28 protein-coding genes and 1 pseudogene are annotated in these 45,256 nt (G+C 47.7%); 20 read left to right on the top strand and 9 right to left on the bottom strand.

All coding sequences use genetic code 11. The annotated features are described in order from the left end of the window. Window positions 1-248: 248 nt before the first annotated feature. Complete coding sequence (locus HMPREF9999_RS09830) at window positions 249-440, bottom strand: DUF4372 domain-containing protein (protein WP_052316460.1); 192 nt, start codon at window positions 438-440, stop codon at window positions 249-251. 614 nt (window positions 441-1,054) lie between these two features. Here HMPREF9999_RS09830 and sufB point away from each other — a divergent pair. The 20 genes and pseudogenes from sufB (at window position 1,055) to HMPREF9999_RS01780 (ending at window position 31,025) form a co-directional block, all read left to right on the top strand. Continuing rightward, window positions 1,055-2,488, top strand: a complete 1,434-nt coding sequence (sufB, locus tag HMPREF9999_RS01685; protein ID WP_009436529.1) for a Fe-S cluster assembly protein SufB — start codon at window positions 1,055-1,057, stop codon at window positions 2,486-2,488. Between the two features lie 280 nt (window positions 2,489-2,768). After that, the gene (locus tag HMPREF9999_RS01690) at window positions 2,769-3,275 is read left to right on the top strand and encodes a TlpA family protein disulfide reductase (protein ID WP_083475808.1); all 507 of its coding nucleotides are present in this window, start codon (window positions 2,769-2,771) and stop codon (window positions 3,273-3,275) included. A gap of 13 nt (window positions 3,276-3,288) precedes the next feature. After that, the gene (locus HMPREF9999_RS01695; protein ID WP_009436531.1) at window positions 3,289-5,073 is read left to right on the top strand and encodes a DUF6029 family protein; all 1,785 of its coding nucleotides are present in this window, start codon (window positions 3,289-3,291) and stop codon (window positions 5,071-5,073) included. 11 nt (window positions 5,074-5,084) lie between these two features. Next, window positions 5,085-5,930: an Omp28-related outer membrane protein gene (locus tag HMPREF9999_RS01700; RefSeq protein WP_044062912.1), complete on the top strand. Its 846-nt coding sequence runs from the start codon at window positions 5,085-5,087 to the stop codon at window positions 5,928-5,930. A gap of 95 nt (window positions 5,931-6,025) precedes the next feature. Then, entirely contained in the window at window positions 6,026-6,589 is a 564-nt protein-coding gene (locus HMPREF9999_RS01705) for a hypothetical protein (RefSeq protein ID WP_009436533.1), read from the top strand. Window positions 6,590-7,937: 1,348 nt separating this feature from the next. Further along, window positions 7,938-9,233, top strand: coding sequence for a DUF3575 domain-containing protein (locus tag HMPREF9999_RS01710; RefSeq protein WP_009436535.1), 1,296 nt, complete (start codon window positions 7,938-7,940; stop codon window positions 9,231-9,233). A gap of 11 nt (window positions 9,234-9,244) precedes the next feature. Next, window positions 9,245-10,336 carry a DUF6562 domain-containing protein gene (locus HMPREF9999_RS01715; protein WP_009436536.1) on the top strand — a complete coding sequence of 364 codons (1,092 nt, stop codon included), beginning with the start codon at window positions 9,245-9,247 and terminating at the stop codon, window positions 10,334-10,336. Window positions 10,337-10,350: 14 nt separating this feature from the next. After that, window positions 10,351-11,388 carry a DUF6562 domain-containing protein gene (locus tag HMPREF9999_RS01720; RefSeq protein ID WP_009436537.1) on the top strand — a complete coding sequence of 346 codons (1,038 nt, stop codon included), beginning with the start codon at window positions 10,351-10,353 and terminating at the stop codon, window positions 11,386-11,388. 59 nt (window positions 11,389-11,447) lie between these two features. Then, window positions 11,448-13,448, top strand: coding sequence for a DUF6562 domain-containing protein (locus tag HMPREF9999_RS01725; protein WP_009436538.1), 2,001 nt, complete (start codon window positions 11,448-11,450; stop codon window positions 13,446-13,448). A 44-nt stretch (window positions 13,449-13,492) separates the two neighbouring features. After that, window positions 13,493-15,445, top strand: coding sequence for a DUF6562 domain-containing protein (locus HMPREF9999_RS01730; RefSeq protein ID WP_009436539.1), 1,953 nt, complete (start codon window positions 13,493-13,495; stop codon window positions 15,443-15,445). Window positions 15,446-15,994: 549 nt separating this feature from the next. Next, entirely contained in the window at window positions 15,995-18,313 is a 2,319-nt protein-coding gene (locus HMPREF9999_RS01735) for a TonB-dependent receptor family protein (RefSeq protein ID WP_410488774.1), read from the top strand. 133 nt (window positions 18,314-18,446) lie between these two features. Further along, window positions 18,447-21,830, top strand: coding sequence for a SusC/RagA family TonB-linked outer membrane protein (locus HMPREF9999_RS01740; protein ID WP_009436543.1), 3,384 nt, complete (start codon window positions 18,447-18,449; stop codon window positions 21,828-21,830). 157 nt (window positions 21,831-21,987) lie between these two features. Continuing rightward, window positions 21,988-23,548 (top strand): annotated as a pseudogene (locus HMPREF9999_RS01745) (RagB/SusD family nutrient uptake outer membrane protein). Further along, complete coding sequence (locus tag HMPREF9999_RS01750) at window positions 23,545-24,546, top strand: putative zinc-binding metallopeptidase (RefSeq protein ID WP_009436546.1); 1,002 nt, start codon at window positions 23,545-23,547, stop codon at window positions 24,544-24,546. The pseudogene HMPREF9999_RS01745 and the gene HMPREF9999_RS01750 overlap by 4 nt, the downstream one beginning before the upstream one ends. Before the next feature lie 33 nt (window positions 24,547-24,579). Next, window positions 24,580-25,599: a DUF4302 domain-containing protein gene (locus tag HMPREF9999_RS01755; protein WP_009436547.1), complete on the top strand. Its 1,020-nt coding sequence runs from the start codon at window positions 24,580-24,582 to the stop codon at window positions 25,597-25,599. 149 nt (window positions 25,600-25,748) lie between these two features. Next, window positions 25,749-26,351, top strand: coding sequence for a hypothetical protein (locus HMPREF9999_RS01760; protein WP_410488775.1), 603 nt, complete (start codon window positions 25,749-25,751; stop codon window positions 26,349-26,351). Between the two features lie 190 nt (window positions 26,352-26,541). Beyond that, window positions 26,542-27,711: a DUF4856 domain-containing protein gene (locus HMPREF9999_RS01765; protein WP_009436549.1), complete on the top strand. Its 1,170-nt coding sequence runs from the start codon at window positions 26,542-26,544 to the stop codon at window positions 27,709-27,711. 93 nt (window positions 27,712-27,804) lie between these two features. After that, window positions 27,805-29,025, top strand: coding sequence for a fibronectin type III domain-containing protein (locus HMPREF9999_RS01770; RefSeq protein WP_009436550.1), 1,221 nt, complete (start codon window positions 27,805-27,807; stop codon window positions 29,023-29,025). A gap of 77 nt (window positions 29,026-29,102) precedes the next feature. Continuing rightward, the gene (locus HMPREF9999_RS01775; protein ID WP_009436551.1) at window positions 29,103-30,020 is read left to right on the top strand and encodes a hypothetical protein; all 918 of its coding nucleotides are present in this window, start codon (window positions 29,103-29,105) and stop codon (window positions 30,018-30,020) included. Window positions 30,021-30,125: 105 nt separating this feature from the next. Continuing rightward, complete coding sequence (locus HMPREF9999_RS01780) at window positions 30,126-31,025, top strand: leucine-rich repeat domain-containing protein (protein WP_009436552.1); 900 nt, start codon at window positions 30,126-30,128, stop codon at window positions 31,023-31,025. 148 nt (window positions 31,026-31,173) lie between these two features. On the opposite strand, the gene ahpF is transcribed toward HMPREF9999_RS01780, so the two are convergent. The 8 genes from ahpF to HMPREF9999_RS01820 all read right to left on the bottom strand — a co-directional run bounded on the left by ahpF (window position 31,174) and on the right by HMPREF9999_RS01820 (window position 44,379). Next, complete coding sequence (gene ahpF, locus HMPREF9999_RS01785; RefSeq protein ID WP_009436553.1) at window positions 31,174-32,730, bottom strand: alkyl hydroperoxide reductase subunit F; 1,557 nt, start codon at window positions 32,728-32,730, stop codon at window positions 31,174-31,176. A gap of 125 nt (window positions 32,731-32,855) precedes the next feature. Next, window positions 32,856-33,422 carry an alkyl hydroperoxide reductase subunit C gene (gene ahpC / locus HMPREF9999_RS01790; RefSeq protein ID WP_009436554.1) on the bottom strand — a complete coding sequence of 189 codons (567 nt, stop codon included), beginning with the start codon at window positions 33,420-33,422 and terminating at the stop codon, window positions 32,856-32,858. A gap of 303 nt (window positions 33,423-33,725) precedes the next feature. Then, window positions 33,726-35,768 (bottom strand): methionine--tRNA ligase, encoded by a 2,043-nt coding sequence (gene metG, locus HMPREF9999_RS01795; protein WP_009436555.1) that lies wholly within the window; start codon window positions 35,766-35,768, stop codon window positions 33,726-33,728. Window positions 35,769-36,056: 288 nt separating this feature from the next. Continuing rightward, a complete protein-coding gene (locus HMPREF9999_RS01800; protein WP_009436556.1) occupies window positions 36,057-37,118 on the bottom strand; it encodes a BACON domain-containing protein in 1,062 nt (353 codons plus the stop codon). Window positions 37,119-37,196: 78 nt separating this feature from the next. After that, entirely contained in the window at window positions 37,197-38,516 is a 1,320-nt protein-coding gene (locus HMPREF9999_RS01805) for a DUF4302 domain-containing protein (protein ID WP_009436558.1), read from the bottom strand. Between the two features lie 7 nt (window positions 38,517-38,523). Then, entirely contained in the window at window positions 38,524-39,420 is an 897-nt protein-coding gene (locus HMPREF9999_RS01810; protein WP_009436559.1) for a putative zinc-binding metallopeptidase, read from the bottom strand. Between the two features lie 29 nt (window positions 39,421-39,449). Then, entirely contained in the window at window positions 39,450-41,033 is a 1,584-nt protein-coding gene (locus HMPREF9999_RS01815) for a RagB/SusD family nutrient uptake outer membrane protein (protein ID WP_009436560.1), read from the bottom strand. A 34-nt stretch (window positions 41,034-41,067) separates the two neighbouring features. Continuing rightward, a complete protein-coding gene (locus HMPREF9999_RS01820; protein ID WP_009436562.1) occupies window positions 41,068-44,379 on the bottom strand; it encodes a SusC/RagA family TonB-linked outer membrane protein in 3,312 nt (1,103 codons plus the stop codon). Window positions 44,380-45,256: the final 877 nt, after the last annotated feature.

Here is a 45,256-nt window from a genome sequence, read left to right on the forward strand (position 1 = left end):
TGTTTGTATTCTACTAGTATATGGTTTTATTGTACTTCTATATTGTTTGTATTATACTAGAAACGTGTTAGTATGGTGCTTGAATTAGTTTCGCTCTATTGAATTAGTAACGAACTCTCATAGCCGAATCTGGGTTGCGAAAGCACAGATCTTTACGAGGGCGATTGCTTTTTGGTGATAGTTAGCAATAAGTTCCGATGTGGAACTACCAAGTTATTCTCGTTCTTTACATAAGTCTTCGTAGTATATTAGTTTGCATTGTGTACACATAGTCGATACTGGTTGGCTTCTGCATGTGTGTTGCTGCGGACAACGTAGTCAAGTCTCAAGTGAATGAGTTTCATGGTCACGGCCTTCATGCAAATCTCCAGTTCACGTAGAGAATCAAAGTGTTTGTGAACATCAATAAGCATAAGGATGAGGTGTTTCCAATCTATCAAACGCTTACATAACGCTTGCCCCCTAGTGTTTTGAGATAAATTCGTTGAATTTGGGCTTTATCCAGCAATATAAAGACCTGACTATAGACCGGCTGTCCGGTATAAGATGTACTTTTGCTCATGTTTCTAGCGTTGTTTGTAATAAGCTAAGTAACAAAAGAGTCTGAATAAGCAAAGTGACAAAATAGGCTGAAATCTTGTAAGAGGGTTTCAGCCTTATTTTTATCATCAGAAAAACTTTTACTGGACAGCAATATAATTGATGTAGGAATTCTCAATCTATTCGCTACAATCAGAGTACTATACAAGGAATATCACAACAATGTTGGCGAGCATATCTGTTGAATCGTTCTTTCTATTGTGAGACTTCCTCTTTTTATTTAAGAATCAGTCAATTTTTAGAGGTCTATGGCTATTAGGTTTTGTTTGCGCCACCCAGAGAGGATCAACAAGAATCTCCTGTAATTGTTTGGTCTATAGCGTGCATTTTCGTAATTTTGTAGTCAGTATGGCGTAAAAGGTCAAAGCGTTATGAGAAAACGTAGGAAGTCACTTCTTTTGATAACGAATGCCATATATCAACACAACAAACACACTACTGACACAACACCAAAATGGCTAACGAATACCTCAAAGAATTCACTCAACAGAAGTACGAAGCAGGCTTCGTGACTGATGTAGAGACTGAAATCATCGAAGCAGGTCTCAATGAAGACATCATTCGCCAGATTAGCGCAAAGAAAGAAGAGCCCGAGTGGCTATTAGAGTTTCGTCTAACTGCATTCCGCTATTGGCAAACCCTTAAAACTCCCGAGTGGTCACACGTTAATCTTCCTGAGATTGACTATCAAGCCATCTCCTACTATGCCGACCCCACCAAGAAGAAGGAAGGGCCGAAGGAAATCGACCCAGAGTTGATGAAAACCTTCGACAAACTCGGCATACCTCTCGAAGAGCGCATGGCACTCGCTGGGGTCGCTGTAGATGCTGTCATGGACTCCGTGTCCGTTAAAACCACCTTCAAGGAGCGACTTCAGGAGAAAGGCATCATCTTCAGTTCCTTCTCAGAGGCAGTAAAGGAGAATCCAGAACTCGTGCGCAAGTATATGGGCACGGTAGTAAGCTATCGCGATAACTATTTTGCAGCACTCAACAGCGCAGTATTTTCTGACGGTTCCTTCGTTTATATCCCAAAAGGCGTGCGTTGCCCCATGGAGCTCTCCACCTACTTCCGCATCAATGCGCGTAATACTGGCCAGTTCGAGCGCACCCTCATCGTTTGCGACGATGCTGGCTACGTGTCCTACCTCGAAGGATGTACAGCCCCCATGCGCGATGAAAACCAACTACACGCTGCGATTGTCGAAATCATTGTCGGTGAAGATGCCGAAGTCAAATACTCCACCGTGCAAAACTGGTATCCTGGCGATGCAGAAGGCAAGGGCGGTGTGCTCAATCTCGTCACCAAGCGAGGCCACCTTCGCGGTAAGAATGCCCGTTTGTCTTGGACGCAAGTTGAGACAGGTTCGGCCATCACTTGGAAGTATCCCTCCTGCATTCTCGCAGGTGAAGGTTCGCAAGCTGAGTTCTATTCGGTGGCAGTGACCAACAATTTCCAAGAGGCAGACACAGGCACCAAGATGGTTCACCTCGCACCCAACACCCGTTCTACGATTATTTCCAAGGGTATCTCCGCAGGAAAGAGCCAAAACTCCTATCGTGGATTGGTGCGTATGGCCAAAAAAGCCCACGGAGCGCGCAACTATTCCTCTTGCGACTCCCTCCTCCTCAGCTCCACCTGTGGAGCACACACCTTCCCCTACATCGATGTAGACAATGACGATTCCATCGTAGAGCATGAAGCCACCACGTCTAAGATTTCGGAAGACCAACTTCTCTACTGCCAACAGCGTGGTATTCCCATGGAAGATGCCGTCAACCTCATTGTCGGTGGTTATGCCAAGGAAGTCATCAACAAGCTCCCTATGGAATTTGCGGTTGAAGCCCAAAAACTTCTTGCCGTTTCTCTTGAAGGCAGCGTAGGATAGTTCCGTATCCCCACCAACACAGAACTGATAGTTCGCCCCTTCTCTCAGCAAAAGGTGCGGCTATCAGTTTCTTCTTTTTGAGCTCAATGTTGCAGTGCTGCATCAGTTTGTGTCACATCATGCAGAGTTCAGCCTAAAATCTCCGAGAGTTGTGACCAAACTCTCCGACTTTTTTCCTGATATCTCCGACATTTTGCAGAAAAACTCCGAGATAATTTGGGAAAAGTCCAAGATATTTCTACGCGCTCTCTCATATCCCCCTATCTCTCTCCCTATTAATATGAAAAAAGTCCTATTCACCCTCCTTTTCCTTCTTGCTAGTATCGCCACCTTTGCCCAGCAGTCACCTGCAAAATCCCAACTCCCTGCCGTGATGCTGCGCAACCTCGAAGGAAAATCTGTCAAAACCGACACCCTCTCCAATGCAGGGAGACCTCTCATCATCAGTTTTTTCGCCACTTGGTGCAAGCCTTGCAATCGCGAACTCTCAGCCATCTCAGAAGTTTACGAAGATTGGCAGCGCGAGACGGGTGTGCGTGTCATCGCTGTCAGCATTGACGAAGGACAAAATACCGAAAAAGTGCGACCCTTTGTCGCTAGCAAAGGTTGGGACTTCGACATCTTGCTCGATCCTAACAGTAATTTCCGCCGTGCCATGGGAGTCAACCTCATTCCTCATGTCCTTGTCCTCGACGGACAAGGCAAAGTCGTACTCTCGCGTTCCGGTTATACCGAAGGAGGAGAAGAACATCTCATCGAGAAGGTGAGAGAACTCGTGAAGCAATAGACACCATCGAAGCATGAAGAAGCCTCTTTTTTTCCTTCTGTGTAGTTGTGCCTTTCCTTTTTGGGCAAAGGGTAATGTCGTTACGCCAATTTTTCAGACCCTATTGAAGGCCGATTCCACATTCACCCCTTCACAGCCAGTAGAGAAGAAGCCTATCATCTTTCATGGTAGTGTGCGTTCCGACCTACTCCTACCGCAAACAGATGCTGTGATAGGGACAGAAGACACCCGTCATGGTCTACAGTCCAATTCTGCTGCTCAGTTCTCCCTCGCCTACGATTGTTGGGAAGCAGGTTTGCGCTACGAGTATCAGCAACAGCCCCTTCCAGGATTTGAGAAAGATTTTGCAGGACATGGCCTGCCCTATGCTTATCTTCGCAGTCGTTTAGGACGATTTGACGTGACTCTCGGTAGTTATTATGAACAATTCGGATCAGGGCTCATCCTGCGCACCTACGAGGCTCCCACTCTTGGCATAGACAGCCATCTTCGTGGTTTGCGTGTGGGAGTAGATGCAGGAGCAGGAGTGCAAATTAAGGCCATAGCAGGCCGCCAACGCCACTATTGGAGCACCAACCCAGCCAATATCTTCGGGTTGGACGGTGAGTGGAGCCTCCCCCACCTGTCCTTCTCCCCCGCTTCTCGCCTCATGCTTGGCGCATCTTGGGTGGCCAAACACGAAGAACAAGACAATGTGAGCCGGATCATCAGTCAGAAAGGGCAGGCTGTCCCCATGCGCCAACAACTGATTCAGCCCACCTGGGTACATGCCTTCGATGTTCGTTTGGCATGGCACGAGCGACACTTCAATGCCCTCGTAGAGTATGCTCACAAAGGCCAAGACCCCTCTTTCGACAATGGCTACACCTATGGGTTGGGTAGCACATTGCTAGTTAGCACCAGTTATTCACGTCGAGGACTCAGCGCATTGCTTCAGGCCAAGAGAGCCGAAAACATGAGTTTCCGCTCGCAGCGCAGTGGCAGTCTTTCGCCCTCCATGCTCAATCATCTTCCACCTTTCCCCCCCCAACCCACCTATGCCCTCACCACCCTCTATCCCTATGCCACACAGAGTGTGCCTGGCGAATGGGCATTTCAAGGAGAGGTTTCTTACACCCTTCCCAAACGTAGCACTTTAGGGGGCAGATATGGTACAGCACTCAAGGGACATGCTTCGCAAATCTTCGCCCTCGGGCTCAATCCCGTCGCAGCAGCTCAGCCCCTTTCTGGCACAGCTCCTTCCGCTTCCTCCGCTTTGATGGGCACCGATGGTGTGCAAAGTCGTGGCTTCTTTGCCATGGGCAGCACCCTCTATCGCGAAATCGGAGTAGACATCGACCGCCGTCTTTCCCGTCCGCTTCACTTACATCTCGCTTATCTCCATCAGCGTTACGACAAAACAGCGATAGAAGGCAAGGGCGGTATCATCACCACCCACATTGGCATAGGAGAATTGCGGTGGAAAGCGTCACGCAATTTGGGCATTCGCACCGAGCTTCAATATCTCCATACGCAGCAAGATCAGGGCGATTGGGCAAGTGTGCTTGTAGAAGTCTCAGCTTTCCACAAATGGATGCTCACCCTCGCCGATCAATATAACGGGCACGTCTATTCAACCTCTCTCAATCGTGAGTCGGCAGTCCACTATCTCCAAGGTTTTCTCACCTACACCGAGGGATTGCACCGCTTGCAACTGGGCTATGGTCGCACGCGTGCAGGCTACAACTGCGCTGGCGGTGTGTGTCGCTACATTCCTGCTCAACGCGGCTGGACCCTTTCCTACTATCTCACCTTTTAGTCCTCTCGCTCATGCGCCATATCCTCCTCCTTTGTTCCCTCTTCTTCACGCTGATGGGCTGTAATAGCTTGGCTCCTGAAGAACGCTGGTCGCAGCCCACTCCGATAGTGCCCAAAAAGCACGTGTTGCTGCTCGAATATACGGGCCAACGCTGTGTCAATTGTCCTGCTGCGGCACAACTAATAGCCGATTTGCAGTCTCGGCCTTCGGGCGATCACATCATCTCTGTGGCCATTCATGGCGGCCAACTTGCTGAAAATAGCGAGCGCAACGCATTGGGATTGGCCAACGCTGATAGCGAATGGCTCACCCAACAGGCCACTGTGCAAGGATGGCCAAGTGCCAGCATTGATGGAGCTAGTTTGTCTTTGCCCACCTCGTGGAGCGGAAGTATAGCACAACAGTTGACGCAATCTTCCGAGGCTAAAATTAGCCTCGTTCCCCTCTATGATGCCCCATCTCGCCAACTCACCACCAAGGTAGCTGCGAGTGCCACCCCCTCAGATTGCTATTTGTCGGTTTTCCTTGTGGAAGATCAGATACACTCCTTGCAATATCTTTCCAATGGTCGTCGCACGCTCGACTATGTGCATCGCCATGTGTTGCGCCAAATCCTCACACCGCGGCAAGGGGTAGCGGTGTCGCATCAGGCAACTTCCCAGACTTCGTGGCAACACACTCTGACTTTGCCCACCGCCTATGGACTTTTGGCAACTTCCCCCAGTTTGCAAGCCAAATATCCCCAACTTTTGGTGCAGCCCGAGCGACTCCATCTCGTAGGCTTCGTGGTGCATCGTCCCACAGGTCGCGTGTTGGAAGTGCAAACCGTCAAGGTGCTGTCCAAACCCTCCATATAGTCTAACTGCACTCGAAGATATTTTATGTTTAACTTTGTAGTTCCGTGAACCAACGTCCGAAACTACTCAATAAGGGCCGTGCCCTCTCTCATCTAATGAACAAAATCCTTATTGCTCTTTTGAGCCTTTTTGCTTTCGTTTCTTGTAATGACAATGAAGAAAAGCCTGTTCCTCAGCCTGAACAACCCAAATCCCAACTAGCCCTTTCCTATCAAGGCAAGGTTTACTCCAGCGGAAGCACCATCGACATCGCAGCTAGCGAGCGTGTTTTCGACTATGCACCTGGTGAAATGGAGGTGAAAGCTGGTGATGATCACCCTGATTTCCTTTCTCCTTCTCCTGTCATTGTGCTCAATGCAACAGAGGACAAGAAAGCCGAAGCCACGAAACTCCCGCTGAACTACACAGCTACGGTGACTACCACCGATTTTGCGCGCTTTACTTGGTGTGGAGTGGCCACCGAATGTGCGCCAATGGCCAAGGCTACTGAGACTCGCCAAGGCACACTCACGGAGGCTCGTCCTAAAACTTCACTTTTGCTTGAGTGTAGCTTTGCTCCAAAGCAATACACCACGGTGACTGCTACTTTGCAACTCCAAGCAGCGGGCGAAAAAGTCCCTGCCACCTACACCCTTCGCTATATTTACGCTAAGAAATAAGGAGGTCTCGTCCTGTTTTTTATCTAAATGTAATGCATGCTTGTCTTACTCCCCTAGGGTAGTAAGGCAAGTTTTTTTGTTAGTCTTTTTCAATGGTAGATAAATCGTGAGATTTAGTGCCTATTACTATTTTAGCATTCGTAGAAAATAAAATACCCTCTAATTGTATTTCCTAGTATTATTCATTGTTTCTTTGTATTCTACTCTAGGTGATTGTGATATTTCATCTTTAGTTATCAGAGCATATTTATGGTATTATCTTGCGTTGATAATGGTAGATATGTTGTTTTAAAGAATCAGGATGGAAAGGGTGAGAAAGTTTTTATATCCTGAACTTTGCTTGTTTATAGAAAAAGTAAACGGTATTCCAAGTATCTCGGATATTTTTTTGGAGAATCGGAAGTTTTAATTATATTCGCAGCAAGCTATCACGATATATGTAATAAGGAGAATCCCAAAGAGATTTATGTAATTGCATATAACTGTATAAATACAAAAAAGATAAAAGGATCGATTAAACAAGGGCACATGGTGTTTGATCTTTCTCTAATGTGCTCTATAGGTAACATCAGCTTTGATCATGATGGTCGAATGCAGTGTTGTAAGCTAGAAATGAATGTTTTGTGGAGTGTTTAGTACTATAATAACTTCACGGGATTATTAGGAAAAACAAAATTCGCATCTCATGTCTTCCAAGTAGATTTGGACGGAGTTTTCTGTTTCCATTTCATAGCTTGTCTATAAAAACTATCGTAAGAAGGATATTTTTTAGGTTGTGTTAAGCACTATCGTATACAAAGTGTGACCAATTGTTGGGTCGCGCGATTTGAGATAAAGTGTTGGTTGTAAGAGTGCTTGGTGGTTACCATGACAAGTAATCTTAATGCATTGGCACAAACTGATGACTATGTTTAAACATTTGCTGTAACAGGCAATTTAACGACGAAAAAACTACTTAGCAAGAAAAGAGTAAAAACTTTATTTAGACATCTATTTTGGGTGTATCCTAGCTTATGCCTTGCAAATTGATGGACTGTATTAACGATAATTGTGCAGTTCTCTCGAGAGGATACCCAATAATGTGATCATATTTATCAAAATAGATAAATATAATCTTTTTTATAAGTAATACAATTCGCAAATAGAGAAGCTGGTGAAGATAGGCTCTATGATACTCCGTCAGTTGTTGAGTGAGTGGTAGAGGCGTGTGTCTTCCTGTATGAAATTAAGGATTAATGGCTAGACCTACCTGCTAATCAGAGGTGGTAGGTTCTAATAGCGTAGACTTAAGGAGTTCTTGTGTTTTCCTGTTACTATCATTGTTATGTAGAGACCCCCAAATTGCTATATGAAAAGATTCCTACTACAATTATTTTTGTTTGCCTATGCATTATGGGCAGGAGCATCGCTGTCTACTACTACGAGAGTGTCTCTTCTTCGAGGTGACACTATTGTAGCTCAGGCTTATAAATGGTATCCTAAGTACATCACTTTTCTCCCAGCAGATAAGTTAGACTCTGTGTTAGCCTATGCCTACACTGACATCGTTCCTGTGATATATGAGGTGAATAAAACAGTGCTAAGAGAGAATGACCAACTCATCGAAATAGTTAATCTCATCAATAAAATCAAGGATGATAGTCGAGTAAAGGTGTCATATATCTGGATCGGTGGTAGTGCCTCTCCAGAAGGGCCTATTAGTGGTAATGAGCACTTAGGGCAATTACGCACTCAAGTTTTTGCCGATTATATAAAAGCAAAAACGGGTCTAACAGATGCAGACATTCGCACAGAGAATCTATGGGAGGACTGGGTGATGCTCTCTCGTGTTTTGGAGGAGCAGGAATTTCCTAATAAAGAAAAGGTTTTGACTATTATCTCCAACGAGCCTGATTGGACGGAACGAAAGAATAAGATAAAAGCGATAGATGGAGGTAGAACATGGCAACTCTTATTACGTGAGGTCTTCCCAATGTTGCGCAATTCTCGCATGGTGATAGTCTGTTCTGCCGAGGATATAAAGGTGTCTCCGCCACTTCCTCCTCTTCCTGCCCCACCTGTAGCAGAAGAGCCGAAGGACACAGTACCTGTGGCCCGCATTCCTGAGGCACCCATTGAGCAACCGGTAGAAAATCGTTTTTGGTCTATCAAGACCAATGGATTGTTTTTAGGTGCCCTAATAGCCAATGCCGGATTTGAGGTAGAGCTTTGGCGACGTTGGAGTTTAGATGTTCCATTTTGGTATTCTCCCTACAACTATACTCCTGCTCGCAAATTACGTCTTTTGGCTACGCAGCCCGAATTACGTCACTGGTTGAGGAAGGCTGGACAGGGTCATTTCTTTGGACTTCATACGCATATCGTAGGGTTTAATGTAGCTATTAATGACCACGGACGTTATCAAGATCCTAATCATGCTTTATGGGGCATGGGACTTAGCTATGGCTATGCTACACATTTAGATAAGGCGAAACGCTGGAGCTTGGAATTTAACATAGGTGCAGGTTTTGCGGAGTATGACTACGATGTATATCGTAATTGGCATAATGGTCCTAAATTTCGTTCTGGCAATGATTTTTATTGGGGAATTACTAGAGCAGGTGTCTCTATAGCCTATAAATTCTATAAGCCTCGCAAAAAGTAAGAAAGAGCGTTATGTACAAAAAGCTATATAATATAATCTCTGTATTGGGACTGCTAGTGGGCTTGCTAAGCTCTTGCGATAGAACCATCCATGAGTATCCTGAGCCTATGGATGCTGAGGTTGTTATTGAGACGAGTGTGGACCGCAGTCCTCCTCTCTATTATAAGGAGGTTGTTTATAATCAAAAGTGGGAACGGACAGTGCATGACCTGGAAAGAGTAGCTACTCCTGCCTATCGTCCCGCTGAAGGCTATGCCATGCGCCTAATCCTCGATATCTATCGTTGCAAGCAGATAGGAGATACTCGTTCTATGCGTCAAGACGAAAGAGTGTCTCGACATGTTATGGAGCTCGACAAAGATGCACTCCCGCCACAGCATCGACTGCATACTCGTCTTCCCGATGGCAATTATTGTGTATTAGGATGGGCTGATTATGTTCATAAGGGAGAAACAAAGGATGTTTTCTATGCAACTCCTTCTCTTCTTAATACCTTGTTTAACTTCCAAAATTATCCAGCTGATACGCATCTAAAGAATTGTGCTGCTGGCAAACAAGGGTTCTCGCTAGATCATAATCTTGGTCCTGAGGGTTATCCCATACTTCCAGGAATTGGGATGCAGCATTCTCGTATTATTCCGCTGATGCTCAAGCGACCAGTGGCTAGATACACATTAGTAGCGTCCGACTATAGTAATTTTTTAAAAGAAGGAGGAAGGCTAAGAGGTGGCAAGATTAAAGTAACATATAGGCAATATGTAAGCATAGGTTATGATGTTTCTCAGCAGGAACCGAATGAGTTTATCAGTGGATATACTTTTGAAACGTCACTTCCTGATGATTTGCCACAAGATACCAAAGAGATTATCTTGATGAAAGACTACGTGTTTACGAGCTTTAATAAGGAAGATAACATTATAGTCGATCTCTGCTTCTATGATGCTAATGGAGTTGAAATTAGTCGTTGTTCGAATGTCGAGATTCCATTGCTACGTAACCATGAGACGGTGGTCAAAGCTCATTTCCTATCTAAGAAGGTAGATAATGGGGGCAAGGTGACTATTGATGAAAAATTTGATGGCGAACATATCGTAAAAATATAATTCTCTCCCTCAAAATGAAAAGAATTGCAACCCTATTTCTCACGCTTTTGGGCTTTGTTATGTTTCCCTCTTGTCAATCTAAGTCAGGAGTGGAGGAGGATTTGGAAAATCTAACCTCGTTGGTGGATGTGACTTTCTCTGCATCTATGCCTAAAGGGGAATTTCTAACCCGAGGAGCTCTACTTGGAGAAGAGAGTAATAGTGCTTTGGGAGGTTTATACAACCTTGATTTGGTTTATCAGTATGATCTTCGTTATCAGATAGCAATCTATAAGCTAGAAGATAATGGCACGTATAGAAGAGTCGTTTCTCCCACTCAAAAGATAGAAGATCTTAATAAACCAGTAGTGTTCTCTCTACGCCTTAACCCTAATCGTACCTATAAAGCGGTATTGTGGGCGGATTTTATTCCTCAAGGTACTCGTGAAGATTATCATTATAATACACAAGACTTTACTAATATCACTCTTTTGCCTTCTGATGCGACTGCAACCTTGAATGATGAGAGCCGTGATGCTTTTTGTGCAGTGCAGGAGTTTTCGGTGACAACGAATCAGGTGGCTCAAGCACTGGTGCTGAAACGTCCCTTTGCCAAACTCCGTCTTGTAGCAACAGATTGGGACCCTACGGCACCAAAGGTTGATCAACTCAGAGTGACCTACTACGGCTGTAAGCGATTCACAGGTATTAATCTGTTGACCAACGAGGTGAAAAGTGTGGAAATTCCAAAGGAAGAAAATGTTACTGTGTATAAAGGTGTAGTTCATAAAACACAAAAAGAATATGCTTTGGGCTATGATTTGAGTCCAAGCAACCGCACTTTGGTGGTGGATTATTTGATGGCTCCCTCGGAAGGGCAGACACCTATAAATATCATATTTGAAGCTTTAGAGGGTAATACCTCTCTGGTGCGCTATAATCTTAAAAGCAATATCCCAATTCAGCGTAACTGGCTTAGTACTATTACGGGTAATCTCCTGACTAATACAGGAGGGGCAGTAGTTCTTTCCCGTAAACTCTCTCCTCAGCTTTCATTTAGCCCCATCCATTAAGGCTATGTGGAGGTCTATACGAAACACATTCTTGAATACATTAATCAAACTTTATTGAAATGAAAATTAGAATTTTATATTTCCTTTTTTCTCTTTTCTTCCTCGCTGGTTGTCAGTTGAGTGATGCGCTTGTTGAGGATCAGCAAGTGCCTGATGGTAGCGCTGAGGCTAATGTAACCTTCAGCCTAACTATTCCCGAAGAGAATATGTTGCAAGCTACGCGATCTGCACTTTACGGTGCCCAAAGCAGTAGCGCGGCTGGTGGTCTTACGAACGTAAACCTTGCTGCTACTCACGACCTACGTTATCAATTGGCCATCTATCGAGTGGAGGGTGCTAGCACCACAATTGAAGCCGTTGCTCCTATCAAAAAGGTGGTAGATACCTACCAGCCTGTGTCCTTCTCTCTCCGTCTTACTCCTAATCGTACTTACAAAGCTGTAGTGTGGGCGGACTTTGTACCGCAAGGCACCGAGGCGGATTGGCATTACAATACTACCAACTTTACAAACATCGTCTACAAGGATGCTCATAAAACAGACATCTTAAATGATGAGAGCCGCGATGCTTATTTTATAACTAAGGAGTTTCGTCTAGACAATGCTGATATCAACGAGGATTTGGTATTGAAGCGCCCCTTTGCTAAAGTGCGAGTTGTTGCGACTGACTGGGGATTGTATGACCTCGAAAAGGCAGACAACTTCAAAGTGACCTATTATGGTTGCAAGCGTTTTACCGCAATGAACGCCGTCACAGGGGTAGCATCTAGTGAGGATCTTCCTTCTCCTGGTACAGTTTCATACACTGGTACTATCAATAAGGCTCAGAAGGAATATGCTCTTAACTATGATTTGAGTGCTAATAATAGAACCCTAACAGTGGATTATCTTATGACTGATCTTACCGAACAGACACCTATCCACATGGTTCTTGAAGCTTTGGATGGAACCACTTCTATAGCGAAGCATGATTTAAAGACCAGCATACCTATCCAACGCAACTGGCTTACTACAATTACTGGTAATGTGCTCACGACAGGAGCCACTTTCTCTGTGTCTATCGATGAAAACTTTGTCAATAATTGGAATGTAGCAGAAAGATGGTGGAATCCTGCTGTATTGACTCCAACTGCTCCTCCTTATGATGCAGCAACTGAAACCTATACTATTAGAAATCGTAACGAGTTTGCTTGGTTGCCTGATAACGTATCAGCCATCAATGGTAAGAAGGTTGTTCTTGCTAATGATATTGACATGAGTGGAGTGGAATGGAAGCCCATTCACGATGCAAACTTTGATTTTGATGGTCAGAACCATAAGCTTAGAAACTTCTCACTTAATGGTGAGCACAGTACTCTCTATGAGTATTCAGCTTTGGGAGGCTTTATTAAATTTAAAATCAAGGCCTATACTGGGGTCTTCGGTATCTATAATGGTGATATGAAGAATGTCACCTTTGAGAATATTACCATCAATGGCCGTGCTGATGATAAAGTCCATACAGACCAGCATGGAAATGCTATTAAACACGATAATGAATCTGCTTACTTTGCAGGATGTGTTGCTTATGCTGGAAGAAATTGGAGTACCAAACTAAATTTCCACAATGTGCATGCTAAGCATGTAGACATTAAAGCTTCTTCTAATAGTAGTGCTTACACTCAAAACATTGGTGGACTTTTAGGCTGGATGGGAACAGGAGGCTCCACAGTCTTCGAGAATTGTTCTGTTGAGGACATTTACTTGATCTGCAAAAGCGGTCTCTTTAATGGAGAAGTTGGAGGTTTCATAGGACAGGTTCTTGGTGGTCGCAGCATCGTCATCCGCAACTGTAGTTCTGATAAGGTGACTATCAGATCTCCAAGAGCTGGATTGGTAATGAGCGGATTTATTGGTAATGTGAAAGATGGTTCAAATCTTGTACTTGATAAGAATCCTATTCCCACAAATCTAGTGTACGTGAATCACAATACTGGTGCCCCATTGGAGCATAAGCCACAGAGTGATTATTATGGTACTGTATCTAAAAATGGTGCAAGTATCAGTATTACTAGTCCATAGTTTGTGATTAGCAGTAAGTGATATCATATCTAACATTTCGCATTATGAAAAAGATAGCAATGTGCCTGAGTAGTCTTTTACTGCTCTTTACGGCATGTCAAACCAATGATATTGAAGTAAGCAACCCAGCAGCGACTAGTTCGCAAGAAGGTAACGTTACTTTTACCTTATCTCTTCCTGCTGAAGGAGAGATAAGTAGCACCCGATCTGCTCTATACGGAGATAAAAGTAATAGTGCAGCTGGTGGCATCACCAATGTTGATATGACCAAGTACGATCTTCGTTATCAATTGGCCATTTATCGTGTAGATGGATCTCAGACTCTTGTAGCTGTAGCTCCGATTAAAAAGATTGTGGATAGTTATGAACCTGTAACCTATTCACTTCGCCTCACCCCGAATCGTACCTATAAAGCGGTGGTTTGGGCCGACTTCGTGCCTCAAGGCACAGAAGCTGATTTACACTACAACACGTCTGACTTAAGCAACATTGTCTATAAAGATGTTAGCAAGATCAACATCCTTAATGATGAAAGTCGTGATGCTTACTTTGTTTCTAAAGATCTCAATGTAGGAAGTCAGAGCATTCAGGAGTCGCTTGTACTAAAGCGTCCGTTTGCAAAGTTGCGTGCTGTAACCACTGACTGGGGCTTGTATAGTCTAGAGAAAGGTGACAATTTTAAGGTTACTTACTATGGATGTAAGCGTTTCAAGAGCCTCAATGCGCTAACAGGTGAAAGCCTGAGTGATGATCTTCCAGTAGGAGAAACTCATTTCTATACTGGCACCATCAATAAGGTGCAGAAGGAATATGCTTTAAACTACGATTTGAGTGCTAACAATCGTACTCTTTTCGTCGATTATCTAATGACGGATAAGAGCAGTCAGACTCCTATTCATCTTAAGATTGAAGCATTGGATGGAGCTACAAGCATAGCCAGTCATGATCTCAAAACTAATGTGCCCATTCAGCGCAACTGGCTTACTACTATTACAGGTAATATGTTGACTCATAATGCTAAATTCAATGTTTCTATTGAAGAAAGCTTTGCCAATGAATGGAATGTAGCAGGTGAATGGTGGCAGAAGTCAGGTGTCACTCCTATTAAGCCTTCTTATGATGCAGCTACTAAGACTTTCACTGTTTCTAATCCAGCCGAGTTTGCCTGGCTTCCTGGTCATGAGGCTGAACTTACTGGAAGCACTATAGTCCTCAGCCAAGATATAGATATGAGTGGCATAGACTGGATGCCTATAGTCAATCAAGGTGCTTATACTTTTGATGGAAACGGACATACCATTAAGAATGTCTCTATCAATGGTAAATATGTTGATGGTAGCTACAAGCCTAATGCTAAGATCTACACTGGTATTTGGGCGAAGTTTGCCGGGACAATGAAGAATGTGACCTTCGAGAATGTAACAATCAATGGCCGAGCCAATGATGCTGTGCATACTGAGAACAATGTAGCTGTTGACCATAGCGATGAGCATGCTTACTTCGCTGGTTGCATTGGTTATGCAGGAGCTAACTATAGTCTTCCTGCCAACTTCAATAATGTTCATGTAAAGCATATTGCAGTAAGAGTCTCTAAAGGTAAATTGGTACAAAACATTGGTGGTCTCATAGGCTGGTTAGGGGTTGGAACTTATACAATAGAAGGATGTTCTGTCACAGATGCCTATCTTGTTAGTGGTGACATCAAAGGTGATGTCGGTGGCCTGGTTGGTGAAGTCCTAGGTGGTCGTGGTATAACCATCAAGAATTGCAAGACTGACCACATCACTATTCGCATGGGCTCTACGAACTTCAAAGACCGCTCAGGTTTTATAGGCCGTATTACCAATGGAATTAACACCAAGCTCGAAGGATGTACAGCTCCTAAGATGATGAAATATATCAATGAAGCTGGAGAGCCTATTACCAACTATCAGCCTACCCACATACTTTATGGAGTCTGTCAGAACGGAGCTGACCAGCTTGTTGTAACTCCATAAGAAGAATGTTTGGTTAATGTAGATATCAGCTGTTGTCTTGATGAATACATCTAATAGTCTAAGCTCTCATAGAGTTGAGCTTTACCCCAAGAAGACTGCTAAAACAAGATAATTAGCCAGAGTGTCTATAGTAAAAGGAAAAGAGGAGTAGCTTTATGCTGCTCCTCTTTTATTGGTGTTATAGTGAACTCACAAAGTATCGTTAGCTTCTATTCCTCTTCTTCTAATCAAGAGAGAGGGGGAGATGCTTACTGTTTGAGCTTTTCTATGATTAGAGGTCTTATGATAGGATAATCCTCACGAGGTCACCAACTCCTGAATCTACGACATAGTCATCAATTGTAATGACTCTATGTCTTTAATATCATGGAGCTTGTACTGTTGTTTCCTCCAAAATACCTAGATATAGTGATTGTGGAAAACTGTAAGATGTCGTAATTTTGCACCACATAATGATGATGTTCTTTTGCGATGATATGAAATCGCGAATGAATCACCCGCATTTTTCGGTAAAAAATCGCAATAACGGTCTATACGCATTGACTGCGGATGAACCGCCACGAACGTATGACACTTTTTCCTCATAAGTTTTCCATTTGGCTATGGATGGGCAGTGCACTACCTTTGGCGAGTGCTGCCCACGCTACGCTTGTACCCACACAAAAACAAGTCAACGACACCACGCGCACCGCAACAACTGCTGCGCCAGACTCGACACTCACCAGTGAGCGAGAGCAGCAAGTGTCGGAAGTTGTGGTGAGTGCTGGTCAGATGCTCGGAAGTAAGTTTGAAGCTCGTAACCGTACTGGCTCGGCCTACTATATTTCTCCCCAAGAAATCCAACGTATGGGCTATACCGACATCAACCGCTTGCTCAAAAGTGTGCCAGGTGTCAACATCTATGAGGAAGACGGCTACGGATTGCGCCCAAACATCAGTTTGCGCGGTACGAAAGCAGAGCGTAGTGAGCGTATTTCTCTCATGGAAGACGGCATCCCCATTGCACCCGCTCCCTATGCTTCGCCCGCGGCTTACTATTTCCCCAATGTGGCGCGCATGTATGCCATCGAAGTCTTGAAGGGAAGTAGCCAAGTGCAGTATGGCCCATTCACCACAGGTGGTGCCATCAACCTCGTTTCTACGCCCATCCCCAAGCGATTCACGGCACGCCTCAATGCCTCTTTCGGCAGTTATGCCACCGGCAAGGCGTATGCCCTCGTCGGCAACGGAGGAAAATATGGAGGTTGGTTAGTAGAATATCTCCACTATCGCAGCAATGGTTTTCGCCACGCACAAGGCCACGAAGAAATGGGCTTCCGTCGTCACGACCTTAATGCGAAATTCCTCTTGCAAACTGCAAACGAAGAGGGGGTGAACCACAGATTGACCCTCAAATTTGGCTATGCACAGGAGCATTCCGATGAAACCTATCTCGGACTCACCGAAGCCGACTTTGCGCGCACGCCCTATCTACGCTATCCTGCGGCACAGCGTGACGATCTCACCACCCGACATCAGCAGTGGGCAGCCACTTATGTGCTCGATGGAGGCTATCGTTGGAAGGTGACGACCCAACTTTATTACAATCGCTTCTTCAGAAATTGGTACAAACTCAATGACGTCCGCACGGGAGTGTGGTCAGGGCAGAAGCACAGCATCGGAGATGTTCTAGCCGATCCCGATCTTTTGAGTGAAGCCTTTGACTTGGTGCGAGGCGCAAAGTCCTACGATGGTGAGGCCATGATGATGCGCGCCAACCATCGCTTGTATCATTCGCGTGGTGTTCAAGCCAAGGGCGAATGGAAAATGCCCTTGTGGGATGGCATCCTCTCAGGAGAAGTCGGCATCCGCTACCATGAAGATGACGAAGACCGCTTCCAACAAGATGACGGCTATCGTATGGTCAATCAGCGCATGTCGCTCTTTTTGCCTGGACTTCCTGGCAGTCAAGCCAATGCCATCACCTCTGCCCACGCTTGGTCGGGCTATTCCCTCTTGAAATGGGTGAAGGGTGTGCTCACCCTCACGGCAGGTGCGCGCTACGAAGCCGTTTCTTTGTTGAAGAAAAATTATACCAAGGTCGATCCTCGCCGTAGTGGAAAAGTGCGCCAAGAGACCCCCAATAGCGCGCATGCGTGGTTGCCAGGCATAGGTCTCAACGTCAAATTGCTCCCCACGCTTTCGCTCATCGGAGGTGCGCACAGAGGGTTTGCCCCTCCAGGAGCCGTGTGGCAACAAGATGCCGAGCACAGCACCAACCTCGAGAGCGGTCTGCGCTGGACCACGCAGCAATGCAAAGTAGAAGCCATCGGATTCTACAACCGCTACGACCACATGCTCGGTAGCGACCTTTTAGCAGGCGGTGGACAGGGCACATTGGAGCAGTTTAATGTGGGAAAAGCCACGGTAGGTGGTTTTGAATTTATGGCACAAGCCCAACCTCGATGGGGAAAAGCGCAATTCCCGCTCCAACTCTCCTACACCTTCACCCACACCCGCATGGACAATGAATTTTCCAGCGGAGCTTGGGGCTTTGTTCACGCAGGCGATGAGATTCCTTACATCTTCCGCCACGCTGCTAACGCTAATTTCGGCATCCAGCTCCCACGTTGGGAACTCAACTTTGGCATTCGCTACAACGGAGATATGCGCACTACGCCTGGACAAGGGAAAATCGCACAGCGCGAACGCATCCCTGCTCACTACATCGTAGATGCTTCTGCGAAATATCGCGTGAATCGCCATGTCATGCTCAGTCTCAATGGCATCAACCTCCTCAATGAGCACTATCTCGCTTCGCGCCATCCGTCAGGACTCCGAGCTGGACACCCCTTAGGCGTGTATTTTGGAGTAGATGTTAGGCTCTAACCCTCAGTGGGTCTTCGAGCAAACATCTTGTGAGACTTTGAGGTTGCCCGCCACAAATGGTAGTTGTCAAATCTCAGTTCCTCTCTTCTCTCCACTTCTCACTTCCATTCTCTCTCACACTTCCTAACGACTAATGTCAAACGTATTTTCTTCTCGTTTACTTTTCAGTGCCGTAGTGGCTGCCACCGCCTTGTCCGCACAAGCTCAAGCGGACAATACCCTCTCGGGAGTGGTGTGCGATGCCGACGGAGTGGCGTTACAAGGCGCACACGTCCAAGTGGTGGGCACAAAGTTGCGTACCCTCACCAATGCAGAAGGCCGTTATCATCTTCGCTTAGGCAAAGCTGGTGGGAAAATCACGCTCCTCGTGTCGCATCTGGGCATGCTCTCACAGCGCATCACGCTCAATGGCGAACAAACACGCGACATTGTCCTCAAAGCCGATAATAGAAGTTTGGACGAAGTCGTAGTGACGGGCTATCAGAAAGTGCGCAATCGCATCTACACTGGCGCAGCTTCTGCCGTGAAGATGCAAGACATCCGTCTAGAAGGCGTGGCGGATGTGAGCAAAATGCTCGAAGGTCGCGTGGCAGGTCTGAATCTTCAGACCATCAGCGGCACTTTTGGCGCAGCCCCTCGCATCAACATTCGCGGCGGTGCGTCCATCTTGGGCAATGTTCAGCCCTTGTGGGTCATTGATGGCGCAGTCTATGAAGATTTAGTGCATCTCTCGCTCGACCAGTTGGCTTCGGGTGATGCTGTCACCCTTATCGGTTCGGCAATAGCCGGACTTAATCCCGCCGACATCCAAGATATTCAGGTGCTCAAGGATGCTTCTGCCACCTCTGTCTATGGAGCGCGCGCTTTGAATGGAGTAATCGTCGTGACTACTAAGCATGGACAGCGCGAAACCCCACTTAAAGTGAATTATAGCACGGAGAATAGTGTGCGCTTGCGCCCGAACTACGGACAATACGACCTACTCAATTCTCAAGAGACCATGGCGCTCTATCAAGAGATGGAAGAAAAAGGCTATTTTGACGTCAATTCCTCTCGCTATGGTCGCAGAAGTGGCATCTTTGGTCAGTGGTATCAGGCTGCAAGCACCTACGATATTGCCAAAGGTGGCTTCTTGCAACCCAACACTCCCGAAGCTCGTGCTGCTTTTCTCCAACGTGGCGAAATGGCGAATACCGATTGGTTCCGCCAACTCTTCACTTTGTCACCCACCACACAGCACAGCATCTCGCTTTCTGGTGGCGGCAAGAACACAGCTACTTATGTTTCTGTGGGATTCTACCACGATGGTGGATGGACACTCCCAGAAAATGTGAATCGCCTCACAGCGCATCTCAAAAACACCTTCTACATCTCACCCAAACTCACCGCAACACTGACCGCACAAGGAAGTTTGCGTGGACAGTCTGCGCCCGGCACTTTGCCCCAGCGCAAGAACCATGCACAAGGTGTGTTTGAACGTGATTTTGACATCAATCCTTTCTCTTACGCCCTCGGCACGAGCCGCACCCTTTCGCCCTACAATCCCGATGGAACGCTGTCGTTCTATCGCAACAACTGGGCACCCTTCAACATTCTCCACGAGTATGCCCACAATAAGATGGAAATAGACGTGGTGGACTTCAAGTTGCAGGCCGAAGCAGACTACAAGTTGTGCGAAGACTTGGCAGTGAAAGCCCTCGTCTCTGCGCGGCAAGCCCACACTTCTACCTCGCACCGCGTGGCATCTCAAAGCAATCTCTTGGCAGCTATGCGAGCCAACGAAACGCCTGAGGTGGCGCGTGAGAATATCTATTTGGTGCGCGATAAAGATCGTCCCAATCAGCTGCCACAAGTCGGCGTGCCCCAAGGTGGATTGCTCAATCAAAATGAAGCCGCCCTCCACAGTTGGTTGGCGCGCATCGCCGTGGACTACGACAAATCCTTTGGTCAGCACGATGTGAAAGGCTTTGCCTTTGCCGAAGCTCGCCATGCTCTCCGCACATCCACGCCTTTCAGTGGCTACGGCATCCAATATGATCGCGGCAATCAAGTGTATCATACCCCCTTGATGTTCCAGAAACTGGCAGACGAAGGCGAGAGTTATTTTAGTCTTCGCGAACAAATCGACCGCGGAGTTACCTTCTCCCTCAATGGAACGTATGGTTTTGCCGGAAAATATGTGGTGAATGGAGTGCTCAACTATGAGAGTGCCAATACTTCGGGCCAACGCAACGGCACTCTCTGGCTGCCTACGTGGAACATTGGTGCGAAGTGGAACGTGGATCGTGAAGAATTTCTCCGCGCCTATCCCACCATCTCCAAACTCGCCTTGCGCTTGAGCTACGGACTCACCGCAAAGATGAACGAAGCAGCAGTCAATGCTTCGGCAGTCTATCGCAATGCCCTCACCCCACGTCATCGTTTGGCAGACAGAGAAAACCAACTCGACATCCAGCATTTGGAGAATCGCGACCTCACCTGGGAAAAAATGGTGGAGTGGAACGCAGGTCTTGAGCTTGGTCTTTGGGACAATCGCATCAGTGCCACGCTCGATTTCTATGCGCGCAATAGTTATGACCTCATCGACCTCGTAGCTACGTCGGGCGTAGGCGGACAATACTACAAGTATGCCAACTTTGGCGACATGCGCACCCAAGGTGTTGAACTAGGCTTACACACCATCAATGTGAAGACCTCCGATTTCAAGTGGAGTACCAGTCTCACTTTTAGTGCCATGCATCAAGAAGTCACTCGTCTGCTCAATGCACCCACCGCTTTCGACATGGTGGCAGGACGCGGACGTGGCAATATCGTCGGCTTCCCTCGCGGTTCGCTCTTCTCCTTCAACTATGATGGACTAGACATCAACGGGTTGCCTACGTTCAACTTCGGACGCTATCCCTCCAACTCGGGCGAGTATTCCCACATTGCAGGAGCAGATTTCTCCGACACGCAATATAATAAGACCTATCTGCGCTATCATGGTCCTATTGAACCACAAATCACAGGAGGACTCTCCAATACGTTCTCGTGGAAGCAGTGGGAACTCTCCGTATTCTTCACGATGCAAGCTGGCAACAAGATTCGTTTGAATCCCACCTTCGACCCTTCGTTTGCCGATCTCAATGTTTTCTCCACGCGCTATCGTGATCGTTGGTTGAATCCAGGGGATGAGCGTCGCACCAATGTGCCTGTTTTGCCCTCACAAGGCTTAATCGAGAAGGTGGGTCGCGAGAACATCGAGCGCGCTTACAACACTTACAACTATTCGCAGGAGATGGTGGCCGATGGTTCCTTCGTTCGTCTGAAAAACGTGGCTTTGGCCTATCGTCTTTCAGAAAGCGTGGCCAAGAAGTTTAGATTTACTTCGGCTACCATGCGCTTGAATGTCACCAATCCTTTGTTGATTTATGCCGACCCTCGTCTGCATGGTCAAGACCCTGAGTATTATCGCTCTGGTGGTGTGGCTTTGCCCACGCCGCGCCAAGTGACCCTCTCGCTCTCTCTAGGTTTCTAAAGCCAGATTATTGCGTGAGAAGCTAGTCCCCCTAGGCTCGATTTTCAGGGTTTTCCTAAGGTTCTGCGTAAAATCTCCGAGAGTCGCATAAGAATTCTCCGAGATTTCTCAGAAAATCTCCTACATTTCTTCAAAAAACTCCCACATTTTCTCAAAAATGTCCGACATTTTTTCCAAACTCTCCCACGTTTTCCGACGAAGCTCTCTTCTGCTCTGTGTCCTGTGGCTCATCGCAGGGGTGAGTTGTGGAGACTTTTTGAGCGAACAGCCCGATAGCGACCTCAATGTGCGCATCGACAATGAAGAAAAAGTCGCCGAATTGCTCACCGCTGCCTATCCTCAGGCGAGTTATTTTGCTTTTCTCGAAGCCCGTACGGACAATGTGGGGCTGCGCACCAATGGTGTGCACACGCGCCTCAATGAAGCCATGTATTTCTGGGAAGATGATCAGCAAGACGACCTGGACACCCCGCTCAACTACTGGAAATCGTGCTATAAAGGTATTGCACAGGCCAACAAAGCCCTGGAGTTGCTGGCAAACTATCCCAAGACTCCTCGCGTAAAAGCCTTGTATGGCGAAGCCTTCTTGTTGCGCGCCTATCTCCACTTCATGTTGGTCAACATTTGGGCTGAACCCTACCGCAAAAACTCCGATGCGCCCGGCATTCCCTATGTGGAAGCGTCCCGAGAAGCACGCCATTGTGGACTATCAACGCGGTACAGTGGCGGAGGTCTACCAAAAGATTGAGAAGGATCTCCAACGCGGCATCACACTGGTCGATGATCATTACTACAAGCATCCAAAGTTTCACTTCACCAAGCGCGCTGCCTACGCTTTTGCTTCGCGATTCTATCTCCATAAAGGCGACTGGGCACAAGTCATCGCCTATGCTGACTATGTCTTAGGTGGAGATGCCAAGAGCAATCTTCGCAGTTGGCAACGCTATGCAGAGACGTTGGAGTTCAATCATCCTCGACTCTATCGCCACTATGCGGCTACCGACGAGCCTGCTAACCTCTTGCTCACCACCACTGAATCGAGATATGCGCGTCAACAACCCACTGACCGCTACGGAGCCACCTACACCACGATGAACGAAGTCTTTGCGCGTGCCGGCATCGAAGGAGGGGGCGACTATGAACGCATGAACATGGTGAGCACTTATCTCTTCTCTTCATCGCCCTCTCCCGTGAAAGATGGCGTGTATCAAGCCAAATTCGACGAACTCTCCAGTGTAGAGAGCACGGGCAGCAAACCGCGCGGACTGTATGTCACCAATGTGTTGCTCACCACTGACGAGGTGTTGCTCAATCGCATGGAAGCCTTGGCGATGATGCAGCGTTATTCAGCTGCGATAGATGATATGATGGACTATTGGCAGGGAAAGTTTGGTTTCATGCCCTCCGTAGAGCGCGCAGTGTTCCCCAACACAAGCCGAAAACACTACAATGAGATTCGTCCTAGCTATGGACTCACCCTCAAACAACTCGCCATGGTGCGCACCATTCTCGGACTGCGTCGCCAAGAGTTCTTCCAAGAAGGTCTGCGATGGTTAGACATTCGTCGCTTCCATCTCTCCCTCAAGCGCAGCGACAAGAGCAGTTATTATCATCCTCTTGAGCAGGAAGACCCTCGCAAGATGCTGCAAATCCCTATTCAAGCGCAAGAGCGCGGACTCGCTCCCAATCCTCGCGAGCGCAATGAAGTATTCCAATGATGTCGAAGTCTATGTTTTTCTCCAATATCTCAGCCCTGCGCCACAAGTTCTGCGCTTTAGCTCTCCTCGTGTTGGGCATTTCCGCCTTCAGCAGTTGTGGGGAAGATGCTCTTTCTTCCACGAGTGTCATAGCGCAACGCCAGTCCTCTGTGCAAGAAACGGAGCTCGATCGCTGGATTCGCGACAGCATCACCTTGCCCTACGGCATAGAAGTGGTGTATCGCCAAGAAAATCATGGTGGTGCAGCAACCGACTATCTTTATCCTCCGCGCACGGAGCAGGTGAAACCTGTGTTGCGCGCTTTTCGCACCCTCTGTTTAGAGAGCTTCGCCTTTGCCGATCAAGATCGCTCCAATTTTCTTCTCGGTCGAGCTCCACTGCGCTTGGTGCTCTATGGAGGAGCCTATGCCGATGCGCACGGAATGGTGCGATTGTCCTTGCCCCAAGCTCCCACAACGATGATGCTCACGCATTGCAATGCCTTTTCACCAGACGACCCCAACAAGGTTTATTTGTTGGCACGCATGGGATTTCACCAACTCACTCGCCGTCTGTTGGCGCAATTGCCTTATGACCGCGTGGCCTTCTCTGCCATCTCTGGCGATCGCTACACGGGAAGCACGGCATCGCTGGTGGCTCCTTGGCAAGCTGGTCGTACCATCGACCAACAGTTTGGCATCGACAGTTGGGCGAACAAGCGTGGTTTTCTCACCATTCATGGCATGGTCTCTTCTGAAGAAGACATGGCAGAGATGATTAGTGCCACGATTTGTGCCACCCCTTTGCAGGTGCAACAGGCATTGACCGAAGCAGCCACGCCCGACACAGATGCCGATCCTGAAGTTCAGGCACGTTACACGGAAGAAGCCAAAGTGGCAGCTCAGCAATTGCGCCGCAAACAAGCCTTTGTGACAGACTATTTGCAGAAAGTGTGGCACGTAGATTTCCGTCGTTGGCAAATCACCACTGCACGCAAGCTCCGCAGCTATCGTGGATAGTGGATTTTTTCTCAGCAACTCCTATATTATATAATGCGTAAGTATCTCTTTCTACTATTGCTTTGCCTCGGCACACTTGCCGCTTGCAATAGTGATGATTCTGTTTTTAAGACCTCTCCCACAGCGCGTGCGCAAGAAGCGGTGGATGCGCTGAAACAACGGCTCGTAAGTGCGCCTTATGGGTGGAGAGTCCTCTATTTCTCACGCACCGACTCTTTGCTCTACACCCAGCCCGATCAAGATATTCCGCAGTCGCTCCTCCGAGGAAGCTACGGATATGGCGGACACTGTTTCACCATGCGCTTTACGGCAGACAATAAGGTCGAGATGCGTGCAGACTACTCCGACAACACCGCCAAAACTCCCGAGGTGAGTGAATTTTCTATCAACAGAAATAGCTTTACCCAGTTGAGTTTTGTGACTTATTCCTATTTGCACCGACTGGTCAATGAGCGTTTTGAAGGAAGTTCCGACTGGCTCTTCATGGGCACCGACCCTGATGGTGCCTTGATGTTTCGCACAGCACAGCATTTGCGCCCAGCGCGCGAATACATTCGCATGGTTCCCCTCCAATCTCCTGAGGGAATGGCAGAGGTTATCCAAAAGTCGGTGGAGAATCGTCAATGGTTTGAAGGGATGCTCAACCCTCAGCTTCGTATTCATCGCGGAGGGCGCACCTACTTCCAGAGTGATTATTTCGTGAAACGTCCAGTGGAGACCAATGCACCTCTGTTGAAGGAAATCAAAGATAAGCGATATTATCTCTTTGTCTTTGTCAAACAGCGCAATCCCATCCCCGACTATCCTCCAAAATCCATCACAGGTTTGGGCTCAGGCTACGTAGGTACGGAGCAAGGATTGACTTTCCGTGCAGGTTTGCGCTATGACAACAAAATACAGTTCTATGATTTTGTGCGCAATGGCAACAAGTTTGAAGCAGAACTCGTGGAAGTCTATGACACTTTGCTGCGCAGCACGCGCTATGTGAGCCGTCATTTGCACCCTGAAGGCAGAATCACCGGACTGAAAGCCGAGATTTGGGATGCGAAATAACGCGAGGTTGCGTTGCATATCCCCACGTCTTACCTCTAAAAATGGGGAGTTCTCCTTCTCTAAATTCTATAAATCGAGCCACGCTTGTCGTGGCGAGCAAAAAAGGGTCTGCGACCCTCTGACGTCTAATCTCTAACATCCTATATCCATTGCTACTCCTCGGAGTGCTCAGTTTCGGCAGTTGTCAGAAAGCAGAACTTGATGCACCTTTGGAAGACTACGACAAACTCTTTCCTTTCAAGGGAGCTGAGCGACCACGGATTTCTTATGAAGACCAAAATCTTCGTTTGGGAGATCCCGATGCGCCCATCAGTGCTTTTGTCTATCCTGGAGTAAAGATCGCGGAAGATGTGCGTACTTATCGTGTCACCTTGACTTGTAGCTACAAAGAAATCACTTTCGGTGGTACGCTAGTGGGCAAAGATGAAGTGAACAGTCGCTATGTGGTGCGCTATGTTGGGGCAGACCAGCAGTTGCATACGATAGCTACCTCAGTACGTGACACTACGGCTGAGACACATCTGACCAATAGTCGTGAACACCGTGTGACTTTCTTGGCAAAGTCGGGCCATCCAATGTATTTGTTGGTCAATGGTGTCGGTCCTTTCGGATCTTCCATCAAAGCCACCATATCCGCCGTTTCTGAAGATGGCTTCACCATCGTGCGTCCTTTGGAGGTGCAGGAACACCAAAACGAGGAAGGTGTCGGTAAAATCAAGCATCCTTTCTGTGGCTACATCATTTTGCCTTAAGCAGTCGCAGATGTTCGCTGCGCTTCTGGGCACTGATGGACATTTTCTCCAATCGAAGGTGAGATTTCTCAAGCCTAATGTGTGACTGTTCAGACCTAGTTTCTAGCGTCTACTCTCTAACGTCTAAAATGCCCGAGCCACTCTGTGGCGAGCAAAAACGGGTCCGCGACCCTCTAATGTCTAATCTCTAATGTCTAACGTCTATTCTCTTCTCCCCCTCCTATTGCTTGGCCTCTTTTCGCTGCAAAGTTGTGATACGACTTCCGATGAAGTGGTGGAGACGTCCTATATCTATCCCCCCGTGCCCGATCCCACTTTCAGTTTCAAGCGCAACGAGGCGAGCAGTGTGGACATCCTCGAATGCCAGTTGGTCAAACAGCCTTTGGACTACGTTTATTCGAGTTTTTTAGTGGAGGCCAATCTCATGTACCCTGCCAACATGGCGCGCATGAAGGGCTATTTTAATGAAGGAGAATTTGGCTGGTCGCCTAGAAACATCCTTTGTCGTTCGGCACTTCACGCAGCAGACAGCTCGAAAGTCTTGAGCGATGTGGAGCAAATCTTCACTACGACTGGAAAACTCAGTGGACTCGGTACGAAGAGCCCAAGCACCACGCGCAATCAACGTGCAGAGAAGGGCAAAGGTGGCTTTGTCGGTTATAGTATTGGTGATGTCAATCTGTGCTTTGCCGATGATCGTGGTGTAGTAGTGGCTGAGATGTTTCAAGAACTCGTGCGCGGCGCGGCCTTTCTCGACCAAATCCTCAATGTGCACCTTGATGAGGCGGTGTTGCTCAACGAACAGCTGCGCAATGACCACGAAAATGGTAAACTCCTCCCAGGGCGCAACTACACTGCGCTCGAACACCATTGGGACTTAGCTTGGGGTTACTATCAGTTTTGGTTGCCTTTGGTGGAGAACTCCGAGATTTCAGCCCTAAAGAAGAGTCGCATCACTCTGTATCGTGCCTTTGCGCTTGGACGTCAAGCCTTGACGGAATATCGATATACCGATGCACTGGAGCAAATGCGCATCGTACGTGCTGAACTTTCCAAGGTGGCTGCTGCCAATGCCCTACATTTGCTCACGGGCACGCGCACTTTGAGCAATCTGCAAGAAGAACCTGCCCATGCTCTGCCATTCTTGGGACAAGCACTTGGCGCAATCTATGCCTTGCAGTTCACACGCAATGCCGAGGGAAAACCGTATTTCACCTATGATGAGGTGAAGGCACTCATTGCCGCTCTTACTGCCGAGGGAGGAATGTGGGAGCGCGAGCGACTACTGGGCACCGATGCACAAGAAGGTATGCTTTTTCAGGTGGCAAAACAGATTAAGGCGCGATATGGCTTGAAGTAAGTGCCTGTCCACTCTCCGTCAATCCGGATAGGAGCAGGCTAGTTACTTTTGCTTTCGCCCACATATACATTTAAAATCTCACGTCTTGACGATATGACGCAACGATTATACTCACTTTTAGTACTGATTCTGTGTGGATTTTCCCTACAAACCTTTGCTCAGTTGGGACAAAACATTCTGCCCAATGGCGGTTTTGAATCCTACAGAACAGCCCCTATCGACGTTTCTTCCACACGTGCTGCGACGACTGCGGAAGTATCTGAAAATGATAATGAAAATCCCGATGATGGTTCGGAAGAGGAAAATCCTCCCGCGGACTTTGACCCTTATCTAAAGCCACAGTTCTGGTACATTAACGCTTCGCTCTTTCCCCAACGTACGAAAGATGCGCATGGCGGTGAGTATGCCATGAAGTTTTATCCGAATGGTGGGTCTTTCTTCTCGCGTGATGCGGAGTTCAATCCCTATCACCTGCGCGTGAAAGGTGGAGCTACCTATCGCCTCACATACTGGTATAAAGGTCAGCATGCGAAAAATAATGTCATAGCCACCATCGACTGGTTGCAAGGGAGCAGACAATTAAAGAAAGATGAGCGCAAAGCAGCTGCCGACCTCGCTACGAACATCTCTGAAACTTGGCAAAAGAGAGAACTTGTGTTTGAGGCTCCTCGCCAAGCAGATCATGCAGGGGTGGGATTTTACCTAGAGTATGACGGTGAAGCCCAAGCTAACGGCGGATTTATCCAAATGGACGACATCAGTCTTGTGATGATTGCTGAACCCTCATCGAGCAATACACTACAACCTCCCACGGATCTCAAAGCAAAAGCCCAACAGCGAGAAATTGCCTTGTCGTGGTTGCCTGTGGCTCAAGCTGGGGTGCAATATGAAGTGCGCGTGAATGGTGAGCTAAAAGCCACTACCAGCGAAACGCAGTGCTTTTTGTCTCGCTTGAACTACAACACGAGCTATGAGATTACAGTGAATACACGTGTGGGGGTCGAAACATCTGAGAAAGCAGCGCGAATCGCAGTGAGAACTCAGCCCCTAGATCGAGGAGTCAACGATCAAACTCGAATCCCTCAGCTTTATAGCATTCGCGAAAATGGCACTTGTCCTCGTCGTCTGCCACTCTATTGGCGTGATTTGGCTGAGGTCTCTGCTCAAATCACTTACGAAATTGATGATCAGGTGGTGCAACCTGATGGAGATTTCCTTGTTTTCCCCTCAGCAGGCGAACATGTGCTGCGTGTTGTGGTGGTAGAATCACCCGAACGTGAGTGGACACTGGAATATGTGGTGCAAGTGGACTAAATGTCCTCGATTTATTCTTACATCCAATCAGAATTCTCTTTTAGAAAATGCGATATTTTTCTCTTCCCTCTCAGCACATGCTGTCGAAACTTTCCCTTCTGTGGGGAGTAATGCTCTGTTGCTTCCTAGTCTTTGTGGCTTGCGATGACACGAGCGTGCCTTCTTCTCCTATTCGAGTGGGAGCCACTGATGCCGACTCTTTGAGCATTTCGCCTCAAGCCACAAGAATCGTCTTGCTCAGTGGTGGAACTGGCAAATATGCTGCCTATGTGGCGGATGGCACTTTGGCTAAAGTCGCGATCAATGAGGACACACTCCGCATCACAGGCCAACTCACGGGTAAGACGTTCGCCACCATCCATTCGGGTGATGAGATACGTCGCATCGCGCTCCATGTAGAGGATCGCGAAGTGAGCGTGAGCCATCAAGAAGTAAGGCTGTTTCCACGTGATGAAAGTCGCTTTATCAGCGTAAATGGAGGTGGTAAGTTTGCAGACCTCGAAGTCTTAGATCCTGAAGGCGCGATTTCAACCAAGTGGAATGCAAAGACGAACATCTTGGAGATTGATGCGCGTTACGAAGGGGAGGCACAAGTGAAAATAGTTCCTCCAGTGGGCAAACCCACTTTACTGAAAGTGGTGGTGCGCTGTGAGGGAGAGGTGAATCGACCTGGCATTTACGGCACGACTTCTCGCAGTATTTTCCGCCAAATGAACACCCTCTCTGTGGTGCATCGCAAAGGTGTGGGCGTGTGGCTCAACAATAATGCGCAACCTTATGGAGCTTTGCGCTCGCTTCAGGTGACCCCTGCCATTGTTAATCCCAAAGTGGGAGAGCATCTCACACTCAATTATACCATGCGCTATCCCGATGAGTTTCGCAATAGCGGACTCACCGAAGGACAGCACACGCTCATCGTGGAAGAAGTGCGCCAACGATATGTGGTACTTCGCGGACAAGGCCACAAACTCGTCCTGCCTTTTGAAGTGCGCTAACGTGGCTTCATTGTGAATGCTATATAGAAGCTCTCCATCACTGGAGAGCCTTGTGGAAAACTTTCAAGACATCAATATCAATTCAATAAATAAACTATCAACTACATGCAAATTTCTACGCTTTTCCGTGGCTGTGCTTTGGCAGCCGTTGCTTTGGTATCTGCTGCTACCTTCGCACAGAAGTCGGTGACCACCACCAAGACTGGCGAACTCTCTTCACTGATTCCTGGTGCTGATCGCTATAAGACTAAGAACCTCACCGTGGCAGGTCCTCTTAATGGCGAAGACCTCAAGCTTGTGCGTGAGATGTGTGGCCGCGACTACTCTGGTGCTGAATCAGAGGGCGTGACTGCTACCCTCGATCTCTCAAAGGCACTCATCAAACAAGAAGCAGGTAAGAACTATTTCAATGAAAAAGTTGGTTTCTACTCACGTTACTATGCTCCCAGTGCTGACAACGAAATCGGTGTGAAGCTCTTCTATCGCTGCGAGTCCCTCAAGAAAGTGATTCTTCCTGAGAATACCACTGTTATTTCTGGTAATGCTTTCCAAAGTTCTGGTCTTACAGAAGTGGTGATTCCTAACACAGTGAAGATCATCCGCCAATATGCGTTTGCAAATACAAAGCTTAAAGAGGTGACTCTCCCTGAATCTTTGTCCGATCTCGAGAATAAGGTGTTTGACAACTGCGCGAATCTCACCACAGTGGTCTTCACAGGAACAACTCCTCCTAACAATGTCCCTGCTGAGTTGTTTAATAAGTGTCCCAAGCTCTCCAAGATTATCGTACCTGCTGAGGCTTTAGAGGCTTATAAAGCTGCCTTTGAAGGTAAAATTAAGCCTGAAACAGCCATCGTAACTGGTGTGAAAACTGTAACGCTCTCTAACGGTGTGAATGAAGTGGCACGCTTTGACCTCCAAGGTCGCCGTTTATCTGCTCCTGTGCAAGGTGTGAATGTGGTGCGCTACTCCAACGGTACTACCGTGAAAGTACTCGTTCCCTAAGCATTTCTCTGCTGTTCGCTCATAGCGGGTGGCAGTAAACAAACAAAAAAACGCCATCTGGACTCTTCTGAGTCCAGATGGCATTTTCTTTTATTGGGAGGAATGTGACATAATGCTTGTCACCTCTTGGGAGTTTGTGGGAATGGGCTTAGCCAATCACGCCACGCACGCGGTCGTCAAATGCAGAGAGGGCTGCCTTAGCACCTTCGCCGATGGCAACAACAATCTGCTTGTAAGGCACGTCTGTGCAGTCACCAGCACCATATACGCCAGGCACTGAAGTGCGGCAGGTGCGATCGACTTGGATTTCACGACGAGGAGAGAGCTCCAGTTCTTCAGCAAAGGCTTGCGTGTTGGGAGCAAGACCGATTTGCACGAAGATACCATCGAGTTCAATCTCACGTTCTTCTTCTGTAGTGCGATTTTTTACACGGATGCCTGTCACCTTCTGACTGTCGCCGAGCACAGCAGTGGTTTGTGCCATAGTGAAAATTTCCACATTCTCCGTGGCGCGTGCCTTATCTTGGAGCACATTGTCAGCGAGGAGCTTATCGGCAAATTCCAAAACAGTGACGTGGCTGCAAATACCTGCTAAGTCGAGGGCTGCTTCGATGCCAGAGTTACCACCACCAATCACAGCTACACGCTTGCCTTTGTAGAAAGGCCCATCGCAGTGAGGGCAGAAGTGTACACCTCGGCCGAGATAGTCGGCTTCGCCTTCCACACCAAGTTTGCGCCAACCTGCACCCGTGGCGATGATGACAGCAGGAGCAATGAAGACTTCTCCACCCTTTACACTGATTTCTTTGGTGCATCTGTGGAGCGATGCGCTTTCAATCTTGCGGTTCTCAAACACGTCAATGGGATATGCACCAATGTGCTTACCGAGGTTGGCTGCAAGTTCGGCACCTGTGGTCTGAGGCACAGAGATAAGATTCTCGATGCCTACAGTGTCTTTGACTTGTCCACCAATGCGTTCGGCAACGATGGCAACATTCAAGCCTTTACGCGCGGAATAGATGGCTGCAGCACTACCAGCAGGGCCACCACCGACTACGAGTACGTCGTAGTTGCGACGGATAGCTTCAAGATTTGCTGTTTCGGTGCCAAATTTTTCTTCGAGTTCGTCCAAGAGACCCGCCATTTCGCCACGACCGCCATGGACCAATTTGCCTTCGTGCATCACCGCAGGTACACCTTGCAAGTGGAGGGCGTCAGCTTCAGCTTGGAAGAGTGCGCCATCGACAATCTCGTGTGTGAAGTTGTCGTGGAGCAAAGCCATGACATTGAGGGCTTGCACTACGTCTGGACAGTTGGTGCAAGAGAGTGATACGTAGGTGGTGAGGTGAATAGGCCCTTTGAGGGCTTTGATGCGACGGGCAATGGCTTCGTCGGGGAGTGTCTTTCCTTTACCATCTGCGTTGTACACTGCGAGGAGGAGAGAGGTAAACTCGTGTCCTCCAGGGATGCAACGGAAAACGATACCAGTGTCCTTACCATCTTTGGCAAGCACCATGCGAAGAGTGCCAGGTGTTTCTACTACTTCTAGGGTGAGATGATCAGAAGTAGAAGCAAATTCGGTGAGAAATTGCTTAAACTCCTCATAGCTCTCATGAGAAGAATCAGCTTCGAGGCGAAGGGTATATTGGGATTCCAATGCAGCAAACACTTGTTTGACTTGCTGGAGAAGGCTTTGTTCGATCATAATATCTGGTAGTGTAAGGTAATAATATAGGTGAAAATAGAAAAAGGGTGCGGCATCCAAAAAGTTCAAGCCCTGAACAATGCCGCACCCATCAATGAAAACCTATTAACGTATGGATCTCTATATTAGATTTTGCCTACAAGGTCGATGCTGGGTTTAAGAGTTTCAGCATCTTTCTTCCACTTCGCAGGGCAAACTTCTCCATCGTGGCTAGCCACATAGAGAGCTGCTTCAACCTTGCGAACGAGTTCTTCAGCGTTACGGCCGATGCTGTTGTCTTGGATTTCGGCAACCTTGATCAAACCTTCGGGGTTTACCAAGAAAGTGCCGCGATATGCCAAACCATCCTCTTCGTTGAGAACACCGAAACCGCGAGAAATCACGCCAGTGTGGTCAGCGAGCATAGGATACTTGATCTTCTTGATGCTATCAGAAGCGTCGTGCCAAGCCTTGTGGGTGAAGTGAGTGTCAGTGCTTACTGAGTACACTTCTACGCCCATTTCTTGGAGCTTGCTGTATTGTTCAGCGAGGTCAACGAGTTCTGTGGGGCAAACGAAAGTGAAGTCGGCAGGGTAGAAGAAGAAGATGTTCCACTTGCCAGCGAGATCTGCGCTGCTAACGGTCTTGAACTCGCCATTGTGGTAGGCTTCTACCTTAAATTCGGGTGCTTGTGCGTTGATGATGGGTTGCATATTATAGATATTTATGTTCGTAGTTGTTGAGATAATTTCTTGGGCAATCTCTGTGGCCGAGTGTTTATCTCTGACAACTGAGTTTATGCCTCTGAAATAGTTAGTTATGTCTGTGTTGGCTAATGGCCATCGTCGCTAAGTTATTCCCCCATGAGGTGGAACTTTCTTTTTGACGATGCAAAAGTACGTACTATATTTTAGCCAACAAACAGATGGGATTTATCACAATATAGATGAAAACTATAGATGTGGTTTAAGTTGTTGTAAAATAAGTGATTAGGGTGGTTTTATCTTGTGCTTGCGCTAGCCAACTTCTGAACCAGGGAGTACATTCTTCTCAGGGCAAATCACAGCGAGTGTGCCATCGGCATTGAGCGCTGAGAGAATCATGCCCTCACTGGTGAGTCCATTCTTAAAGGTGCGAGGTGCGAGGTTGGCAATGAAGCAAACTTGTTTACCCACTAATTGTTCTGGTTCGTAGTGTTGAGCGATTCCAGAAACGATGACGCGATTCTCGAGTCCATCTGCGATGTCGAAACGAAGGAGCTTCTTCATCTTGGGCACGCGTTCGCAAGCGGTGACAGTGCCGACACGGATGTCCAACTTCTCAAAGTCTTCAAAAGCAATCGTAGGTTTGATGTCGTTGGCGCGATGGTTCTCTTGCTCATTCTGCTTTTTGATGGCAGCGAGTTTGTCGAGTTGCGCTTGAATGGTTTCGTCTTCGATTTTTTCAAAGAGCAATTCAGGCTTGGGAAGGGTGGTTCCTGCTGCGAGAAGGTCAGTCTGTCCAAGTTGGTCCCAAGCGAGTTGAGGATTGGCCAGCATTTCGCGCAATTTCGCAGAACTATTGGGCAAGAAAGGTTCGAAGGCTATGGCAAGATTGGCCACTAGTTGGAGGGAAACGTAGAGAATCGTTTTCACGCGCTCAGGATCGGTCTTGATAACCTTCCAAGGTTCGGCATCAGCGAGGTACTTATTACCGATGCGCGCCAAGTTCATCGCCTCCTTTTGGGCATCGCGGAAGCGGAATGTGTCGAGCAGACGCTCCACTTCAGTTTTCACACCGCGGAACTCTTCGATGGTGGCAAGGTCGCTCTCTGTGAGTTCGCCACAGCTAGGCACGACACCTTCGTAGTACTTCTGCGTGAGTTGGAGCGCGCGGTTCACGAAGTTACCGTAGACCGCCACAAGTTCGTTGTTATTGCGCGCTTGGAAGTCCGCCCAAGTGAAGTTGTTATCCTTGGTTTCGGGAGCATTAGCTGTGAGCACATAGCGCAGCACGTCTTGTTTACCAGGGAAATCTTGGAGATATTCGTGCAACCACACCGCCCAGTTGCGAGAAGTGGAAATCTTGTCGTCTTCCAAATTGAGGAACTCATTAGAAGGCACGTTGTCGGGAAGGATGAATGAGCCTTCCGCCTTGAGCATTGCAGGGAATACGATGCAGTGGAACACGATGTTGTCCTTGCCAATGAAGTGGAGGAGTCGGGTGTCTTCCGATTTCCACCATTTTTCCCAAGAGTCGGGGAGGAGTTCTTTAGTGTTGGAGATGTAGCCGATGGGAGCATCAAACCATACATAGAGCACCTTTCCTTCTGCACCCTCCACAGGAACAGGGATACCCCAATCGAGGTCGCGGCTCACGGCACGAGGTTGCAAGCCCATGTCTAGCCAGCTCTTGCACTGTCCGCTCACGTTAGGACGCCACTCGCTGTGACCACCAATCCAAGGGCCGAGCCACTCTTGGTGTTTGTCGAGGGGAAGATACCAGTGCTTTGTCTTGCGCAATACGGGTTTAGAACCCGAAACTTTGGATTCGGGATTGATCAACTCTGTGGGAGAAAGGTCTTTACCACATTTTTCGCACTGGTCGCCATAGGCATGCGGATTGTGGCAGTGAGGACATTCGCCAGTGATGTAGCGGTCTGCGAGGAAGGTTTTCGCTTCTTCGTCGTAGTATTGTTCAGATTCGCGTTCCAAAAACTCACCCTTATCATAGAGCTTTCGGAAGAAATCGGAAGCCACTTTCTTATGGGTGTCGCTGGTGGTGCGAGAATAGACGTCGAATGAGATGCCGAAGTCTTCAAAAGACTGCTTGATGAGATAGTGGTAGCGGTCGACTACCTCCTGAACGGTGCAACCTTCTTTGCGGGCACGGATGGTCACGGGCACACCATGCTCATCAGAACCGCAGACAAAGAGGACTTCTTGCTTGCGCAAACGGAGGTAGCGCACATAGATGTCGGAAGGAACGTAAACACCGGCCAAGTGACCGATGTGCACACCGCCGTTTGCATAGGGAAGGGCGGCAGTGACGAGAGTTCTATTGAATGTCTTGTTATTCATTGTCAAGTATATTTGCTACAAAGTTACGCATTTCTCAGGCAATAGGAATAGGATTGTCCCGAGAATTTATGTGGGAACATTTATGGTTCATCACTCCCAATGTCCGATGAACCACATTTATCTCCCAGCAGAGAGGCACGAGGAATGCTGTGCTTTCGCTAATGGCTAAGTCTTGCTTTTACAAATGGCTGTGTAAGTCGTGGCCTAGCGGCTGTAGGAGAACTCATAGAAAAGGGATTCTCCAACTTGCATGTTGAAGAATCCCTAGTGAGAAATTTCGCAGTGAGCTTACTTGCGCACCAAACGGGGCTGGATGAACTCGGTGACGATACCGCTAAACGAACCGCGGTCGGGAGTCTTTGTGTTGAAGCGTGCGAAAAGATAAGAGCCCCAGTTGCGGGTGTCATCTAGTTTTTCGTGTTGCTTGAACTCCAATTGTCCATCTGCACCTACACGCAGATCGAGCAAATCTCGAGTACCCATGATGTAGGTTTGAGATTTCTTGTTGTAGCTGTCCACAGCAAGTGCACTTTGGATGTATAGCGTAGCTCCAGTTTTGGGATCTTTTTCTTCGCGGAGTATCTTACCATTGGATAGGGTGAAGCCCTTTCCTGGAGCGAATTCAACCTCCCATTTGTAGATGTTGTCAACGATGAAATAGGCTCTTGTAGAAGAGATGGGGACAATTTCTACTTGGTTGGTAGTTTCCACCATGTCGTCACCTTTCAGGTGCAACGCATGTTGGGTGTACTTGCCTGCAACGTCAGAGATAGAGGCTTGCACAAACACGATGGAGTCTTTCAGTCCCAGAGCTTCAGCCTTGATGAAGGCAGTGCGAGGACGAAGCGTTTTGTTGGCCGTCAGTTGCACTTGAAGTTGGTTGCCTTCGTGCACCACCGTGAGCCAGTCTGCAGTGGAGGAATATTTTACATCCACGTTGGAGGTCACGGGAATGCTAGTCTTGTAAGTCTCGTCGCCACCATAATAGGCTGATTCTTGCGGAAGACCAAAATTGACTCCTTCCTGCATGATGTTGATGTTGGTGGAGTCGCCACGCTCATTTTTAAGCACCAAGAGCGTGTTGCGAGACTGAGGCGTGTTGTTGAAAGAGGTGCTGAGCTTTATCGTTTTATCTACTGTAGTGACCTTGAGCCAGTCGTTAAGTGCATAGGCCTTTGCAGGCGATTTGGCCACAACGACTTGTTTTTCTCCTCCAAGCACAGAGAAGAAGGTCTCGGCTTTGAGCACCTCAACAGCTGGAGCTGGGATGTCCAAATTCTCGTCAGATGAGCACCCTACTGAGAAACCCAGCAGCGCAACGAACGAGAGAAAGAGCATTATATGTTTCATATCGAAGTAGAATGATGTGAAGAGTAGTAGCGACTACTCAGGTGGATGATGTCAGTGTGTTACACTGTGCAAGTAGCTTTACTGCTTGACGGGAGAAACATCGCGGATGTTGGCAATGAGGATAGGCACCACAGGGTTACCCTTCTCGTCCAGCATGGGTTGCTGTTGATAGTTGATACCAATACCCATGAAGGCATCTATCTTACCTTGTGTGGTTTCGTCATATTCCACATCGGCTTTGTTCTGATCAGGGTTCCATTTGAAGGTTACTCCAATCTCAGGCTCTTGAACCAAAGTTCCTGTTTTAATAATACCAGGAGTGAGGAGAATACCTCCAGGGTATTTACCAGACTTGTCCGCAAGAATCTGTCCACCTGGCAATTTTATGGTACCGACTGCAGGATCGTAAACCATGTTGAGTGGGCCATAAGTCTGACCATTGAAGGTGAGATTGGCTTCAAACAAATCGGGTTGTCGTTCGCTATATTTGAGGATGTGGAGCACCACAGGGAAGCGACGTGTATTAACGGCTTTGCTCAGGCTGAAGGCATTACAGTTGAGTCGCCAGTCACCGATCCATTCATCACGCTTGCGATAGCTCTTTGGAATGATAAGACCGAGGCTAAGTTCGTCGTTGACGAAAGACTTGCTCTCCTTTTGCCAGGTGAAAGACGTATATTTCTTACCTTTCAGCGTAACGGGACGAAGTAGTTCTATACCGTTAGGAGCGAAAGTGAACGGAGCATCGTAGCTGTAGTTGTCGATTGTGAACGAAAGGCGACGGAGCTGCGGATTGAGTGTAGCCTGTGTCAAAGTGTCTTGGCCCAATTGTAGAGCGAAGAACTGAGTGGTGAGCTGCTCTTGGAGATTGTAGATGTTGGTGATATAGCTTTTCCAGTCAGTGGTCTCAGGCAAGCGAATAAGCTCCATATCATTTTTCCACTTCTTGCCACGCAAACGGATAGTGTCGTTGGAGGTGGAAAGTACCATGAACTCATAGTCACCTTCGATGCCACGCGCGCCGCTACCTTCCCACACGCGAGAGAATTGGTGAAGGGCTTCGTTGTAGCTATCGAAAGAAAGGACAACGCCTTGGTCTTTGGCGATAGAGTAGGCCGCAGTGGTGGTTTTATCAGGATCATAATCACTGAGAACCGTGGCATGACCTTTGGTAAACTTCATGAGAATGCTATAGGCAGGGCCAGAGTAGCCTTGACCTGCGTAGTAGCGAAGCAACCAACCATTTGGGGAGGATTCAAGAACTTGCTGAGTTTGCTGAGCTGCAGTTTCTATGCGCTCGATTGCAGACTGTTCGAAAACGGTGGTGTTCTCGTGCAAGCACGATTGCCACGTGAGTGTAGCACAAAGCAAAAGCAGAGAGGATAGATATTTTCGCATGTGGCAATTAGTTGAGTTGGTTTAAGTCGAGAGAGGACACTTGGTGTGTGCGACGGAGCACAGCATCACGGAGTTGGTCAATGTCAATGTTCCACGAGTTTTTGAGATAACCGCGGAGAATATCGAGTTTTTGCTCAATGATGGCACGTCCTGATTTGCCTGCCTTGTTGAGCTTCTCTTCCCACTTTTGAGGAGTCGTAGTGATGTAGTAAGACTGCAACTCGGCAATGTCTTCACCAGGATTCTCCATGGAGTAGGGGCTGATGAAACCTGCGCGCAAGGCTTCTGGATCTTTCTTACGAATCCACTCTGATCCCAAATAGTCGGCCTTGCTGATTTGGTCGTAAGCCACGGGGTAAGGCTTCTTCTGATTGAGAATGTGGGTAAATTCGTGGTGAATGGTGTGGAAGTAGTATTCCGTGAGTTGGTCTTGATTTTCTAAGATGGTCTGATCCAAATCATTCACGCGATAGACGCGCACGGTGTATCCACCTTCTGCACTAGCTGCAGTCTGAAGACCTTGTGCGTTGATACCAGGTGAACCAATGGCGATGATGGTGCGAGGAGCATTGGCTTTGACAAAGTCAACTCCAGCCACCTCTGCATAAGCATCGAGCCAAAGATATTTGAATATGATGGCGAGCTTCGTCGCTTTTGCACTATCAGCAGGGCTCACGTTGTAGTTCGTCTCTGTGTCGATGTCGCGCAAGCGATAGGCAAAACGAATGTTGTAAGGGTTGGCATAGTTCTGCACTAACCACTTGTCGAAAGCATTGCGCTCTACTTGGGTGTTAGGAAAGATGGATGGCCCTTTGGGAGCATCATCGGAACAAGCTGCCACGGTGCAACCACCACCAATGAGTACGGCCACCAAAAGACTACTGTAAATATAGGAGAGTTTCATGTGGATGTGTCGTTGAAGTATGAAATATATCAGCGTGGATTAGCTTGCAAACCGGCTGTGATAACATCTTGAGGCAACTGTATGGCCTGGCGTGGGTCGTCGGTCTTCATGCTGTCGGTGACTTCGATGATGCGATTCTCGACACTCACACGGCGACGATAGATGGTCATGCCATAGCGTTTCACATCTTGCATGCGGAGGCCTTCGTGAATGGTGACCAAACGGCGAAGGTGAAGGATGCACTGCAAGAGGGGTTCTTGCGTGGTGGCTTCGATGGTGAAATCCGTGTGCAACTGCTTCTTCACTGTGGGTTGAGAAGGAGTGTAGTAGCGCAGAGCATTGTAGAAAGACTGGATGCCTTTGAGGGTGAGAGTGCGAGTGGCTTCTGTAGATTTTGCTTCGCTGCGGATGAACACCTTGAGCAAGGTGTTGATGTCAGCCACAGCTTCTTCATAACGTCCCAAAAGGGCTTTTGCTTCAGCACGAACAAGGAGTGTCTCATCTGCATTGAACACAGAGAACTGCGCATAGGGTACGCCAGTCTTAGCTTGTGGGTCGTATTGGTCGAGCTTCAAAGGAATTTTGCCTAAAGCTACTTTAGACACATTGCTTCCACTGGTCACCATATAGTTCAAGACTGTGCCACCTTCTCCCCAAGGGCCTTTAGACTCTAAGGTCTCGGAAGAAGAGAGGAGCTTGCCATGAGCATATTTGCTACCAATGCCTACAGGACGAGACACATACCCCCACATGCTCATACCTGTGAAGAGGAGCAAGTTGGTGTTTTTAGAACTCTTAATGTAGTCGTTGGGTTGTACCTGATCGTTGGCACCTAGTTTGCGCCATTGTTCCCAGTCGCGGAGCATAGGAGTAGCATCCGTGCCAAGCACAGCATCAGCGTGGGCAATCGCTTTCTCGTATTGACGAGCATAGAGATAGAAACGTGCTGCAAAAGCGTGTGCTGCTGCAGGTGTGAAGTGATACTTAGGTTGAGCGTAATTGTTGTTACTGATCAACTCCATGCCTTCGGTCAAATCCTTCTCGATGTTGCTGTAGAGTTGTGCCAAGGTGCCACGTTGGTAGGTGGCGCGTGGGTCATTTTCTACGGCATAAGGATAGGGCAGTCCCAACTCCTTCTCTGCAGTGTTGGGGTTGTAGGCACGGCAGAATACATTGGCAAGTTGGAACATGGCATAAGCGCGACAAATCTTTGCTTCGCCCAACTGACCTTGGTAGGCATCTTGATTGGATTGTTTCTCGATGAACTCTATAGCTGCGTTGGCTGTAGAGATAGCAGAGTAGCTGGCATTCCAGAGTTTTTGGGGCACATCGGGCACACCCGTTTCGGTGATATCAGCCCAACCATAGGCTTGTTCTTGGAAGCGATCGAGCGACGACCATGTTTCATTGACTTGCTCATCGGTGTTGTCCGAATACATCTCGAGCAGGTAAGCAGGATAAGCATCAGGATAGGCAGAGGCCACGAGCTTGCTTACATCAGATGGAGTGCGCAACTCCATGCGATTATCGGGATATTTGTTGAGGAAGTCGTTGCAGGCAGTCATGAAGCCGACTGCTGCAAGGAGGAATATGCTGAGTTTAATCTTCTTCATTGGAAGTAGCGATTATAGATCTACTAAGTAGAAATTAGAGACCAACTTTGAGAGTGAGAGTGAACTGCTTGGGGAGCGGTGAAGACACACCACCCGCATTGAAGAATTCAGGGTCTTGTCCGTTGAGCTTCTTGTCGGCATAGAGCAAGAAGAGGTTGGTGGCCTGAAGTTTCACAGAAATGGTGCGCACGGCCTTGCCCTTGAGCAGTTGTGCAGGGAGATCGTAGGTGAGTGACACCTCTTTCAATCGAACGAAATCACCCTTAGCTATGCGTGCCGAACTGTAGTTGTAGGCATTGTAGGCATAGCGCAAGTTGGTGTGTGTGGCATATTGGCGGTAGCTCAAGAAGCCAGGCACATTGGTTTTCTTCTCATCTCCTGCCTTGACCCAACGATTGAGGAAGGTGTGAGTCATAGAGGCGAGGTCGTTGTATCGAGCGCGGAACTTAGGATCGAGGCGCACGACATTGCCGAAAGAATAGGTGAGGAAAACGTTGAGGTGGAAATTCTTGTAAGAGAATACGTTGCCCAACGAGCCCGTGTATTTAGGATCGGTAGGCCCTTCATACTTCAAGTAGTCCGTGTTGGTACGTTCCTGGAAGTTGATGTCGTCTGTGGTCACTTGTCCCTTTTCGTTCATCACCATGGGCACACCTTCGTCGTTGATGCCCACGAAGGGGATGCTGAAGAGTGCACGAGCGGGATAGCCACGCTTGGGGAAACCAGTACCGCTCACAAGGGAAATCACATTACCACTGTTGAAGAGTTTCGTGATTTCAGTGTTGGTGTAGGAGTAAACGAAGCTAGTGCTCCAAGAGAAATCCTTCTTTTTGATGTTGGTGGAAGAGATGCTAAGCTCCATACCATTAGAGCGCATCTCAGCCACGTTAGCAGCACGTTCCACTTCTCCGCCGAGACCTTGGGTTACCATGATACCCATTTCGTCGAAGTTGTTACGGCTATAAACGTCGAAAGTCACACCAATGCGGTTTTGCCACAAACCAGCATCGAAACCGAGGTTAAACTCGTTTTTCTTTTCGTAGGTCAAAGTGTGGTTACCCACTTGTGAGATGCCGATGACGGGTTCTCTGTCCTCACCATAGATGCGGAAGGGGTTGCCTGCACGGAATACCGTGGTTGAGCTGCTGTAAGAAGGATCGGGGGGAGTACCGGTCAAACTATAAGAAGCACGAAGGGTGAAACGAGAGAGTGGACGGAGGCGATAGAAGAAACCTTCTTCGTGGAGGTTCCAAGCACCAGAAAGGTTCCAAGTAGACATCCAACGAGCATTGCTGTTGCGTCCCATTTGGTTAGACCCTTCATAGCGATACGTACCGTTGAAGACATAGCGACCCCGATAAGAGTAGCTCATGTTGGTGTAGAAAGCCACCGAACGCCAGTTGGTATTGGTGAGAGAGTAGTAGTTCTTGCTGTCTTCGATGCCCTTCTTCAGATATTGGTAGATATAGAAAGGCACTTCGCCAGAGTTGTATTGCATACCCCATCCTTCAAAGCCAGTGCGTGTGCGTTGGAGGTCAGTTGCTTCAGCACCACCAAAGAGGTTGATGGTGTGTTTCTGGTCAAAGGTGTGGGTGTAGGTCGCAGTGGTGCGGAAGTCGTAGTTGCTCATGCGGTTTTCGTTCTTGTGATAAACACCACCGATGGGCAAAACGGTCATAGGGAGATCATAGGGATGATCAGGGTCGCGATAAAGATAGCGGTTGCTATTGCGGATGATGGAGTTAGGCATCGCACGATAGGTCAATGCCTGGTTGGAGTTCTCCATAATTTTGTGCTCTTGTGAGGTGGCAGCATATTTGAATGCACCGAGAGCCGCAAGTTCTAAGCCCTTGATAGGCTTGTATTTCAACTCAAATTGGAACTTTGCATCGAGCACATTAAGGTCGATGTAGTTGTTGTCCAGTTCGTTGAAAATATTGAAAGGCGCATAGTTCGCCACATAGTATGTGTGGGGATCAAGCACACGAGAAGTGTTGAGCGCGTAAGAGTAAGGGTTGATGTCAAAGTCACGTTTCACTTCACCATCCACCACGTCTACATCCTGTCCAAGCGTACCGGGAGCGCGTTGTTTGCGGTAAGAAGCACCACCAATCACATTGAACGAAAGGTTTTCAAGGAGTTGCTGTGTGACGTTGAAGTTGGCAGTGTAACGATTCACATCGCTCTGCTTGTACCAACCTGGATCGAGCATAGCACTCATTGAGGCGTAGTAATTAGACTTCTCCGTACCACCGCTCAAGCTCACAGAGTGGTTTTGCATGATGGCGTTAGAGAAGAGATGCTTGAACCAGTTGGTATTGCGAAATTCAGCCTGACGTAAGTAAGCATTGCGAGCCTCTTCCGTGTTGGCAAGGGCAAACTGGCCAGTCTTCGGATTGAAAGTGTTGATCAATTTATACATGTGACCATAAACTCCGTAGTCACTACCATTGAGGACTTCGGAGAAATTGAGCCAACCGCGATCGTGAAGTTCGCGATAGATGCTCATTTGGTCTTGTGAATTGAGAATATCGAAGTTGCTGTAAGAAGGGATGAGGCGTGTGGTAAATTCGCCCGTGTAGTTCACATGCGATTGTCCTTGCTTACCTTTCTTAGTGGTCACTACGATGACACCCGACATGGCGCGTGCACCATAGATAGAGGTGGCACTGCCGTCTTTCAAGATTTGGAAACTCTCGATGTCATCAGCGTTGAGGCCAGCGATAGCAGAGCTGATCAAGGTCTCGGCGTTACCCGAAGCCAAGTTGTCGGCATCTACATTGGCCACATCTTCCATGATGACACCATCGACCACCCAGAGAGGTTTAGAAGCACCAAAGATGGAGGTGGCACCACGCACACGGATTTTAGGAGCCGCACCAAAGGTGCCACTCACGTTTTGTACGGAGACACCAGCAGCGCGTCCTTCGAGCGAACGACTCACATCGGCTACACCGCTCAAACGAGCCGTAGCAGCGTCTACTTTATCAGCCGCACCTGTAAACATACGGCGGTCGGTCTTGGTGAGACCTGTAACGACGACCTCACCCAATGATTGCGCATCTTTGAGGGATATCTTCATGTCGGTCGCACCTTTGAGGGTTTGCGACTGCATGCCAAGGTAGCTAACAGTGACATTGAGATTTTTTCCCTTGATGGTCAGAGAGAATTTACCGTCTTCGTCAGTGGCGGTGAAGCTTCGTCCGCCATCGGCTGAGACACGTGCACCAAAGAGAGGTTGATTGTCTGAAGCAGCGATTACAACGCCCGAAACGCGTGTCTGTGCAAGTACGGCGCCAATGCACAGAAACAGGCCGAAGAGCATCAATGTGAGCCTTTTCTTCATAGAAAATGTGGGTAAATAACGAAATAGGGCGCGGTGGTTTTTTTCTCTTTGAGGTGATGGTAACATAAAGAAAAATGATAACTCCCAACGTGCCGATTGAATAAATATGAAATGATTGCGGGGCCAAAGATACCAATTTGTTTTGACTTTTTGGTGATTGCTTTACTAAAAGATGAAGTATCAGGCAGTTGAACTTCTATTTTATGATTTAGCTAGTTGGAATGCTTTTTTTGCTTTGCAATATCGTGGTTGAGTTATTGCTGCATTTTGGGTTTCATAGGGATGTTTTTTTGCGTGGTAATATGTATTTATGCATTGATACTTGGATGGTATTCTTGATTTTTCTTCTCAAGATGAAGGAGACATTAGCGTTTAGAGCGGTATGGGTAGGTATGCAATTACTTTAATTCGTAGGTTGGTCTGTAATTTGCATATATTTGTTTTATGAAACTCGAATGTGCTCTGCTAGAATTGAGATGCTACCCGTTATGTTAAGAAGTCTATTCTTGCCTCCCTCGCGCGTGCGTACGTGCGCGCACCCTGCAGTTTTGCACTTTTTGCTTTCACAACCTTCACCGTTTTCCGTGTAATCTATTTGTAATGAGTGGGTTATAACGTGTGCTTTAATATCCTTTTGGAATTCTGTAAGAAACTCTCCGAAATTGGTGGATAATGGTAGATTGTGAATGTCGAAAAATAGGTGTGATTTAGAAGAAATCTCGGTGCTTTTTTCTCCTCTCTTGGAGCAGTTTGCAAAAATGTCGGAGATATTCCGAGAATTCTCCGACATTTTACAGAATATCTCCTTGATTTTAAGCCAGAAAATGGAGACGTTTTACTAGTGAGTGTGAAGGTTGTGAAAGCAAAAAGTGCAAAA

Source organism: Alloprevotella sp. oral taxon 473 str. F0040 (genome assembly GCF_000318095.2).
Classification (GTDB): Bacteria; Bacteroidota; Bacteroidia; order Bacteroidales; family Bacteroidaceae; genus Alloprevotella.

Excerpts from the sequence above, each read along its gene's own strand:
- sufB (WP_009436529.1), top strand. The coding sequence starts at position 1,055 with ATGGCTAACGAATACCTCAAAGAATTCACTCAACAGAAGTACGAAGCA.
- HMPREF9999_RS01690 (WP_083475808.1), top strand. The coding sequence starts at position 2,769 with ATGAAAAAAGTCCTATTCACCCTCCTTTTCCTTCTTGCTAGTATCGCC.
- HMPREF9999_RS01695 (WP_009436531.1), top strand. The coding sequence starts at position 3,289 with ATGAAGAAGCCTCTTTTTTTCCTTCTGTGTAGTTGTGCCTTTCCTTTT.
- HMPREF9999_RS01700 (WP_044062912.1), top strand. The coding sequence starts at position 5,085 with ATGCGCCATATCCTCCTCCTTTGTTCCCTCTTCTTCACGCTGATGGGC.
- HMPREF9999_RS01705 (WP_009436533.1), top strand. The coding sequence starts at position 6,026 with ATGAACAAAATCCTTATTGCTCTTTTGAGCCTTTTTGCTTTCGTTTCT.
- HMPREF9999_RS01710 (WP_009436535.1), top strand. The coding sequence starts at position 7,938 with ATGAAAAGATTCCTACTACAATTATTTTTGTTTGCCTATGCATTATGG.
- HMPREF9999_RS01715 (WP_009436536.1), top strand. The coding sequence starts at position 9,245 with ATGTACAAAAAGCTATATAATATAATCTCTGTATTGGGACTGCTAGTG.
- HMPREF9999_RS01720 (WP_009436537.1), top strand. The coding sequence starts at position 10,351 with ATGAAAAGAATTGCAACCCTATTTCTCACGCTTTTGGGCTTTGTTATG.
- HMPREF9999_RS01725 (WP_009436538.1), top strand. The coding sequence starts at position 11,448 with ATGAAAATTAGAATTTTATATTTCCTTTTTTCTCTTTTCTTCCTCGCT.
- HMPREF9999_RS01730 (WP_009436539.1), top strand. The coding sequence starts at position 13,493 with ATGAAAAAGATAGCAATGTGCCTGAGTAGTCTTTTACTGCTCTTTACG.
- HMPREF9999_RS01735 (WP_410488774.1), top strand. The coding sequence starts at position 15,995 with ATGAACCGCCACGAACGTATGACACTTTTTCCTCATAAGTTTTCCATT.
- HMPREF9999_RS01740 (WP_009436543.1), top strand. The coding sequence starts at position 18,447 with ATGTCAAACGTATTTTCTTCTCGTTTACTTTTCAGTGCCGTAGTGGCT.
- HMPREF9999_RS01750 (WP_009436546.1), top strand. The coding sequence starts at position 23,545 with ATGATGTCGAAGTCTATGTTTTTCTCCAATATCTCAGCCCTGCGCCAC.
- HMPREF9999_RS01755 (WP_009436547.1), top strand. The coding sequence starts at position 24,580 with ATGCGTAAGTATCTCTTTCTACTATTGCTTTGCCTCGGCACACTTGCC.
- HMPREF9999_RS01765 (WP_009436549.1), top strand. The coding sequence starts at position 26,542 with ATGTCTAACGTCTATTCTCTTCTCCCCCTCCTATTGCTTGGCCTCTTT.
- HMPREF9999_RS01770 (WP_009436550.1), top strand. The coding sequence starts at position 27,805 with ATGACGCAACGATTATACTCACTTTTAGTACTGATTCTGTGTGGATTT.
- HMPREF9999_RS01775 (WP_009436551.1), top strand. The coding sequence starts at position 29,103 with ATGCTGTCGAAACTTTCCCTTCTGTGGGGAGTAATGCTCTGTTGCTTC.
- HMPREF9999_RS01780 (WP_009436552.1), top strand. The coding sequence starts at position 30,126 with ATGCAAATTTCTACGCTTTTCCGTGGCTGTGCTTTGGCAGCCGTTGCT.
- ahpF (WP_009436553.1), bottom strand. The coding sequence starts at position 32,730 with ATGATCGAACAAAGCCTTCTCCAGCAAGTCAAACAAGTGTTTGCTGCA.
- ahpC (WP_009436554.1), bottom strand. The coding sequence starts at position 33,422 with ATGCAACCCATCATCAACGCACAAGCACCCGAATTTAAGGTAGAAGCC.
- metG (WP_009436555.1), bottom strand. The coding sequence starts at position 35,768 with ATGAATAACAAGACATTCAATAGAACTCTCGTCACTGCCGCCCTTCCC.
- HMPREF9999_RS01800 (WP_009436556.1), bottom strand. The coding sequence starts at position 37,118 with ATGAAACATATAATGCTCTTTCTCTCGTTCGTTGCGCTGCTGGGTTTC.
- HMPREF9999_RS01805 (WP_009436558.1), bottom strand. The coding sequence starts at position 38,516 with ATGCGAAAATATCTATCCTCTCTGCTTTTGCTTTGTGCTACACTCACG.
- HMPREF9999_RS01810 (WP_009436559.1), bottom strand. The coding sequence starts at position 39,420 with ATGAAACTCTCCTATATTTACAGTAGTCTTTTGGTGGCCGTACTCATT.
- HMPREF9999_RS01815 (WP_009436560.1), bottom strand. The coding sequence starts at position 41,033 with ATGAAGAAGATTAAACTCAGCATATTCCTCCTTGCAGCAGTCGGCTTC.
- HMPREF9999_RS01820 (WP_009436562.1), bottom strand. The coding sequence starts at position 44,379 with ATGAAGAAAAGGCTCACATTGATGCTCTTCGGCCTGTTTCTGTGCATT.